Origin of the sequence: Arthrobacter sp. ISL-65 (assembly GCF_018613795.1) — a bacterium.
In the GTDB taxonomy this organism is placed as follows: domain Bacteria; phylum Actinomycetota; class Actinomycetes; order Actinomycetales; family Micrococcaceae; genus Arthrobacter.
Genome location: NZ_JAGGPN010000001.1, coordinates 1 through 57,671, shown reverse-complemented (window position 1 = coordinate 57,671; position 57,671 = coordinate 1). Strand labels below are relative to the sequence as shown.

48 protein-coding genes, 2 tRNA genes, 4 pseudogenes and 1 riboswitch (1 of these 55 running past the window's edge) are annotated in these 57,671 nt (G+C 63.4%); of the genes and pseudogenes, 42 read left to right on the top strand and 12 right to left on the bottom strand.

Annotated elements, in window-relative coordinates:
• The 3 genes in view from J7I85_RS00265 to ndk are tightly spaced (at most 40 nt apart) and all read left to right on the top strand, a layout consistent with a single transcriptional unit that may run on beyond the window.
• A protein-coding gene (locus J7I85_RS00265; protein ID WP_214845095.1) for a folylpolyglutamate synthase/dihydrofolate synthase family protein crosses the window boundary here: on the top strand, nucleotides 1-579 show its final stretch. 783 nt of this gene lie to the left of the window's left edge; 579 of the gene's 1,362 nt are visible here — the last part of the coding sequence; the start codon falls outside the window, past its left edge; it ends in the stop codon at nucleotides 577-579.
• The gene (locus J7I85_RS00260; RefSeq protein ID WP_214845094.1) at nucleotides 579-1,043 is read left to right on the top strand and encodes a DUF4233 domain-containing protein; all 465 of its coding nucleotides are present in this window, start codon (nucleotides 579-581) and stop codon (nucleotides 1,041-1,043) included. Before J7I85_RS00265 ends, J7I85_RS00260 begins: the two co-directional genes overlap by 1 nt.
• Nucleotides 1,044-1,083: 40 nt before the next feature.
• Nucleotides 1,084-1,503 (top strand): nucleoside-diphosphate kinase, encoded by a 420-nt coding sequence (gene ndk / locus J7I85_RS00255; protein WP_214845093.1) that lies wholly within the window; start codon nucleotides 1,084-1,086, stop codon nucleotides 1,501-1,503.
• A gap of 100 nt (nucleotides 1,504-1,603) precedes the next feature.
• Here the strand turns inward: ndk and J7I85_RS00250 are convergent, their stop codons facing one another.
• A complete protein-coding gene (locus tag J7I85_RS00250) occupies nucleotides 1,604-2,287 on the bottom strand; it encodes a vitamin K epoxide reductase family protein (protein ID WP_214845092.1) in 684 nt (227 codons plus the stop codon).
• 457 nt (nucleotides 2,288-2,744) lie between these two features.
• Between J7I85_RS00250 and J7I85_RS00245 the strand changes: the two genes are divergently transcribed.
• The 18 genes from J7I85_RS00245 (at nucleotide 2,745) to J7I85_RS00160 (ending at nucleotide 21,947) form a co-directional block, all read left to right on the top strand.
• Nucleotides 2,745-6,110: an Rne/Rng family ribonuclease gene (locus J7I85_RS00245; protein ID WP_214845091.1), complete on the top strand. Its 3,366-nt coding sequence runs from the start codon at nucleotides 2,745-2,747 to the stop codon at nucleotides 6,108-6,110.
• Nucleotides 6,111-6,329: 219 nt separating this feature from the next.
• A riboswitch (TPP riboswitch) is annotated at nucleotides 6,330-6,426 on the top strand.
• The gene (thiD, locus tag J7I85_RS00240) at nucleotides 6,409-7,974 is read left to right on the top strand and encodes a bifunctional hydroxymethylpyrimidine kinase/phosphomethylpyrimidine kinase (protein WP_214845090.1); all 1,566 of its coding nucleotides are present in this window, start codon (nucleotides 6,409-6,411) and stop codon (nucleotides 7,972-7,974) included. Its footprint overlaps the riboswitch before it by 18 nt.
• Before the next feature lie 328 nt (nucleotides 7,975-8,302).
• On the top strand, nucleotides 8,303-8,611 hold the full coding sequence (gene rplU / locus J7I85_RS00235) for a 50S ribosomal protein L21 (protein ID WP_003803420.1): 309 nt from the start codon (nucleotides 8,303-8,305) through the stop codon (nucleotides 8,609-8,611).
• A 57-nt stretch (nucleotides 8,612-8,668) separates the two neighbouring features.
• The gene (gene rpmA, locus J7I85_RS00230; protein ID WP_003803426.1) at nucleotides 8,669-8,932 is read left to right on the top strand and encodes a 50S ribosomal protein L27; all 264 of its coding nucleotides are present in this window, start codon (nucleotides 8,669-8,671) and stop codon (nucleotides 8,930-8,932) included.
• A gap of 117 nt (nucleotides 8,933-9,049) precedes the next feature.
• Complete coding sequence (obgE, locus tag J7I85_RS00225; protein WP_214845089.1) at nucleotides 9,050-10,639, top strand: GTPase ObgE; 1,590 nt, start codon at nucleotides 9,050-9,052, stop codon at nucleotides 10,637-10,639.
• Nucleotides 10,640-10,703: 64 nt separating this feature from the next.
• Nucleotides 10,704-11,801: a glutamate 5-kinase gene (gene proB, locus J7I85_RS00220; protein ID WP_214845226.1), complete on the top strand. Its 1,098-nt coding sequence runs from the start codon at nucleotides 10,704-10,706 to the stop codon at nucleotides 11,799-11,801.
• Between the two features lie 26 nt (nucleotides 11,802-11,827).
• Nucleotides 11,828-13,177, top strand: a complete 1,350-nt coding sequence (locus J7I85_RS00215; RefSeq protein WP_214845088.1) for a glutamate-5-semialdehyde dehydrogenase — start codon at nucleotides 11,828-11,830, stop codon at nucleotides 13,175-13,177.
• A gap of 101 nt (nucleotides 13,178-13,278) precedes the next feature.
• Nucleotides 13,279-13,503, top strand: coding sequence for a hypothetical protein (locus tag J7I85_RS00210; protein ID WP_214845087.1), 225 nt, complete (start codon nucleotides 13,279-13,281; stop codon nucleotides 13,501-13,503).
• A 13-nt stretch (nucleotides 13,504-13,516) separates the two neighbouring features.
• Nucleotides 13,517-14,173: a nicotinate-nucleotide adenylyltransferase gene (gene nadD, locus J7I85_RS00205; protein ID WP_374102416.1), complete on the top strand. Its 657-nt coding sequence runs from the start codon at nucleotides 13,517-13,519 to the stop codon at nucleotides 14,171-14,173.
• A gap of 304 nt (nucleotides 14,174-14,477) precedes the next feature.
• Nucleotides 14,478-15,548, top strand: coding sequence for a hypothetical protein (locus J7I85_RS00200; protein ID WP_308159340.1), 1,071 nt, complete (start codon nucleotides 14,478-14,480; stop codon nucleotides 15,546-15,548).
• Between the two features lie 50 nt (nucleotides 15,549-15,598).
• Nucleotides 15,599-16,000, top strand: coding sequence for a ribosome silencing factor (rsfS, locus tag J7I85_RS00195; RefSeq protein ID WP_214845085.1), 402 nt, complete (start codon nucleotides 15,599-15,601; stop codon nucleotides 15,998-16,000).
• A 132-nt stretch (nucleotides 16,001-16,132) separates the two neighbouring features.
• Nucleotides 16,133-16,205: transfer RNA gene (locus J7I85_RS00190), tRNA-Ala, on the top strand.
• Between the two features lie 188 nt (nucleotides 16,206-16,393).
• Nucleotides 16,394-16,469 (top strand) — tRNA-Ala (locus tag J7I85_RS00185).
• A gap of 135 nt (nucleotides 16,470-16,604) precedes the next feature.
• Nucleotides 16,605-17,138 (top strand): hypothetical protein, encoded by a 534-nt coding sequence (locus J7I85_RS00180; RefSeq protein ID WP_214845084.1) that lies wholly within the window; start codon nucleotides 16,605-16,607, stop codon nucleotides 17,136-17,138.
• 248 nt (nucleotides 17,139-17,386) lie between these two features.
• Nucleotides 17,387-18,034 carry a hypothetical protein gene (locus J7I85_RS00175; protein WP_214845083.1) on the top strand — a complete coding sequence of 216 codons (648 nt, stop codon included), beginning with the start codon at nucleotides 17,387-17,389 and terminating at the stop codon, nucleotides 18,032-18,034.
• 174 nt (nucleotides 18,035-18,208) lie between these two features.
• Entirely contained in the window at nucleotides 18,209-19,366 is a 1,158-nt protein-coding gene (locus J7I85_RS00170) for an NAD(P)-binding domain-containing protein (RefSeq protein WP_214845082.1), read from the top strand.
• A 57-nt stretch (nucleotides 19,367-19,423) separates the two neighbouring features.
• The gene (locus J7I85_RS00165; RefSeq protein ID WP_214845081.1) at nucleotides 19,424-20,572 is read left to right on the top strand and encodes a class I SAM-dependent methyltransferase; all 1,149 of its coding nucleotides are present in this window, start codon (nucleotides 19,424-19,426) and stop codon (nucleotides 20,570-20,572) included.
• Nucleotides 20,573-20,693: 121 nt separating this feature from the next.
• A complete protein-coding gene (locus J7I85_RS00160) occupies nucleotides 20,694-21,947 on the top strand; it encodes an ROK family protein (RefSeq protein WP_251023738.1) in 1,254 nt (417 codons plus the stop codon).
• Nucleotides 21,948-21,950: 3 nt separating this feature from the next.
• Here the strand turns inward: J7I85_RS00160 and J7I85_RS00155 are convergent, their stop codons facing one another.
• Entirely contained in the window at nucleotides 21,951-22,148 is a 198-nt protein-coding gene (locus tag J7I85_RS00155; protein WP_102972413.1) for a hypothetical protein, read from the bottom strand.
• A gap of 91 nt (nucleotides 22,149-22,239) precedes the next feature.
• Nucleotides 22,240-23,322, bottom strand: a complete 1,083-nt coding sequence (locus J7I85_RS00150; RefSeq protein ID WP_251023737.1) for a hypothetical protein — start codon at nucleotides 23,320-23,322, stop codon at nucleotides 22,240-22,242.
• Between the two features lie 691 nt (nucleotides 23,323-24,013).
• Here J7I85_RS00150 and J7I85_RS00145 point away from each other — a divergent pair.
• Together J7I85_RS00145 and metE are read left to right on the top strand one after the other, a co-directional pair.
• The gene (locus J7I85_RS00145) at nucleotides 24,014-24,979 is read left to right on the top strand and encodes a methylenetetrahydrofolate reductase (protein WP_214845080.1); all 966 of its coding nucleotides are present in this window, start codon (nucleotides 24,014-24,016) and stop codon (nucleotides 24,977-24,979) included.
• A 56-nt stretch (nucleotides 24,980-25,035) separates the two neighbouring features.
• Nucleotides 25,036-27,369, top strand: a complete 2,334-nt coding sequence (gene metE, locus J7I85_RS00140) for a 5-methyltetrahydropteroyltriglutamate--homocysteine S-methyltransferase (protein ID WP_214845079.1) — start codon at nucleotides 25,036-25,038, stop codon at nucleotides 27,367-27,369.
• Between the two features lie 76 nt (nucleotides 27,370-27,445).
• On the opposite strand, the gene J7I85_RS00135 is transcribed toward metE, so the two are convergent.
• A complete protein-coding gene (locus J7I85_RS00135) occupies nucleotides 27,446-27,955 on the bottom strand; it encodes a DUF2004 domain-containing protein (RefSeq protein ID WP_190602553.1) in 510 nt (169 codons plus the stop codon).
• A gap of 45 nt (nucleotides 27,956-28,000) precedes the next feature.
• Nucleotides 28,001-28,918 (bottom strand): LysR family transcriptional regulator, encoded by a 918-nt coding sequence (locus J7I85_RS00130; protein ID WP_214845078.1) that lies wholly within the window; start codon nucleotides 28,916-28,918, stop codon nucleotides 28,001-28,003.
• A 133-nt stretch (nucleotides 28,919-29,051) separates the two neighbouring features.
• Here J7I85_RS00130 and J7I85_RS00125 point away from each other — a divergent pair.
• The 9 genes and pseudogenes from J7I85_RS00125 to J7I85_RS00085 all read left to right on the top strand — a co-directional run.
• A pseudogene (locus J7I85_RS00125) lies at nucleotides 29,052-29,378 on the top strand (FAD-dependent oxidoreductase); the annotation flags it as partial.
• Nucleotides 29,375-29,695: pseudogene (locus tag J7I85_RS00120) on the top strand (class I SAM-dependent methyltransferase); the annotation flags it as partial. The pseudogenes J7I85_RS00125 and J7I85_RS00120, both read left to right, overlap by 4 nt.
• Nucleotides 29,696-30,170: 475 nt before the next feature.
• Nucleotides 30,171-30,416, top strand: a complete 246-nt coding sequence (nrdH, locus tag J7I85_RS00115; RefSeq protein ID WP_076802586.1) for a glutaredoxin-like protein NrdH — start codon at nucleotides 30,171-30,173, stop codon at nucleotides 30,414-30,416.
• A 55-nt stretch (nucleotides 30,417-30,471) separates the two neighbouring features.
• Nucleotides 30,472-30,978 carry a class Ib ribonucleoside-diphosphate reductase assembly flavoprotein NrdI gene (gene nrdI, locus J7I85_RS00110; protein ID WP_251023736.1) on the top strand — a complete coding sequence of 169 codons (507 nt, stop codon included), beginning with the start codon at nucleotides 30,472-30,474 and terminating at the stop codon, nucleotides 30,976-30,978.
• A 26-nt stretch (nucleotides 30,979-31,004) separates the two neighbouring features.
• Complete coding sequence (gene nrdE / locus J7I85_RS00105) at nucleotides 31,005-33,161, top strand: class 1b ribonucleoside-diphosphate reductase subunit alpha (protein WP_214845076.1); 2,157 nt, start codon at nucleotides 31,005-31,007, stop codon at nucleotides 33,159-33,161.
• Between the two features lie 91 nt (nucleotides 33,162-33,252).
• On the top strand, nucleotides 33,253-34,227 hold the full coding sequence (gene nrdF, locus J7I85_RS00100) for a class 1b ribonucleoside-diphosphate reductase subunit beta (protein WP_214845075.1): 975 nt from the start codon (nucleotides 33,253-33,255) through the stop codon (nucleotides 34,225-34,227).
• Between the two features lie 362 nt (nucleotides 34,228-34,589).
• A complete protein-coding gene (locus J7I85_RS00095; RefSeq protein WP_214845074.1) occupies nucleotides 34,590-35,753 on the top strand; it encodes an SAVED domain-containing protein in 1,164 nt (387 codons plus the stop codon).
• A complete protein-coding gene (locus tag J7I85_RS00090; RefSeq protein ID WP_214845073.1) occupies nucleotides 35,750-37,105 on the top strand; it encodes a cyclic GMP-AMP synthase DncV-like nucleotidyltransferase in 1,356 nt (451 codons plus the stop codon). Before J7I85_RS00095 ends, J7I85_RS00090 begins: the two co-directional genes overlap by 4 nt.
• A 232-nt stretch (nucleotides 37,106-37,337) precedes the next feature.
• Nucleotides 37,338-37,943, top strand: coding sequence for a hypothetical protein (locus J7I85_RS00085; RefSeq protein ID WP_214845072.1), 606 nt, complete (start codon nucleotides 37,338-37,340; stop codon nucleotides 37,941-37,943).
• Nucleotides 37,944-38,038: 95 nt separating this feature from the next.
• Here the strand turns inward: J7I85_RS00085 and J7I85_RS00080 are convergent, their stop codons facing one another.
• From J7I85_RS00080 to J7I85_RS00065, 4 genes are all read right to left on the bottom strand, one after another.
• Nucleotides 38,039-39,547, bottom strand: a complete 1,509-nt coding sequence (locus J7I85_RS00080) for a hypothetical protein (RefSeq protein ID WP_214845071.1) — start codon at nucleotides 39,545-39,547, stop codon at nucleotides 38,039-38,041.
• 73 nt (nucleotides 39,548-39,620) lie between these two features.
• Nucleotides 39,621-40,403 (bottom strand): metallophosphoesterase, encoded by a 783-nt coding sequence (locus tag J7I85_RS00075; RefSeq protein ID WP_214845070.1) that lies wholly within the window; start codon nucleotides 40,401-40,403, stop codon nucleotides 39,621-39,623.
• Nucleotides 40,400-40,675: a hypothetical protein gene (locus J7I85_RS00070; RefSeq protein ID WP_214845069.1), complete on the bottom strand. Its 276-nt coding sequence runs from the start codon at nucleotides 40,673-40,675 to the stop codon at nucleotides 40,400-40,402. The genes J7I85_RS00075 and J7I85_RS00070 overlap by 4 nt, the downstream gene beginning before the upstream one ends.
• A 422-nt stretch (nucleotides 40,676-41,097) precedes the next feature.
• Nucleotides 41,098-41,331: a hypothetical protein gene (locus J7I85_RS00065; protein WP_214845068.1), complete on the bottom strand. Its 234-nt coding sequence runs from the start codon at nucleotides 41,329-41,331 to the stop codon at nucleotides 41,098-41,100.
• Between the two features lie 344 nt (nucleotides 41,332-41,675).
• On the opposite strand from J7I85_RS00065, the gene J7I85_RS00060 reads away from it, so the two are divergent.
• The 7 genes and pseudogenes from J7I85_RS00060 to J7I85_RS00035 all read left to right on the top strand — a co-directional run.
• Nucleotides 41,676-42,473, top strand: a complete 798-nt coding sequence (locus J7I85_RS00060; protein WP_214845067.1) for a TnsA-like heteromeric transposase endonuclease subunit — start codon at nucleotides 41,676-41,678, stop codon at nucleotides 42,471-42,473.
• A complete protein-coding gene (locus J7I85_RS24745) occupies nucleotides 42,470-43,540 on the top strand; it encodes a hypothetical protein (protein ID WP_251023735.1) in 1,071 nt (356 codons plus the stop codon). The genes J7I85_RS00060 and J7I85_RS24745 overlap by 4 nt, the downstream gene beginning before the upstream one ends.
• A 5-nt stretch (nucleotides 43,541-43,545) precedes the next feature.
• A complete protein-coding gene (locus J7I85_RS00055; RefSeq protein WP_251023734.1) occupies nucleotides 43,546-44,454 on the top strand; it encodes a hypothetical protein in 909 nt (302 codons plus the stop codon).
• Nucleotides 44,451-45,476, top strand: coding sequence for a TniB family NTP-binding protein (locus tag J7I85_RS00050; protein ID WP_214845065.1), 1,026 nt, complete (start codon nucleotides 44,451-44,453; stop codon nucleotides 45,474-45,476). The genes J7I85_RS00055 and J7I85_RS00050 overlap by 4 nt, the downstream gene beginning before the upstream one ends.
• Nucleotides 45,473-47,341 (top strand): zinc-ribbon domain-containing protein, encoded by a 1,869-nt coding sequence (locus J7I85_RS25685; protein ID WP_214845064.1) that lies wholly within the window; start codon nucleotides 45,473-45,475, stop codon nucleotides 47,339-47,341. The genes J7I85_RS00050 and J7I85_RS25685 overlap by 4 nt, the downstream gene beginning before the upstream one ends.
• 1,040 nt (nucleotides 47,342-48,381) lie before the next feature.
• Nucleotides 48,382-50,169 carry a zinc-ribbon domain-containing protein gene (locus J7I85_RS00040; protein ID WP_214845063.1) on the top strand — a complete coding sequence of 596 codons (1,788 nt, stop codon included), beginning with the start codon at nucleotides 48,382-48,384 and terminating at the stop codon, nucleotides 50,167-50,169.
• Nucleotides 50,170-50,356: 187 nt separating this feature from the next.
• Nucleotides 50,357-50,560, top strand: a pseudogene (locus tag J7I85_RS00035) (DNA-binding protein); the annotation flags it as partial.
• Nucleotides 50,561-51,226: 666 nt separating this feature from the next.
• On the opposite strand, the gene J7I85_RS00030 reads toward J7I85_RS00035, so the two are convergent.
• On the bottom strand, nucleotides 51,227-51,433 hold the full coding sequence (locus tag J7I85_RS00030) for a hypothetical protein (protein WP_214845062.1): 207 nt from the start codon (nucleotides 51,431-51,433) through the stop codon (nucleotides 51,227-51,229).
• A gap of 494 nt (nucleotides 51,434-51,927) precedes the next feature.
• Here J7I85_RS00030 and J7I85_RS00025 point away from each other — a divergent pair, with 494 nt between their 5' ends.
• Nucleotides 51,928-52,323, top strand: coding sequence for a DUF6221 family protein (locus J7I85_RS00025; protein WP_214845061.1), 396 nt, complete (start codon nucleotides 51,928-51,930; stop codon nucleotides 52,321-52,323).
• A gap of 815 nt (nucleotides 52,324-53,138) precedes the next feature.
• Here the strand turns inward: J7I85_RS00025 and J7I85_RS24735 are convergent.
• On the bottom strand, nucleotides 53,139-53,585 hold the full coding sequence (locus tag J7I85_RS24735; protein ID WP_251023733.1) for an ion channel: 447 nt from the start codon (nucleotides 53,583-53,585) through the stop codon (nucleotides 53,139-53,141).
• A 683-nt stretch (nucleotides 53,586-54,268) separates the two neighbouring features.
• Here J7I85_RS24735 and J7I85_RS00015 point away from each other — a divergent pair.
• Together J7I85_RS00015 and J7I85_RS00010 are read left to right on the top strand one after the other, a co-directional pair.
• Nucleotides 54,269-55,468 carry an SLC13 family permease gene (locus J7I85_RS00015; RefSeq protein WP_214845060.1) on the top strand — a complete coding sequence of 400 codons (1,200 nt, stop codon included), beginning with the start codon at nucleotides 54,269-54,271 and terminating at the stop codon, nucleotides 55,466-55,468.
• 123 nt (nucleotides 55,469-55,591) lie between these two features.
• Nucleotides 55,592-56,203, top strand: a complete 612-nt coding sequence (locus J7I85_RS00010) for a hypothetical protein (RefSeq protein ID WP_214845059.1) — start codon at nucleotides 55,592-55,594, stop codon at nucleotides 56,201-56,203.
• A gap of 184 nt (nucleotides 56,204-56,387) precedes the next feature.
• Here J7I85_RS00010 and J7I85_RS00005 read toward each other — a convergent pair.
• A pseudogene (locus J7I85_RS00005) lies at nucleotides 56,388-57,569 on the bottom strand (IS1380 family transposase); the annotation flags it as partial.
• Between the last annotated feature and the right edge of the window lie 102 nt (nucleotides 57,570-57,671).

Sequence of the window (57,671 nt, the reverse complement as noted above, 5' to 3'; positions counted from 1 at the left end):
GTGCCGCTGCACGGCGCCCACCAGGCCCAGAACGCGGCAGTGGCCGTGGCCGCCCTGGAGGCATTCCTTGGCGGCGGCGAGAAGGAGCTGTCCCTGGAGGTCCTGCAGGAGGCCTTCGCCACGGTCTCGTCCCCGGGCCGCCTGGAAGTCCTGCGCACAGCCCCCACCATCATCGTGGATGCCGCCCACAACCCGGATGGCATCCGTGCCTCCGCCGAGGCGATCCAGGAGGCGTTCAGCTTCAGCAAGCTGGTGCTCGTGGTGGGCGTGCTCAAGGAGAAGGACGCCGAGGAGATCCTGCGCCAGCTCAAGGAGTCACTGGGCGGCCTCGCGGAGGAATTCTGCTTCACCCAGTCCAACTCGCCGCGGGCGGTGCCCGCAGCGGAACTGGCGGAGCTCGCCGTCGACCTCGGCTTTGGCGAGGAAAACGTGCACATCGCCGAAAAGCTGGACGATGCGCTGGAGTGGGCCGTTGAACGCGCCGAAGCCAACGACGACCTCGCCGGCGGCGTGCTGGTGACCGGGTCCATCACGCTGGTGGCGGACGCCCGCATCCTGCTTGGAAAGGCAGCCGCCTGATGGCCCGGCTTACCAAGGCCCAGCGCGAATGGCGCCCCGGCATGCCCAAGAAGCGGCGGTCCACCAAGGTCATGTTCGCCTCGACGGTCCTGCTGCTGGAGGCCTTCGTGGTCTTCTTCGCCACGCTGGCTGTGTTCGGCCTGCGCCGTGCCGAGATCTCCCCGGCGCTGATCCTTTCCGTGGGCATCGGACTGAGCGTGGTGCTGATCCTCGCCTGCGCCGTGCTGTCCAGGCCGTGGGGCGTGGCGCTGGGCTGGATCCTGCAGCTGGTGCTCATCATCAGCGGCTTCGCGGAACCCCTGATGTTCCTCGTCGGTGCGCTGTTCGCCATCGCCTGGTGGTACGGCATCCGCGCCGGCATCCGGATCGACCGCGAGTCCGCGCAACGGGACCGCGAGCAGGCGGAATGGGAGGCCACGCACCCGGAGGCCGCCGGCAACGAAGGCCCCGGCCAGACCCCGTAGACTTACCGGGAAACCCACAACCAACCTCATTGGAGCAACTGTGAGCATTGAGCGCACCCTTGTCCTGGTCAAGCCGGACGGCGTCACCCGCAACCTGACCGGCGAAATCCTCAAGAGGATCGAAGCCAAGGGCTACACCCTGGCCGAACTCAAGAAGACCAACGCCAGCCGGGAGCTGCTCGAGCAGCACTACGAGGAGCACGTGGGCAAGCCGTTCTACGAGCCCCTCGTGGAGTTCATGCTCAGCGGCCCCGTGGTCGCGGCGATCTTCGAAGGCCACCGTGTGATCGAGGGCTTCCGGTCGCTGGCCGGCACCACGGACCCGACGACGGCGGCCCCCGGCACCATCCGCGGCGACTTCGGCCGCGACTGGGGCCTGAAGGTCCAGCAGAACCTCGTCCACGGCTCGGACTCGGTGGACTCGGCCGAGCGCGAAATCAAGATCTGGTTCCAGGCCTGAGCTTCCCGGCAGGTTAAGCGCGCTGGCAGGTTGAGCGCGAACGTACAGTTGTGGCCCCCCACTCGACGGAGTGGGGGGCCACAACTGTACGTTCGCGCCGTTAGAAGCCCGAGGTGCCGGCGAACACCTGGATGAACGCGAAGAAAATAGTCGCAATCACGGCTACGTAGAGCAGCGCGGTGATAATCCAGCCGGAATCGCCCAGGATGCGGGCCAGGCCTGCCGGCGCCGGAATGGCGCCGCGGACGACGTTGCGGACGGTCACCCAGACGAAGAGCGGGATCATCACTGCCCAGACAACCATGCAGAACGGGCACAGGATGTGAATCACGTACAGTGCCTGGGCCCACAGCCAGACCACGAAGATGAAGCCCAGAGTGACGCCGGCCTGCAGGCCGAGCCAGTACCAGCGGGCGAACCGGGCGCCGGCCAGCAGCCCCATGCCGGTGGTGATGATCACGGCGAAGGCCACGATTCCGATAAACATGTTGGGGAAGCCAAAGACTGAACTCTGCGGGGTCTGCATCACCTGACCGCAGGAAATCCAGGGGTTTACGTCGCAGACGGTGGCATGGTTGGGATCCTTGAGGACCTCAAGCTTTTCCAGCACCAGGATGCCCGATGCCAGCCAGCCCACAATGCCGGTGACGACCAGCAGCCAGCCGAACCGGCGGTCGCGGGTCATGGCCGGAACTGCGGCACCGGCCGAAGCCGCGGCGGGCCCGGCACCGTCCTGGGGATCCTGTTCGTAGTCCGTGCCCGTGGAAGGCGAAGTGCGTGGCATTGGATGGCGTCCTTTGTCTGGGGTGCTCCTGCCCAGATTGTATCGCCGCCAGCTTAAGGCAGCCTGTACCAGTGGCCAATGGCGGCATTGACCAGCTTTGTCACACAATTACAGCGTATTTGAACGGCGATATGAGAGAATAAACGTGGCTGGAGCGAGAACCACATTCGAACTCCAGTCCGGTGGCTTGTTCCCAAGACCGCCAATGAGCAGTGGTGCAGGCTTTGGAAAGAAGATCCAGCCTCCCGCCTTCCATTGGACGGCACCTGGTTGTGGATGTCAGAAACAACGGGTTCCAGTAACAACCCCGCCGGCCTGTCAGGCCTGCCGCACCCCACTGCCGGTGCGAGCCTGCTGGTATCCAATTGACTTCTGTCAATGCCTGCGGGTTTTGACAATATGTGCCCCAATGGGTGCCGAATGTGGCGGTACGTCAGGGGCAGGAGTGTTGCCACATATGGATAATGACCAGGTTATAGCTGTCAACGAAGAAGCGGCTGCCACCGGCGAAACCGCCGCTGAGGCCCCCAAGAAAGCCACCCGGACCCGCCGCAAGGCGTCGCCCAAGGCCACAGCAGCGGCCGCGGAGACTGCGGCGTCGGAACTGCCCGCTCCGGAAACACTGACGTCTCAAGGCGCAGCACCTGAAACTGCAGCACCTGAAACGGCAGTGCCGGAGTCGGCTGTCGGGGACGCCGCAGAAGCACCGGCCAAGACCCCGGTCCGCCGGACCCGCGCCCGGAAGAAGGTCGCCGAAGAACCGCTGCCCGCTTTTGCAGAGACCGCCGGCGCGGACGCCGAGGCTGCGGCTGTTCCGTCCGCCGAGGAACCGGCAGCCGAGTCCAAGCCGGTCCGCCGCCGCCGCACAACAAAGCCCAAGGTCACCGAGCCGGTCGAAAGCCCCGCGGAGTCCTCCGAGGTACCCGCCGCCGCAGCGGCCACTGAGTCGGCAACAACTGAGTCTGCAGTCACAGGGACGTCAGCATCGCAGGTGCCGGCGGAAGGACAGCCGGAAGAGCCCGCCAAGGCGGCTGGGGCGCGCGCTGCTGCCCCCGCGCATTCAACCGAGGCAGCCCCTGCCGCACCGGCGGCTGCACTGGAGGCCGCTGTCGAGGAAGAAGCCGAAGAAGAGGCCGCCGGGCAGTCGCCCCTGGGCTCGCTTTTCCTGGAACCGTCGTCAGTGACGTCGATTATCTTCCAGGCCCCTGACCTGAACACGGTGGTCCGTCCTGCCGTTTCCGCCGCGAAAGAGGATGCGGCCGCCGAGGACGTCGAGGACGAGCTGGAGGACGACGGCGGGCGGCGCCGGCGGCGCAGCCGCGGCCGCCGCGGCCGCAGCCGGACCGACCGTGAGATCACCGACGGCGATGAAGGCACTGAAGTTTCTGACGAGGCCGGCGAAGACGAGGGTGCGCAGCTCGAAGATGGCGTGACGTCCCGCCGTCGCCGTCGCCGCCGCCGTGGCGACCAGGATCTGGAACTGACCGGCGGGGGAGAAGACGATCCCCCCAACACGGTCACCCGCGTCCGCGCCCCCCGGACTATTAGCGAGGCGCCTGCGAGCGACCGCGTCACCAGCGTCAAGGGATCCACCCGTCTGGAGGCCAAGAAGCAGCGCCGCCGCGAATCGCGGGACACCGGCCGTCGCCGCACCGTGATCACCGAGGCCGAGTTCCTGGCTCGCCGGGAATCCGTGGACCGCCAGATGATCGTGCGGCAGCGCGACGACAGAATCCAGATCGGTGTCCTGGAAGACGGCGTCCTGGCCGAGCATTTCGTCTCCAAGACGCAGCAGGACTCCCTGATTGGCAACGTCTACCTGGGCAAGGTCCAGAACGTTCTGCCGTCCATGGAAGCTGCTTTCGTGGACATCGGGCGTGGCCGCAACGCCGTGCTGTACGCCGGCGAAGTGAACTGGGAAGCCGTGAACCTCGAAGGCAAGCAGCGCCGCATCGAGAACGCGCTGAAGTCCGGCGACTCCGTCCTGGTCCAAGTCACCAAGGATCCGGTGGGCCACAAGGGTGCGCGGCTGACCAGCCAAATCTCCCTGCCCGGCCGTTACCTCGTGTACGTCCCCGGCGGGTCCATGACCGGCATCTCCCGCAAGCTGCCCGACGTCGAACGCAACCGCCTGAAGCGAATCCTCAAGGACCGCCTCCCCGAGGATGCCGGCGTTATTGTGCGCACGGCCGCCGAGGGGGCCTCCGAGGAGGAACTGACCCACGACATCAACCGTCTCCGTGCCCAGTGGGAGGGGATTGACAGCCAGGCGAAGTCCACCAAGGTCCTCGCCCCGGAACTCCTCTACGGCGAACCGGACCTGACCATCAAGGTTGTGCGCGACGTCTTCAATGAGGACTTCTCCAAGCTGATCGTCTCCGGCGACGAAGCGTGGGACACCATTGAGGCTTACGTCACCTACGTTGCCCCGGACCTGGTGGGCCGGCTCGAAAAGTGGACCAAGGACGAGGACATCTTCTCCGCCTGGCGCATCGACGAGCAGATCCATAAGGCGCTCGACCGTAAGGTCTTCCTGCCGTCCGGCGGCTCGCTGGTCATTGACCGGACCGAGGCCATGACGGTGGTTGACGTCAACACCGGCAAGTTCACCGGCAGCGGCGGCAACCTTGAAGAGACCGTCACCAAGAATAACCTTGAAGCAGCCGAGGAAGTTGTCCGCCAGCTGCGCCTGCGCGACATCGGCGGCATCATCGTCATCGACTTCATCGACATGGTGCTGGAGTCTAACCGCGACCTGGTCCTGCGCCGCATGGTGGAATGCCTGGGCCGCGACCGGACCAAGCACCAGGTGGCCGAAGTGACGTCCCTGGGACTGGTGCAGATGACGCGCAAGCGCATGGGCACCGGCCTCCTGGAAGTCTTCGGCGAGCAGTGCGAGGCATGTGCGGGCCGGGGCGTCGTCACCCATGACGAGCCGGTAGAGCACCGACGCGCCAACACCGTGGCCGCTGAACACCACGTGCACCGTGCCGAGGTCCAGCCGCCGGCCCGTACGGAGCGGAAGCGCCGCCGGGGCAAGGGCGGACAGCCGTCTGCCGAGACTGCTCCCGCCGCCCCTGCAGCACTGCACCACCCCGAACCGTCGGAGGCGGAGCGCCACGCCAAGGCTGAGGCCACCCGCGCTGCCCTCGCCAACATCGCCGCAGCGGCCCACGCCGCACACCTGCATGAGGAAGAAGCAGCGCACAGTGCCGCAGCGTCGGGTGAGGCCGCCCGGCCCGCCGCGCCCGCTGCCGCCGCACCGGAAAGCCCCGTGGTGCACCGCGCTCCGGAAACGGAAAGCGTCTCCGGACGGCCCGGAGCAGTGCTCACCTTCGGCGGCGAGAAAGTGATTCTTCCGTTTGTCGATCACAGCGAGGAACCGGTCAAGGATGCGCCGGCCCTGACGCTGGACCGCCTGGAGGAAGCCTTCGCGCACCTCGGCGCTCTGGTTGCCCCCGCCGAAGAGGAGGAGGCCAACGACGAGGCTCCCGCGCGGGTCCGCCCGGAAAGCCAGCAGCCGGAGGGTCAGCGGGCCGAAAGCCAGTCCGCGGGTCAGTCTGCGGCACGGCAGCCGGTGGAAAGCCCCGCAGCACCGTCCCGCAGCCGCCGTCCGCGCCGAAACCGCAGTGCCAGCCGCGCCCAGGGTGCAGCCAACGAGACATCCGTGGAACACCACGAGGTTGCTCCGGCTGCCGCCGCCGGGCACTCGCACGAGGCCAAGGCACCCGAGGCAGGCAATGCGCAGACGCCCAAGGCGGTTCCGCAGCCGGCCAGTGAACCGATCATTCTGGGGGTCGGGGTACCCGCCTCAGAACTGTAGGACAAGCGGACTCTGAGCTCCCCGGACTCCGGGGTGAATGACCTCCGAGCCCACCAGTAAAAGGTCCGGCACCGCGGCTGCGGTGCCGGACCTTCCTGGTTCCGGGCATTCGTCAGCCGGCAAAGGGCAGAAGGCAGAGGGCAGCGGTCAACGGCGCCCGCGGAAGCCCGTCTCAAACGCCAAATTTGGCGCCGCGCGCCGAACGAACCGCTAGGCTGGAGGACTGACACGGGGTGCCGCGCAAGGGCCGGCTGAGATCCAAACCCGTTGAACCTGTCCGGTTAGCACCGGCGAAGGGATGTCTTCGTTGTCATCAGCTTCAGTACTGCCCGCACCCCCGGCCGCCGCCAAGTCGCTTCTGGAAACCGTTGGGCCGGCCATTCAGACCTCCCGCGACGTTCCCCGGGTCCTGGCCATCGCAGGCTCGGATCCTTCCGGCGGTGCAGGCATCCAGGCCGATCTGAAAAGCATTGCGGCCCACGGCGGCTACGGCATGGCGGCAATAACGGCCCTCACTGCGCAGAACACCACCGGCGTGTGCGGCGTGCACGTTCCGCCGGCTTCCTTCCTGTCAGCGCAACTGGACGCTGTCAGCGACGACATCCACGTGGACGCCGTGAAGATCGGCATGCTGGGCGATGAACGTGTTATCGCAGCCGTCCGCGTCTGGCTCGAAAAGGTGAAGCCCGGCGTCGTGGTTCTCGATCCGGTGATGGTGGCTACCAGCGGTGACCGCCTCCTCCAGGAGTCTGCAGAGGCAGCCCTCCGGAAACTGCTGCCTCTGGCGCACCTGATCACCCCGAACCTTCCCGAATTGGCCATGCTGCTCGGGGAAACGGAGGCCGCGGACTGGGCCGCCGCCCTTGACCAGGGCAGGCGGCTCGCGGACCAGACCGGTGCAACGGTCCTCGTCAAAGGCGGGCACCTGAACGGCTCAACCTGCCCGGACGCCCTCGTGAACACGGCCGGGCTGCTGTCGGCGGAGGTGGTTGAGGTTGCGGGCGAACGGATCAGCACGCGGAACAGCCACGGTACCGGGTGCTCGCTTTCCTCGGCCATGGCCACCGCGCAGGCGCGGCTGGGTGACTGGGAAGCGTCACTGCGAGCGGTCAAACCGTGGCTGGCCGGAGCCCTCCGCACCTCCGGGCTGCTGGAGGTCGGCGCCGGCAACGGACCGATCAACCATTTCCACCACGTGGCCCAGCCCGAGCGCAGGGGCGGGTTCGCGGAACTGCTGCGCGCCGAGACCGTTGCCGACCTTGAAGACATCTATGGCCTGGGCTTCATCCGTGGGCTTGCCGACGGCACCCTGGCGGAAAAGGAATTCGCGTACTACCTGGCACAGGACGCCATATACCTCAACGGCTACTCCCGGGTCCTGGCCAGGGCCAGTGCGCTCGCGCCAACCGAGTCCGAGCAGCTGTTCTGGGCCCGCTCCGCCCAGCAATGCCTGGAAGTTGAATCGGAACTGCACCGCAACTGGCTCAGCACGCGCACCGTGCGGACGGAGCTGGGCCCGGTCACGAAGGCTTACGTCGATCATCTGCTGGCGGCTTCGGCGGGCGGCAGTTACGCGGTGCTGGTTGCCGCGGTCCTGCCTTGCTTCTGGCTGTACGCCGAGGTGGGGGAGACCCTGCACGCCGAATATGTGGCCGCCGGAGCACAGGCCGGGCACCCGTACGCGGAGTGGCTGCGGACTTACGCCGACGAGGACTTTGCTGCCGCCACCCTGCGGGCCATCGAAATCGCCGACGACGCCGGCCGTGCCGCGTCATTGGGGGAGCGCAAAGCGATGATCGCCGCTTTCCGGCAGTCCTGCCGGTACGAGGTGGAATTCTTCGACGCGCCGAGCCGCCACAGTTGAGCGAAAGCGGGCCCGCTACCCGGTAGGATAGTGGCGCACGGCATCGGATGTCCGGAACAGCGGCCTGTGTGGCGCTTATCACGGACAACCCACCGGTGCCAGCCTCATTTGCGGCCGACGACGGAATTAGCGTATTCTAGATCTTCGGTGCTTACGCCAACACTTGGGTTATGACCCGGGATCGTCCACTCGGACATGTTCCTGGGATAGCTCACGGATTCCCCCGGGGAATCCACGGCGTTGAGGCACAGCGAGAACCAGGCCAATTTCCGGACCTGGCTTCCGCACGCAAATTTAGTAATAAACGTCGAGAGAAGTGAGTTCCCAAGTGGTGTACGCGATTGTCCGCGCAGGCGGCCGCCAAGAGAAGGTTTCCGTTGGAGACTTCGTTACCCTGAACCGCGTCGCCGGTGGAGCTGGCAGCACCATTGAGCTGCCCGCGCTGCTCCTGGTGGACGGTGACAAGGTCACCTCCGCAGCTGCGGACCTGGCCAAGGTAACTGTTACGGCTGAGATCCTCCAGGACCTCCGTGGTCCTAAGATCGTCATCCAGAAGTTCAAGAACAAGACCGGTTACAAGAAGCGCCAGGGTCACCGCCAGGAACTGACCAAGGTCAAGATCACCGGTATCAAGTAACCACTGGTTACTGTTCAGGTTTCCCGCAGTCTCAAGAATTAAAGGCAGGCATTCCAAATGGCACACAAAAAAGGCGCGAGCTCCACTCGCAACGGTCGTGACTCCAACGCCCAGTACCTCGGCGTCAAGCGCTTCGGCGGCCAGGTAGTTTCCGCTGGCGAGATCATCGTCCGCCAGCGCGGCACCCACTTCCACCCCGGTGCGGGCGTTGGCCGTGGCGGCGACGACACCCTGTTCGCCCTGCAGGCAGGCGCCGTTGAATTCGGCACGCGCCGCGGCCGTCGGGTCGTCAACATCGTTGCTGCTGCAGCTGCAGAGTAACAACAAGTTCTGAACCGGTGGAGCGGGCCATGATGGCTCGCTCCACTGTTCTTTTAACCGCATTACAATCGATTTGGACGTTCAGAACGGCCTGATCAGCAACAGAGGAGATTCAACGTGGCGAGCTTTGTAGACCGGGTAGTACTGCACGTATCCGGCGGTACCGGCGGCCACGGCTGTGTCTCCGTTCACCGTGAGAAGTTCAAGCCGCTGGGCGGGCCCGACGGCGGCAACGGCGGCAACGGTGGCGACGTCATCCTGCGCGTCGACTCGCAGACCACCACGCTGCTGGACTACCACCACGCACCCCACCGGCATGCCACCAACGGCGGCCCGGGCATGGGTGACTGGCGCGGCGGCAAGAACGGCGAAACTTTGGTCCTGCCTGTCCCCGAGGGGACCGTCGTCAAGACCAAGGACGGCAAGGTGCTTGCTGACCTCGTGGGGGAGGGCACCGAATTTGTCGCAGCGTCCGGCGGGATCGGCGGTCTGGGAAACGCCGCGCTGTCCTCGCAGAAGCGGCGGGCGCCCGGGTTCGCCCTGCTCGGCATCGAGGGTGACGCCAGCGATATTGTCCTGGAGCTGAAGTCGATCGCCGACATTGCCCTGGTAGGTTTCCCCTCCGCCGGCAAGTCCAGCCTGATCGCGGCCATGTCGGCCGCCCGCCCGAAGATCGCCGACTACCCCTTCACCACCCTCATCCCCAACCTTGGCGTGGTCCAGGCCGGCGACGTCCGTTTTACCATTGCCGACGTTCCGGGCCTCATCGAGGGTGCCAGCGAAGGCAAGGGCCTGGGCCACAACTTCCTCCGCCACGTCGAGCGCTGTGCCGCTTTGGTGCACGTTTTGGACTGCGGTACGCTGGAATCTGACCGAGATCCACTCTCCGACCTCGCAATTATCGAAACCGAGCTCGAAAAGTATGCGGTGGACATGAGCTACGCCGGCTCGGACGGCGAGGTTGTCCCGCTCAACCACCGCCCCCGGCTGGTGGCGCTTAACAAGGTGGACCTGCCGGACGGCAAGGACATGGCCGAGTTTGTCCGGCCTGAGCTTGAATCCCGTGGCTACCGGGTCTTCGAAGTTTCAGCCACGAGCCATGAGGGCCTGCGCCAGCTTGGTTTCGCCATGGCAGAGATCGTCAAGGCCGCCCGCGACAGTGTGGCAGCCACGCCGCCGAAGGTGCACGCACCGGTGCTGCGGCCCCGCGCCGTCAACGAGACCGGTTTCCGGATCCGCCGCGAGGAGAAAAACCTGGAGCCTCTGTTCCGCGTTCTGGGCGAGAAGCCCGTGCGCTGGGTCAAGCAGACGGACTTCACCAACGAGGAAGCCATTGGCTACCTTGCCGACCGCCTGGCCAAGCTCGGCGTCGAAACCGAGCTGTTCAAGCAGGGCGCCAAGCCCGGCGACACCGTGGTGATCGGCGAGGACGACGGCGTGGTGTTCGACTGGGAGCCGACCATGATGGCTGGCGCCGAGCTGCTGGCTTCGCCGCGCGGCACGGACGTCCGCTTCGCAGACATCGGCGACCGTCCCACCCGCGGCCAGAAGCGCGAGGAACAGATCGAACGGCGCGACGCGAAGGCAGCGGCACGGGCCGAGCTGGAAGCCGAACGCAAGGCCGGCATCTGGACCGAGTCCGTCAGCGCGCGCCGGGCTGCCCGGCCCCTCAAGGAGAGTGGACTGAACACCGAACATGAGGAGTGAACCCGCACACGTGACTGATACTTCCGCAATTGTCATCGAGGAACCCAAGACCGACGACCGCAGCATGCTCGCCAGGGCGCGCCGCATTGTCGTCAAAGTAGGATCGTCGTCCCTTACCAGCATCAAGGGCGGAATATCGGAGGAGGCGCTGACCGAACTTTCAGACGCGCTGGCCGCCAAGTGCAATGCGGGCACCGAGATCATCCTCGTGTCTTCCGGCGCCATCGCGGCCGGTCTCGCGCCGCTCGGCCTGGCAAAGCGTCCGCGTGACCTCGCCACACAGCAGGCCGCCGCCAGCGTGGGGCAGGGACTGCTGATGGCCCGGTATACCCATGCGTTCGCCGCCCACGGCGTCACCGTGAGCCAAGTGCTCCTCACCGCCGATGACCTCATGCGGCGCAGCCATCATCAGAATGCATTCCGGGCCCTCAACCGGCTCCTGAACCTCGGCGTCGTGCCCGTCGTCAACGAGAACGACACCGTGGCCACCCACAAGATCCGTTTCGGCGACAATGACCGCCTGTCAGCCCTCGTGGCGCACCTGGTGCGCGCCGATGCACTGGTGCTGCTGTCCGACGTCGACTCCCTGTATGACGGCCCGCCCGCCCTAGGCGCGAAGCGGATACCCCAAGTGGACGGCCCGGAGGACCTCGACGGCGTCTCCATCGGCAAGACCGGCAAGGCCGGCGTGGGCACCGGCGGCATGCAGACCAAGGTGGAGGCGGCCCTGATGGCGGCCGATTCGGGCATCCCGGCCCTCGTCACGTCCACCGCCAACGCCTCCGCCGCGCTGGCCGGCGAGGACGTCGGAACCTGGTTTACCGTCAATGGCGGACGCAAGTCCGTCCGGATGATGTGGCTCGCGCACCTCGCCCATGTGCAGGGACGGCTGATCCTTGACGACGGCGCCGTCCGGGCCGTGCGGGACAACCGTACCTCGCTGCTGCCCGCCGGCATCAAGGCTGTTGAGGGCAACTTTGAAAGCGGAGACGCCGTCGAAATGGTTTCGCTGGACGGCACGGTGATCGCCCGCGGCCTGGTGAACTACTCCGCGGCCGAACTGCCGCAGATGCTGGGACGGTCCACTGTGGAGCTGGGCGAGGCTCTGGGCCGCGGCTTCGACCGTGAAGTTGTTCACGTTGACGACCTGGTTCTGGTCTAGGCGCCGGACTCGCCTAGACTTGAATGATGACTGAGGCACTGATGAACCAAGCAGCTGAGACATCCAACGACGCTACGACGGTCCCCACCCTGCCGGAAGACAGGCAGCCCACACCGGCTGAGATCGAGTCCGCCGTGTACGCGATCGCCGACCGTTCCCGCCAGGCCGCCCGCAGCATGGGCCGCGCCAACCGGGCCTGGAAAGACAAGGCCCTGCGCGCCATCGGGGACGCCCTGCTCGCGAACAAGCAGCAGATCCTGGCCGCGAACACCAAGGACGTGGAAGCGGGCCGCGCCAACGGCACGTCCGCCGCCCTCCTGGACCGGCTGACCCTCAACGAAACCCGCATTGCCGCCCTCGCCGCCGCCCTGGAAAACCTGGCCGGTCTGCCCGATCCCGTGGGCAATGTGGTGCGCGGCCAGACCCTGCCCAACGGCCTGCGCCTGCGCCAGGTCAACGTCCCCATGGGCGTGGTTGCCGCGATTTACGAGGCTCGTCCGAACGTGACCGTGGACATCGCCGGCCTGGCCCTCAAGAGCGGCAACGCCGTGATCCTCCGCGGCGGTTCGGCAGCAGCCTTCACCAACGAAGCCCTCATCCGCGTGCTGCGCGACGCTTTGGAGTCCGTGGGCCTGCCGGCGGATGCCGTGCAGACCGTGGACCAGTTCGGCCGCGAGGGCGCCAACGTGCTCATGCGTGCCCGCGGGCGCGTGGACGTGCTGATCCCGCGCGGCGGCCGTGAACTGATCCAGACCGTCGTCAACAACTCCTCCGTGCCGGTCATCGAGACCGGCGAGGGGAACGTTCACATCTTCATCGACGAGTCAGCCAGTGAAGACATGGCGGTGGAGATCCTCCTCAACTCCAAGACGCAGCGGCCCAGCGTCTGCAACACGGTGGAGACGCTCCTCGTGCACTCCGGCTCCACGGTTCTGCCCGCGGTCGCCGCAGCCCTGAACAAAGCGGGAGTCCGGCTGCACGCCGATGACCGCGTGCGGGCAGCGCTTCCCGCTTCGGTGGAATCCCTGCCGGCAACGGAAGACGACTGGGCCACGGAGTACATGGACCTGGACCTGGCCGTGGCCATGGTGGACAGCCTGGACGACGCCGTGAAGCACATCCGCACGTGGTCGACTGGACACACCGAAGCCATCCTGACTAATGACCTGCGAAACGCAGAGCGTTTCATCGCGGAAATCGATTCCGCTGCCGTCATAGTCAACGCGTCCACGCGGTTTACCGACGGCGGCGAACTGGGCCTGGGTGCCGAGGTCGGCATTTCCACCCAGAAGCTTCACGCCCGCGGCCCGATGGGCCTGACCGAGCTGACAACCACCAAATGGATTGTCCAGGGCGAGGGCCAGGTCCGCGATTAACATCGCGGAAACCGCTCCTGACATAGCGGTAACATAGTAAAGAAGTCCGAACCGGCGGGAATCTCTCCGCCGTTGTCATCCTTTTATTCCTAGGGGAGAAAATGCTGCTCCAGCAGATTGCCGCGTCAGTTGCCGAACACGAGGAGAGGGCGCCCTTGTGGGCCGAGCCATGGGTCTTCGGCATCTCGATGTTTGCCATCCTTGTGCTGCTGATGTTCATTACCCTCTCCTACGGCAACCTGGGCAACCGTCACTCTGCGGTGGACGAGCACGCTGACCCGCACCGCCAGCACCCCAACAAGCACGACCACGGCCAGGGCCACTAACATTTCCTCCGCACTGCACCACAAGGATACGCAGCGCCGGCTGCGGCTGGGCGTGATGGGCGGGACCTTTGATCCCATCCATCACGGCCACCTTGTGGCCGCCAGCGAGGTGGCCGACAAGTTCGGGCTCGATGAAGTCGTGTTTGTCCCCACCGGCCAACCGTGGCAGAAGTCCAGCAAGCAGGTCAGCGAACCCGAGCACCGTTATCTGATGACGGTCATCGCGACGGCGTCGAACCCGCGTTTCACCGTAAGCCGGGTAGACGTGGACCGTCCCGGTCCCACGTACACCATCGACACCCTCCGGGATCTGCGTACGCAGCGGCCCGACGCCGACCTGTTCTTCATCACCGGCGCCGACGCCCTGGCACAAATCCTGTCGTGGAAGGACATCGACGAGCTCTGGTCGCTGGCCCACTTCGTGGGCGTTACCCGGCCAGGCCATGAGCTCGACGGCATGGGCCGAAAGGACGTCAGCCTGCTCGAGGTCCCCGCCATGGCGATCTCCTCAACAGACTGCCGCGCCCGCGTTGCTGCCCATAACCCGGTGTGGTATCTGGTGCCGGACGGAGTGGTGCAGTACATCGCGAAATACGGACTCTACGCCGCACCCGCCGGGAACAGCAGCTCCGAAACTACCGAGACAAACGATCCAGCCAGCACTGAATGAGTTTGAGATGAGTCAGGAACAGCAACCGATCCGTAGTCGCCGAGAACTGCGCAAAGCCCGGGATGAAGCCCTGGCCCAGAACCGGAACGCCGCCCCTCCGGGTGCCGGCGATTTAGCCCCTGCCTCAAAACCGCCTGCTTCAAAGGCTCCCGCCTCAAACCCGGCTGCTTCGAAGCGCCCGGCCTCCGCAGGCCCGGGCACGCCAGCTCCGGCCGGCCCGGAAAAGACGGACTCTTCGCGTCCCGCCGGAGACGGCAGGCAGGCAAATGCCACTGAACGTGTGCGCCGGGTGGCGCCGGGCCTCGTGGACTCCCCGCCAGCAGGGTCAGCCGCCGAACGCTCGTCCCAGATCCGTGCCCGCGACAGGGCCGCGCTGCGGACCATCAAGGAGCTGTCCGAAAAGGAAGAGCAGCTTTCCGGCGGCGGCCCGCCGACGCGCCGCCAGCTGCGGCTGATGCAGCTCAAGGAGCAGGCGGTTACCTCGGCAATGCCCGTTGTGCCACCGGCCGACGGCGGCGCCCCCACCGGGAAACCGCCCCATTCTTCGCCTGACTCTTCTTCCGGTACGGCCGGCAAAACCGCTCCACCCACCGGGTCCAAGCCGGCTGGCCAGCCCTCCAGCGGTCCGGGTCCGCGGCCCGCGACGCCGGCAAGGGACGGGCTGCCCGAGGGCATGACCGTGGAGCAGGCCCTTGAAGCCCGTACCCTCCTCGCCGAACAGGCCAAGAACCAGATCGCCAAGATGGAACACATCGCGGCGACGGATCCTGAAGCCGTGGATCCGGACATCCTGGCCCAACAGATCGCCTTGGCCGAACGGGCCGCTGTGCTCAACAAGCGGGCCATGGCCAAGCAGAAGCTTGCCGAACAGAACACGCCCCAGCAGAGCGGACAAAATGGTCCGTCCACCGCCAGCAACCTCGCCATGGTGACGCCGCTGGAATTTGAACAGGTGCCTGGTGTGGACCGTCCCGTCATGAAGCGGCCGGCCACCTCGCATGTTCCCGTGGTGACCAACCCTGGTCCGCGGGTTCCGGCGCGTGGCAACCGGACAGCCAAAGCGTCCCGCCCAAGTGCGCCGTCCACCGGACGGTCGCGGGTCATTGCCCGGGCGGAAGCGGCGGCGCGCTCGGCGGCAGCGCCTCCGGCCGGGGCCCGCCAGAATGCGGCCTGGACCGACGAGTCCGGCGAAGACGTGACGGCGCTGCAGCCAGTGTCCGCGAAATCTGCCTACGGGCTGGAACCCCTGGACGCGGCCACCGCCGGACTCGCCCGGGCCAACCGGCTGAGGCTGATCCAGCTTGGCGTCCTGGCGCTCGGCGCAATCGCCCTCATTGCCGGCATCATCATGATCATCAGCGGCCTTTCACGCTGACTTCAGCCAGTACCACCACCTACGCTTTTTTCATCACCACAAGGAGTCCCGTGACCGCATCCGAATCGTCCGTCACCATAGCCCGGCACGCAGCCAGGGCCGCGGCGGACAAGATTGCCCAAAACATCGTCGCCCTTGACGTCAGCGAACGCCTGGCTTTGGCTGACGTGTTCCTCATTGCCTCAGCACCCAGCGAACGCCAGGTCAACGCGATAGTCGACGGCATTGAAGAGGAACTCACCAAGCAGGATCTCCGCCCGGTCCGCCGGGAAGGCCGTTCGGCCGGCCGGTGGGTCCTGCTGGATTACGCAGACGTCGTCATCCACGTTCAGCATGAGGAAGACCGCGTCTTCTATGCCCTGGAACGTCTCTGGAAGGACTGCCCGGTGGTGGACCTGCAGCTGGGAGACGACGCTTCGGCAAAGGCCGCTGCAGCCGCCGAGCAGGAGTAGCGAGGGGACCGAATATGCCCGATTTGGAATTTTCGGAAACGCTGTTCTAAGATATTTGAGTTGCTTCGGAGAGATCCGAACAGAAGTACGGATGCCACTGGCATAGCGTGAGGCCTGAAGCAGCAAGAATATGGGGCTGTGGCGCAGCTGGTAGCGCACCTGCATGGCATGCAGGGGGTCAGGGGTTCGAGTCCCCTCAGCTCCACCTGATGATCCGCTGGAATCGAAAGATTCCGGCGGATTTTTCTTTGCCGGAAAGTGGCGCCAGCCGGGCTTCGGGTGCCGGGGGAATGTGACCGAAGCCACATGTTGCTGATTCGCATCTTGGCGATTTCTGGACTACGCTGGTCGGGTTGCTTCGGGAAAACGCAAAGATTCCGGAGGGAACAGCTTGGGGCTGTGGCGCAGCTGGTAGCGCACCTGCATGGCATGCAGGGGGTCAGGGGTTCGAGTCCCCTCAGCTCCACCAAGTAGCCGCCTGATCATGGAATCGACCGTGATCCGGCGGCTTTTCTCGTTTAACCCACTGCCGGTACCGCGATCTTTGACGAATCTTGGATGTTCCTTGGGCGCGTCTTTCCCGCCCTGCCCCTAGAGTGGAGCCATGAAAACGGGAGCGGCCCTGGTGCTGTCCGTTGCAGGCATACTCGCAGCGGGCTCGGCGGCACTTGCCGTCAATACGCAGGTGCTGAACGTTCCGCCCCCAGGCACCGGCAATGCCAACATCGTCCTCCTGCCGGATGGCGCCGTGCCGCCCGTTCCTGGCACCAGCGATGGACCGAGGGCCACACCACAGGCAACAGGCACGCCAGCAGGTGGACAGAAGGGGGCCACCCCGGCGAAATCCAGCCCCGCAAAGCCGGGCTCCGCGAAGTCCGGTGCAGCGGCATCATCAAACGCAGCGAAATCGAATCCGGCAAAATCTGCCCCGGCCACAGCGCCCGGGAATGCAGGCGGTTCCGCGGCGGCACCGTCGTCCTCCGGCCCCGGTGGCGGGTCAGCCGGTGGAGCGGTGACCGTTCAGCCCGTCCCCGTCCCGGGCGGCATGGTCCCCGTTGAGCCAGGGGATGACAAGGGCGGCCTGCGGAAGGCGCCGGAGCCCGGCGATGACAGCGGCGGCCACGGCGCCGACGACTGACCCGCCGGTCTGTTCACGCAGGCTCTTTTCATGCCGGCGCACCGTTTCCTGCCCGCCTTCTTGCCTTGCGTTCCTCCCTGTCTGACCCGTCTCACCTGACTCGGCACTCCGTCCTGTGCCGCGGCGGATGGCCGCCGCGCGGCCGCGGGAGGGCGGTCCGGGTTGGGGGAGGACCTTACCGGCAATCTTGGACAAGTCTTGGATTTCCTTTACACCTATCCTCGACGGCGAGTTCCTAGTGTGGAGCCATGAAAACAAGAGCAGCCCTCGCATTATCCGTCGCCGGCGTCCTCCTCACCGGAGGCGCCGCCTTCGCCACCACCCAGTCGCTGAGCAACACCGGCACGGGTACCAGTGACGACGCCAGGAACGTCCTCGTAACGGACGACTCCGCCACGAGAACCTCCGCCCCCGCGGTCAGTTCCGCCAAGGCCACACCCAAGCCAGCCGCCAAGTCCAGCGATGACACCCAAGCCGACGACAAGAAGGCATCGGCCGCCAAGAAAGCTTCCAAGCCTGCGGAAGCCGGTGACGACAAGGGAGGGCTCCGGACCACCCCTGAGCCCGGCGACGACAACGGCGGAAGCGTGGCAGCGCCTGCAGAAAACTTCGTTGGCAGCGGCTCCCTCTCCGTTGAACCTGGCGACGACAAGGGAGGCCTCCGGGCCGCCCCCGAGCCCGGCGACGACAACGGCGGTCTCCGCTCAGACCAGGCGCCGCGGGTAGCTGAACCCGGCGATGACCACGGTGGACTTCGGACAACACCCGAGCCCGGCGACGACAAGGGCGGCGACCGTAAGGCTGTTGAGCCCGGCGACGACAAGGGCGGCGATCGCAAGGGCGTTGAGCCTGGCGACGACAGCGGAGGCAGCGGCGGCCACGGCAGCGACGACTGAAAAGACGACTGAGCAAGACGACTGAGCAAGCAAGCGACTAATAGCCCGAAGGGCCCTCCTGCACCTCGGTGTCCAGGAGGGCCTTCCGTTTGCCAAGGACGCGCGCCAGCCGGGCCGGGACGGCGCCTAGGATGAAGACATGAGGCGGATGAGCGAGCCGGGGGAGCGGCACTATTGAGCGGTAGCACTGCAAGCGGTGGAACGAGCCGCAATGCCGACGTCGTCGTCATCGGAGCTGGGCAGGCCGGCCTCTCTGCCGCCTTCCACCTGGCCCGCCGCGGCTTCACGCCAGCCCCGGCAGCAGAACAGCAACGTGGTGCAGTGACGGCAGCCGGTGCAGGGCGGTCGTACGCGGTGCTGGACGCCGAGGACGGGCCGGGCGGAGCCTGGCGGCACCGCTGGAAAAGCCTGCTCATGGCCACCGTAAACGGCATCAGTGACCTTCCCGGAATACCGCAGCCGGATGTCGATCCGGCGGAACCAAGCTCCGCATTCCTCAGCCGCTACTTCGCCGCTTACGAGAGGCAGGTCGGGCTGGCCGTCGAGCGGCCCGTCAAGGTGCTCGCCATTGAACGTGCGGACGCTGACCCGGCGGGCTGGCTTAGGATCACCACATCCGTCGGCGGCTGGACGGCCCGGGCAGTCATCAACGCCACCGGAACCTGGACCAGGCCCTTTTGGCCGATCTATCCGGGCCAGTTCACGTTCGAGGGCCGCCAGTTGCATGTCGCCGACTACGTGTCCGCAGAGGAGTTCCGCGGGCTGCACGTCATCGTGGTGGGCGGCGGAATCTCCGCCGTCGGGCTGCTGGACGAAATCTCGAAGGTCACAACGACAAGCTGGTTCACGCGCCGCGAGCCTGTATGGCGGGACGGGTTCGACCGGCAAGCCGGGCACGACGCCGTCGCACTCGTGGAAGAGCGGGTACGCCAGGGGCTGCCGCCGCAAAGCGTTGTGGCTGCCACCGGGCTCATCTGGACCCCGGTTCTCCGGGCGGCAGCCGCGCGCGGCGTGCTGGACCGCCGGCCGATGTTCACAGCGATAGAACCCGGCGGCGTCCGGCTGGCGGACGGCGGGTTCCTCGCGGCGGATGTGATCCTGTGGGCCACCGGGTTCCGCGCCGAGCTGGAGCACCTGGCGCCGCTGCACCTGCGGGGACCAGGCGGCGGGATTGCCATGGAAGGGACGCAGGTGGCCGCGGAACCCCGGGTGCACCTGGTGGGCTACGGCCCGTCGTCTTCCACCATCGGCGCAAACCGCGCCGGCCGGGCCGCGGTGACCGAAATCCTCAAACTCCTGTCAGCCTCCGCGGCCGTGGCTGATCCGCGGTAGATTTGCACGGGCGGATTTCTGCCCGGGCAACCAGCAAGGAAGAGGCGGCGGCACCACGTGACAGAAAACGGTCTTGGGCAGGTCCTGGGCTTGCTTCGAAGGCACCCCGATGTCGAGGCCGCCAACCTCCAGGCGTGGGACGCCACAGACACCCTCCTGCTGGACGCCGCCGCGGATCGGCTCGCAGCGGACAGCAGGGTTGCCGTCATCGGGGACAACTACGGGGCGCTCACGCTCGGGCTGCTGGCCGGCGGTACCGGCCCGGTGCCGGCCGAGGTGAGGGTGCACCAGGACCTGGTCACAGGGGAGCGGGCACTGCGCAGCAATGCGGCGGCACTGGGAGTTTCGGGAGACTTTGCACAGCTGCCGCTCGGCGCCGAACTGCTGGCCGGCGCGGACCTGGTGCTGTTGCAGCTTCCCAAGACCCTCGCCGAACTCGAGGAAATTTCCGACGCCGTTGCCCGGCACGCGCCTGCCGGCGCTGTCTTGCTTGCCGGCGGCCGGGTCAAGCACATGTCGCTGGGCATGAACGCCGTGCTGGGCAAATACTTCGGTACGGTGCAGCCGCAACTGGCCCGGCAAAAATCACGGCTACTCCTCGCCACCGACCCGAAACGTGCGGAAGGCAAACCGCCGTACCCCGTCACGGAACACAACGCCGAACTCGACCTGGACATCTGCGCGCACGGGGCCGTTTTCGCAGGCAGCCGTTTGGACATTGGAACCCGCTTCCTGTTGTCATTCCTGCCGCAGATCCCGGCCGCCGCCAAGGCCGTGGACCTGGGCTGCGGCACCGGGATCCTGGCATCAACGTATGCCCGCCGGCACCCCGGAGCCGAGGTCATCGCCACAGACCGGTCCGCGGCTGCAGTGGCGTCGGCAAGGGCAACTGCCCGGGCCAACGGCCTGGCAGCCAGCATCACGGCTGTCCAGGATGACGCAATGAGCACCCTTCCGGCCGGCAGCGCGGACCTGATTCTGCTGAACCCCCCGTTCCACCTCGGTTCCAGCGTCCACGCCGGGGCGGGGCTGAAGCTCTTCGAGGCAGCTGGCCGGGTGCTGGCGCCCGGAGGCCAGCTCTGGACGGTATTCAACAGCCACCTGCGTTACATGACGGCGCTGGAACGGCTGGTTGGTCCCACCACGGTGAGGGGCCGGAACCCCAAATTCACGGTGGCCGTCAGCGTCAGGCGGGCTGCCGCCTGAGCCCCGCCGGCCGTCGTCGAACGCGCCTGCACTGCCCTGAGCGTGGGGCGTACCCGTTCCCCGGGGCGTAACGTACGATTCAGGCATCGATAGTGGCCAACAAAAGATGTTAGGAAAATCCTTGACCGAGATCCGCCAGCCCTCGCCGAGGCGCGGAACCAACCTGCCGCGGATGGGCGACTTCAACCTGACTGTCATTCTCGATGCCATCCGCCGTGCCGCCGGAGGGCTCAGCCGCGTTGAACTTGCCCAGATCGTTGGTCTGTCCCCGCAAACCATTTCGAACATTTCCCGCCGGCTGCTGGACCAGAACCTCATTGTCGAGGCGGGCAAAGAGGGCAGCGGACCGGGCAAGCCGCGAACCATCCTTCGCCTGAATCCCGCTGGCATGTATGCGGTCGGGGTGCATCTGGACCCTGCTGTGGCAACGTTTGTCGTCCTTGATCTGTTGGGTGCAGTGGTCCTGCATTCGAGCGTGAAAACGCCGGACAGCTCCCGGCCCGAGGCTGTTATTACCGCCATTGCCGCCGAAATCGACAAGCTGGTCGAGGCCTCGGGTGTGGATCGCGCCAAGATTGCCGGCCTGGGCGTCGCGGCGCCCGGACCCATCGACCATGACAACGGCACAGTGGTGGAGCCGCCGCTCCTGAACGGCTGGGACAGCGTTCCGCTCCGGGATGCGCTGGCTGAGGCGACAGGACTGTCTGTGCTGATGGACAAGGACGTCACGAGCGCAGCGGTCGCGGAAACCTGGGCCGGCGGAGCCAGCGGCGCCGGCAGCTTTGTTTTTATGTACATGGGCACCGGCATCGGCTGCGGCATTGTCCTCAATGACGAGGTGGTCCGCGGCACATCAGGCAACGCCGGCGAAATCGGCCACATCATCGTTGACCCTGACGGAGCCCCGTGCGACTGCGGGTTGCGCGGCTGCGTCAAGTCCACCTGCATTCCCCAGGTCCTGGTCGCGCAGGCCCAGGCTGCAGGCATTCTGGATGAGCCCGGAACTGCCGCCAGCAGCTCTGCCGTCCAGGAAAGGTTTGCCATGCTTTGCGAAGCAGCCGACGCCGGCAACAGCGAAGCGGCTGCCATCATCGACAAATCAGCAGAACTCGTGGCCCGGGCGGCGTCAGCGGTGGCCAACACGCTGGACGTGGACAGGGTGGTGTTCGGCGGCCCCTTCTGGCCGCTGCTGTCGGCGCGCTACCTGGCGAAGGTCCCTGGCCTGATCCAGCAGAACAGCGATGCCGGCAACATCCATGCCGTCGAAGTCGTGGGCACGGGCGTGGGGGAGGACGTGGGAGCGGTGGGCGCTGCATGCCTGGTCCTCGAGCACACCCTTGCGCCCCGGGCCCAGCGGCTGCTGCTGGAGGGCTGAACCCTAGTCGATGTCCTCGACGATTGTCCCGTAGGGAATCGTATCGTCGAGGTGTGCCTGGTGCCCCCGGGGGATGTACAGCACCCGGACGCCGTGCAGCTGATCCGCTGCCGACTGGAGGAGGATCGGACGAACCATGTCGACGAAGCTTGGGTCCTTGCCGACGAGATATTCCTCGTAGCTGGCTGGTAGCTGGATCATGGCATCAGAATAGACCTGATCGTGGGCTAACGGGAGGGTGCCCGGTAACCTCCCGCCGGGCACCCGTTCCGGTATCGGACGCTTGTACTGACTAGTAGCCGGGCTGAACAGTCGGGCTGTCGCCCGTAGCCGGGCTGCTGGCAGGCACAGACGTTTCAGTGGCAACCTCAGCCTTGTCCGTTTCGGCATAGACGCTCTTGCTGACCTGGTAGGCATGCTGGTCGAGCTTGAGCGCCTCCTGGTTGATTTCCTTCAGCTTGGCGTCGGTGAGCTGTTCGATCTTGGCGAGCTCCAGCGTCTCCTGGGTGTCGCCGCCTACAGCAGTCACCTTCACCAGGCCCGTTCCGGCCGAGTAGTACTTCCGCTGGTGACCCACCGCAGGCTCCAGCGGGTTGCGTTCGTCAATCACCAGCACATCGTCATAGCAGCCCGTGGCGACGCACACATGCTCGTTCTGCTTGAAGACCTGCCCGCAGTCCAGGAAGTCGATGCTCGCCGCGTGGGCCTGGACATAACTAGACGTGTTGGTCTGGGGGTCCGCCTGCATGGCCATGCCGGCCTGGGCCTCGTCCAAGCTATGGATGAAGGTGGAAGGCGCACCGGTGAACTTCCCGCTTTCATATTCCTCCGGGTATTCACCGAACAGCCAGACGTCCCCGCTCTGGGTCTGGGCGAAGAAAGCCAGTTCTGATTCCACGAGCTCACCGTCGGCGTAGTCCCGGTCCCACATGACCTGGGTCTTCACGCCGTCGATGACCTTGGTCAGTCCCGTTATTGAGTGCACCACCGTCCGTTTGATGTCTCCCTCGGCACTCTTGACGTCACCCGTGGTGGTGTACTGCATGCCCGGCTTGAGCGGGAACCATTTGTTGTCCACGTTAGGCGATGACTGGAATTGGGAGCTGTCAAAGTTGATCGCGGAGCCGGGACCGCAGAGCTCGTCCGCGCCGGCTGTCCCGGTTGAACCGGGGGTGGCGGATCCCGAAGCCGCAGATCCGGTTGGGGAGGCTGCGGCCGACGTCGCTGTCGGTGCGGCGGAACCGGTGGTTGCCTGCGGGGCGGTATTTTGCTGTGGGGCGCAGGCCGTAACAGTGGCCAGCGCGACGAGGAGCACAAGGGCGGAGCCCGGGGCGGACGGTGATTTGTGAAGCGGTGGTTTGGAAAGGTGGAACATCTCGATGGCCTTTCGCCGTGGGGATTTCTGGCTTCCAGCAACTCCACCGCGCGTCAATACCGTGCCCGGCCGCAGCGGAAAGCTGGCGAACCGCGCCCTGCCAGCGGGCGAATCATGGGACGGTGCGACGCAGGCCAAGCGACAGGCGCGGATAATGTTCTCTCGGGAGGATTCACCGAGGAAGAACGAGAAGGAGCATCCAGCCTCCTCAACCTGAGACCTTGCCGAATCCGATACGACGTGACAAAAGAATGGACCTAATTCTTCGGTTTGGAAAGAGGTACGCCTGCGCTGGCTCCCCGCGCGGCTCGGGTGCCAGCAACGCTAGGGGTCCCTTTTGGCGAAGATAATTCTGAACGGGCGATCCAATCGGGCGTAAAGCAGCGTCTTAATTCGGCGTCAACTTGAAGGCGCCCCCGGACGGCTTCTAGAGTTCTATACAAGTTACCCAGGTAACGTGTCAGCGATCCTCCGCTGCGGATGTGCCGCCCGCCGGCCGCCAAGGAGGGTGTGGGTGCCCCCATGTGGGCCTGACATTTGCTCACGGTGGACTTCTTTACAGGCGTAACAGTCGCGGCTGCGCCCTGCCGAAGTTCGTCCCGTGTTCCCCAAACTCAATTCATTGACCGCCTGCTGCCCTGGCTTCCGCCACGGCAGCGCAGCCTTCAATGGCCCAAAGCCAAGGACGCAAATGTCACCACCAAGCCTTATTGAAACACATCCAAATCTCTCCGACACCGCGCCGGTGGCGCTCTCCTATGAGCTGTTTCCGCCCCGTTCGCCCGCTGCCGCGGAGACCCTGTGGAACACCATCCGGGAACTGGAAGCCACCGATCCCGACTACGTATCGGTCACCTACGGTGCCAGCGGCTCCAACCGCGACACCGCCGTCGAACTCATTAACCGCCTGGTGCTGGAGACCACCCTCCGTCCGCTTGCCCACCTGACATGTGTTGGCAACACGCCAACCGAGCTCGCGGAAATCATCGGTGAACTGCTCGATGCCGGCGTCCGCGGAATCCTTGCCCTCCGCGGCGACCTGCCCAAGGACAGCGGCGAACCGGTCAGCGGTTCGCTGCGCTACGCCCAGGACCTGATCGAGCTCATCCGCCGGGTGGAGCAGCGGCGCTCGGCACTGCTGTGCGCCGGGAAGGTTGCCGTTGGCGTGGCGGCCTACCCCACACGGCATCCGGAATCCCCTAGCGAGGCCCACGACGTGGAGGTGCTGCTGGCCAAGCAGCGGTCCGGTGCCGACTTCGCGATCACCCAGGTGTTCTTCCACACGGAGCAATACGCGGACCTCGTGACCAGGGCACGCCGGGCCGGCGTCACCATCCCCATCATCCCCGGCGTCATGCCGCTCACCAGCCTGCGGCGGCTCAAGCGCCTCGGCGAGCTGACCGGCGTCGAACCCGCCCCGGAGCTCATCGAGCGGATGGCTGCCGCAGATACCGACGCCGAGCGGCTCCGCATCGGCGTCAGCGCAACGGTGGACCTGGCCAACGCGGCCCTGGACGCCGGCGCACCCGGACTCCACATCTACACGTTCAATGAGCACCAGAGCGCGCTGGAGGTGCTGGACAAGCTGTCGCTTGCCCGGCCGGCACGCCCGTCGAGCCGCCTGAACGCACTCGCCCGCCGCCAGCTGGCCAGCTGACCGCATTTCCTCCCCACGACATTCACAGCTTTTCGCAACGATTCAAGGACTTTCACATGACTGAACAGAACGCCACGCCCTTCCCGTCCGCGTCCATCCTCGGATACCCCCGCATCGGCCGCCGCCGCGAGCTGAAGAAGGCCGTTGAAGCCTACTGGGCAGGCAAGATCGACGCCGCGGCCCTGGACGCCGCCGCCAAGGAGATCCAGCTAAGCACCGCCAAGCGCCTTCAGGGCCTCGGGCTTACCGAAGCCGCAGCAGTTCCGGGCACGTTCTCCTTCTACGACCAGGTGCTCGACGCCGCTGCCCACGTCGGCGCCGTTCCCGCCCGTTTCGGCAACCTCCTCAACGCCGAGGGACAGCTGGACATCGACGGCTACTTCACCCTGGCCCGCGGCAACAAGGAACAGCAGCCGCTGGAAATGACCAAGTGGTTCGACACCAACTACCACTACCTCGTGCCGGAAATCGGCCCGGAGACCAACTTCTCCCTGACCTCCAACCGCATCGTTGAAGAGTTCGAATACGCCCTGGCCAACGGCGTGGAGACCCGCCCGTACATCGTCGGCCCCGTCACCTTCCTGCTGCTGAGCAAGGCTTCCGACGACGCCCCCGCCGGCTTCAGCCCGCTGTCCCGCCTCGAGGACGTCCTGCCGGTCTACACCGCGCTGCTCGAGAAGCTGGCAGCTGCCGGTGCCAGCTGGGTCCAGCTGGACGAGCCCGCCCTGGTTGTGGACCAGGACACCCCTGAGCAGGAGATCCAGGCCGCCGCAGCCCGTGCCTACGAGGTCCTCACCGCTGCCGCCAGCCGCCCGCAGCTGTTCGTCTCCACTCCGTACGGCGCACTGAATGGCCAGCTCGGCACCCTTGCCGCCACCAACATCGATGCCCTGCACATCGACGTCTTCAAGGGCGAGGTTCCCTCCGCCGCAGCACTGGCTGCGCTGGGCACCAAGACCCTCGTTGCCGGCGTCGTGGACGGCCACAACATCTGGCGCAACGATCTTGCCGCCTCGGCTAACAAGATCGCCGAGCTGCAGAAGAGCGTCGCCAAGCTGGCCATCAGCACCTCCACCTCCACCCAGCACGTCCCGCACGACGTCGAAGAAGAGGCCCAGCTGTCCGAGCAGCTGCGCAGCTGGCTGGCGTTCGCCGACCAGAAGGCCGTTGAGGTTGTGACCCTCGCCGGCCTGCTGACCGACGCCGCCGCAGTCCAGCCGGCCATCGACGAGGCCACCCGCGTCATCGCCTCCCGCGCCGAAGCCGAGGGTGTCCGCCGCGCCGACGTCCGCGCCCGCACCGAGGCCCTGACCCCGGCCGACTTCAACCGCTCCGAGTACGCGGTCCGCGAAGCCGCCCAGGAAGCAGCACTGCACCTGCCGCCGCTGCCCACCACCACCATCGGCTCCTTCCCGCAGACCTCGGAAATCCGTTCGGCCCGCGCCCGCAACAACAAGGGTGACCTCACCAACGAGCAGTACGAGCAGCTCATGAAGGACGAGATCAAGCGCGTTGTTGAGCTGCAGGAAGAGCTCGGCTACGACGTCCTGGTGCACGGCGAGCCCGAGCGTAACGACATGGTCCAGTACTTCGCCGAGAACCTGGAAGGCTTCGACGTCACGGTCCACGGCTGGGTCCAGTCCTACGGCTCCCGCTGCACCCGCCCGTCCATCCTGTGGGGCGACGTCACCCGCAGCGCCCCCATCACGGTGGCCTGGGCGGAATACGCCCAGTCCCTGACCAACAAGCCGATGAAGGGCATGCTGACCGGTCCGGTCACCATCCTGGCCTGGTCCTTCGTCCGCGACGACCAGCCCCTGGGCGAGACCGCCAACCAGGTGGGCCTGGCACTGCGCGACGAGATCGCCGACCTCGAAGCTGCCGGCATCAAGATCATCCAGGTTGACGAGCCCGCCCTGCGCGAACTGCTTCCGCTGCGCAAGGCAGACCAGGCCGCCTACCTGGACTGGTCCGTCAACTCCTTCCGCCTGTCCACCGCCGGTGCAGCTGACGCCACGCAGATCCACACCCACCTGTGCTACTCCGAGTTCGGCGTGATCATCGACGCCATCGACGGCCTGGACGCCGACGTGACCTCGATCGAAGCTGCCCGTTCCCGCATGGAGGTCGTCCACGACCTCGAGTCCCACGGCTTCGGCCGCGGCGTCGGACCCGGCGTTTACGACATCCACTCGCCGCGCGTCCCGGGCGAGCAGGAAGTCACCGAACTGCTGAGCACCGCCGTGAAGCATGTTCCGTCCCGCCAGCTCTGGGTCAACCCGGACTGCGGCCTGAAGACGCGTGGCTACGCCGAGACCGAAGCGTCCCTGCGCAACCTGGTCGCGGCCACCAAGACGGTCCGCGCCGGCCTGCTCGAAGGCGCCAAGTAGCCAACGGCACCACGTACGACGGCGGGCGGTCACCTCACGGTGACCGCCCGCCGTCGGGCTTTAACTATCGATCGCTTCAGGACTCCCAGACGATTTCGTCGTCGACGACGCCGTCCTCGTCCGCGGACGCCACCAGAACCTCGTCGGTGAAGTGCTCGCCTAGGGTGAAGTCCAGGACGAAGTAGCGTTCGGGCTGGCCGGGGTAGATTCCCACGTGGCCAAGTTTCAGGGCCTTGAGGAACACCGCATTGGTGAGCTGGCTCTTTTCCTTCACGCCGAAGACCTTCTGCAGGTGCTCGTCCTTGATGGCGTTGCAGTGGAAGCGGAGGTATTCCTGCGGGCTGGTGCCGTCCTGCTCGAGCTCCTCGGCAATCATCTCCCTGACCTCGTCCACGAGTTCGGGGAGGTACCGCAGCCGGTAGTCCACCTTATGCATGGCCGCTTCGTCGAAGTGATCATGGGCGTTGATGTTCAGGTCCAGCTCAAGGCGTTGTCCGGCCAGCTCGTGCTCCGCGGCAACGTTATGGTCCCTGCCGTGGTTCAGCTCGATTACTCCGAAGTGCTGGCTTGCTACCTTGGTGGTCATATCTTCAACATAGACCCGAAAAGCAGAGCATTCCAGCTTCGGGGATCATTTAACTGACTGCCCCAGGCCGCCCATCGTTTCCGCCAGCAAGTCCACGAACAGCTGTACCCGCGCCGTCTTCTTGTCGTTGATGAGCAGCGCGAAGACGTTGCGGGCCAGCCGGATTTCCGGGACGTCCAGCACCACGACGCCGGCCGGCCGGTGCAGCAGCGCAAGTTCCGGCACCAGCGCTGCCCCCAGCCCGGCGGCGGCCATTTCAAGGCTGGCATGGAAGTCGTCGCTGTAGGCCACCACGCGGGGGTGAAGGTTGCAGCCGGCGAAGAGCCGCTCAATGACGGTGGCATCGCTCGTGCCGGGGTGGTGCATGATCCACGGCATGTCGGAGAGATGGTCCGCGGCCACCTTCGCGTCCGTGCGGAATCCCCAGCCGGCGGGAAGGACCACGCGGAAGTTGTCGTCGCCGATCCACTGCCGGTTGATGGTGTGGGGCCAGGCCAGCCCGGACTGTCCCACCTGGTAAACCAGCGCCACATCCGTGTCGCCGCCGGTGCGGAGCCCCTGGATGGTCTGGGCGGGTTCGGCGACGGACACCCGCAGGTCGATGGCCAGGCCTTTCCATGCGGGACTCCGCAGGATCCGCGGCAGAACGTAGGTGGCGAGGCTGGGGAAGATGCCCAGCCGGAGCTCCTGGCTGGTGGTGTCGTGCGTTTTGGAGGCCGCGGCCATCAGCGCCTCGATGTCCGTCAGGACCTTCGCCGCGTGGCGCGCCATCACCATCGCGGCGTCCGTAGGAACCACGCTCCGGGCGGAGCGCTGGAACAGGAGGACGCCCGTGTCACGCTCCAGGGCGGACATCTGCTGGGACACGGCTGAGGCGGTGTAGCCAAGTCTGATCGCCGCGGCCGCGAAGGAACCCAGCCGCGTTACCTCAAGGAGCGTCCTCAAATGCACGGGGTTGACCACCAGCCAACCTTACTCCGGCCGCTCAGTGGCAGGAAAAGTGGCAGGAGAAGGGAAACCCATCCGGCACCCGCGTCTGCTCCGAATAGTCCGCGACTACCAATTCCGCGGCAACTGTTCAGCAGAGGAGCAAAGATTGTCACCGAGCCCAGCATGGAGTGGAGACGAGAGGCGGCGGGTCGCCGTCGTCGGAAGCGGAGTGGCGGGCCTGACGGCGGCACATATCCTCAGCCACCGGGACCACGTGACCCTCTTTGAGGCGGATTCCCGGCCCGGCGGGCATGCCCACACGCACGACGTCCGGCAGGACTCAGGGAGCCTCGCCGTGGACACCGGCTTCATTGTGCACAACAACCGCACCTACCCGAACCTCATCCGGCTGTTCGCGTAACTAGGCGTCGAGACGCAGGATTCGGATATGACCATGAGCATCCGCTGCGACGGCTGCGGCCTGGAGTACGCAACGCCTACACCTGGGTGCACAAGTACATCTTCCCGGGCGGATTCCTGCCCTCCGTGCGGGCGATCGAGAGCGTCACGGAGCAGCACACCACCCTCCGGGTCCGGGAGCGCCGGGGGAGGGGCGACCACTACGCCGCCACCCTGAGGCTGTGGGAGGAGCGGTTCCTGCAGCATGCGCAGGAGGTGCGCGAGCTCGGATTCGACGGGGTCTTCCAGCGGATGTGGCTGTTCTACCTTTCCTACTCCCGGGCCGGCTTCCAGTCCGGATACCTGGACGTGCAGCAGATCGTCCTGGACCGCCGGGAGGCTCAGCTCTAGCCGATCGGAGGCTCAGCCCCAGTTTGGCGTTTGCTTAATCACAGTGGGGGTCCCGAAGCATGCTTCGGGGCCCTCAGTGTTGTGTTCCGGCGCACCCAAAAGGTGCCGTCAGGGGTGCAACGACACGCCGTCTTCGGGACGACACGCTGGGGTTTAAATGTGGCTAACTACTCCACAGGGTGTGGATTCCGTCCATCAAAAACCCGGAAATCCGGACATTTTGAGGGCACCGGCCTGTGGATTAAAAGTGCATTAAATGACATACTTGTAATACATCATCTTGGGGTCCCCTCCGGGGCCGCGCACTACATGTAGTATCGACATACAGATTGAGCGGGAGACCGGCGTAGCCAGTACTGGACAGTAAGGTCCGGGCAGAGTCCACCGCTACGATGCCAGAGATTTCAATACAGAGACACAAGCAAGGTCTCAGAAGAGTGCAGCAGCAGTGACTTCAACAAAGGGGACAGGAACCATGACCGTTACGGTTTACACCAAGCCGGCCTGCGTACAGTGCAACGCCACCTACCGTGCACTGGACAAGAAGGGTATCGCCTACCAGAGCGTGGACATTTCCCAGGACGCGGACGCCCTTGAGCGCCTGAAGTCGCTCGGCTACATGCAGGCACCGGTCGTCGTCACGGACCAGGACCACTGGTCCGGTTTCCGCCCGGACAAGATCGAGGAGCTGGCGCTGAGCGCCTCCGCCTCTGTGGCCTAAGGCTGCGCCCACGCCGTTTCCGGCAGAGAATTCCCGAGTAGATGAGGTGACTCGCATGGCTGCGCCGGCACTTGCCGATGCGCCGGCCGCAGCCCGTGCTGCGGACACGACGCCCGTCAATCAGACACCGCCCGTGAACCAGACTCACAGCCGCCTCATCTACTTTTCCTCGGCCTCCGAGAACACCAGCCGCTTCATCGGGAAGCTTGGTGCGGACGCAGCCAGGATCCCCCTGCACACCAAGGATGAACCCCTTGTTGCCTGTGAACCGTTCGTGCTCGTGGTCCCCACCTACGGCGGGACAGGCGGCGAGGGCTCAGTGCCCAAGCAGGTCATCAGGTTTCTGAACAACCCGGATAACCGGCGCCTGCTCAGGGGAGTCATCGGGGCCGGAAACACGAATTTCGGGGACAACTACTGCATGGCGGGCGACATCATCGCTGCCAAATGCAAGGTCCCCCACTTATATAAGTTTGAACTCATGGGTACGCCGGAAGACGTCTCCCGTGTACAAAAAGGATTGGAAGAGTTTTGGACACGACTGTCGCAGACACAGAAGTAACCAGGCCCGAAGGAAAGGACGCGTCCATGGAGACGGCTGTTGAAAAGCAGGAGAAGCCGGCGCTCCCCGCTGCCTATAAGGGCCTGGGTTACCACGAGCTGAACGCGATGCTGAACCTGTACGGTCCGAACGGCGAGATCCAGTTCGAGGCTGACCGCGAGGCGGCACACCAGTACTTCCTGCAGCACGTGAACAACAACACGGTCTTCTTCCATGACCTCGAGGAGAAGCTCGACTACCTGGTGAAGAACCAGTACTACGAGCGCGAGACCCTCGACCAGTACACGATGAACTTCATCCGCGAGCTCTTCAACCGTGCCTACAAGAAGAAGTTCCGCTTCGAGACCTTCCTGGGCGCCTTCAAGTTCTACACGTCCTACACGCTCAAGACGTTCGACGGCAAGCGCTTCCTGGAGCGCTACGAGGACCGCGTGTGCATGGTTGCCCTGCACCTGGCCCGCGGCAACGAGCAGCTTGCGCTGCAGATGGTGGACGAGATCATCGAAGGCCGCTTCCAGCCGGCCACCCCCACGTTCCTGAACGCCGGCAAGCGCCAGCGCGGGGAGCTGGTCTCCTGCTTCCTGCTCCGCATCGAAGACAACATGGAGTCGATCGGCCGCTCCATCAACTCGGCCCTGCAGCTGTCCAAGCGAGGCGGCGGCGTGGCCTTCGCGCTGACCAACATCCGCGAAGTCGGCGCCCCGATCAAGCAGATCGAGAACCAGTCCTCCGGCGTCATCCCCGTGATGAAGCTCCTCGAAGACAGCTTCTCCTACGCCAACCAGCTGGGTGCCCGCCAGGGCGCCGGTGCCGTATACCTGCACGCCCACCACCCGGACATCTACCGGTTCCTGGACACCAAGCGGGAGAACGCGGACGAGAAGATCCGCATCAAGACCCTGTCACTCGGCGTCGTGATCCCGGACATCACCTTCGAGCTGGCCAAGAAGGACGAGGACATGTACCTGTTCTCGCCGTACGACGTCGAACGCGTCTACGGGATGCCGTTCTCCGACGTCTCGGTCACCGAGAAGTACTACGAGATGGTGGACGATTCCCGGATCAAGAAGACCAAGATCAAGGCGCGCGAGTTCTTCCAGACCCTCGCCGAGATCCAGTTCGAGTCCGGCTACCCGTACATCATGTTCGAGGACACCGTGAACCGGGAAAACCCGATCGACGGCAAGATCATCATGTCCAACCTGTGCTCGGAGATCCTCCAGGTCTCGCAGCCCACGACGTACCACGATGACCTGTCCTACGACGAGACCGGCAAGGACATCTCCTGCAACCTGGGCTCGCTGAACATCGCGAAGACCATGGACTCGCCGGACTTCGGCCGGACCATCGAAACGGCCATCCGCTCCCTCTCGGCTGTCTCGGACATGTCGAACATCACCTCGGTGCCGTCCATCGCCCGCGGCAACGACCAGTCGCACGCCATCGGCCTGGGCCAGATGAACCTGCACGGCTACCTGGCGCGGGAGCGGGTGCACTACGGCTCCGAAGAGGGGCTGGACTTCACCAACATCTACTTCTACTCCGTCGTGTACCACGCGGTGCGGGCCTCGAACCTGCTGTCCATTGAGACCGGGCAGACGTTCGGCGGCTTCGAGAAGTCCAAGTACGCCTCCGGCGAGTTCTTCGACAAGTACACCGAGCAGGAGTGGGTGCCGCAGACCGAGAAGGTCAGGGAGCTCTTCAAGAACGTGCACATCCCCACGCAGGAGGACTGGCGTGAACTGAAGGCCTCCGTCATGGAGCACGGCATCTACAACCAGAACCTGCAGGCCGTCCCGCCGACGGGCTCGATCTCCTACATCAACAACTCCACCTCCTCGATCCACCCGGTGGCGTCCAAAATCGAGATCCGCAAGGAAGGCAAGCTGGGCCGCGTGTACTACCCGGCCCCGTACCTGACGAACGACAACCTGGAGTACTACCAGGACGCGTACGAGATCGGCTACGAGAAGGTCATCGACACCTACGCCGCTGCAACGCAGCACGTGGACCAGGGCCTGTCCCTGACGCTGTTCTTCAAAGACACTGCCACCACCCGCGACATCAACAAGGCGCAGATCTACGCCTGGCGCAAGGGCATCAAGACCATCTACTACATCCGCCTCCGCCAGCTCGCGCTGGAAGGGACGGAGGTTGAGGGCTGCGTCAGCTGCATGCTTTAATGTTCAACTAAATCGTAATGGTACGACGGCGGGCGCCCGCCCGCCGTCGTACGCTTTAAGTAAGAACCAACCCAACTTTTTAGGGGATGACATGACCGAGAAGGTCAAGCTGCTCAGCCACGTCGAGGCCATCAACTGGAACCGGATCCAGGACGACAAGGACGTTGACGTCTGGAACCGCCTTGTCAACAACTTCTGGCTCCCGGAAAAGGTGCCGCTGTCCAACGACGTCCAGTCTTGGAACACGCTGACGCCGGCCGAGCAGCAGCTCACCATGCGCGTGTTTACCGGTCTGACCTTGCTGGACACGATCCAGGGCACCGTGGGCGCCGTCTCCCTGATCCCGGATGCAATCACGCCGCACGAAGAGGCCGTGTACACGAACATCGCGTTCATGGAGTCCGTGCACGCGAAGAGCTACTCCTCGATCTTCTCCACGCTGGCCTCCACCAAGGAGATCGACGAGGCGTTCCGCTGGTCCACCGAGAACGAGAACCTTCAGAAGAAGGCGCAGATCGTCATGGACTATTACCAGGGCGACGATCCGCTGAAGCGCAAGGTGGCTTCCACGCTGCTGGAGAGCTTCCTGTTCTACTCGGGCTTCTACCTGCCGATGTACTGGTCCTCGCGCGCCAAGCTGACGAACACGGCCGACCTGATCCGCCTGATCATCCGTGACGAGGCTGTCCACGGCTACTACATCGGCTACAAGTTCCAGAAGGGCCTGGAGAAGGTTTCTGAGGCACGCCGGCAGGAGATCAAGGACTACACCTTCGAGCTGCTCTTCGAGCTGTACGAGAACGAGGTCCAGTACACGCATGATCTCTACGACGGCGTCGGCCTGGCCGAGGACGTCAAGAAGTTCCTGCACTACAACGCCAACAAGGCGCTGATGAACCTGGGCTACGAGGCCATGTTCCCGGCCTCCGTCACTGACGTGAACCCGGCCATCCTGTCGGCCCTGTCTCCGAACGCCGACGAGAACCACGACTTCTTCTCTGGTTCGGGCTCGTCTTACGTCATCGGCAAGGCTGTCAACACCGAGGACGAGGACTGGGACTTCTAGCCAGCTGTGAGACCGCGCCCTAACTGAGCAATTTCGCAGTATCTGGTGTGAGATTCCAAACTAGTTGACCTTTGTTCCGTTCTAGTTGACCGGCTTCCGGTCTACTTGAATCTGTTCCATTCCAGTTGAACCAGCTGGCTTTGTTTTCGGGTGTGGTCCAACGATAAGAAAAATGCGACGTTGGGCCGCCGTGGTCGGGGTGCCGGTTCCTCGGCTGGCTTTAGGAACGATGGGTCAAGGCTGGGCATGATTTTCTCTGGCTCTTGTCTTCAGTGTCGGGTCATGCCGGCCGGGCAACGGCCTCGTGTGCTGCGGTCCGGCTCATGGGCCAATCAATCATCAGAATAGTCGGAGGGTAGTTGATGGCGGAGCGCAAGATTCCTGATCCAGAGCGGTTGAAGCTGTGGGTCAGGTCTGGTGGCCGCTGCCAGATCTGCCGCCGGCATCTTCTTGAGGGCCAGTTGGGCTATAGGGAGCTCACGTTCGGTCAGGCAGCCCACATAGTTGGTCAGAAGGCGAGTGCGAAGTCGCCTAGGGGCCTGGACGGGTTGTTGACCGATGACGAGCGGGACAATGCCGATAACCTGATGCTTATCTGCGATGACGAGCACAGCGAGATCGACAAGTGGGGTTCAAGGGAGGCTTTTACCGTTCCGTTTCTTCGTGAATTGAAGCGGAAGCATGAGGACCAGGTTTTTCTAGCGACGAGCTTCGGTGAGTACAACCGGACCACTCCAATTCGGATGTTGGGTTGGCTTCGCGGAAGCCCAGCCGAGGTTGGCCGGGACGCTGTGGCGACTGCGGTGATGGCTAGTGCCGGACGAATGCCGCGGTTCGATTTGTCCACGCGGAACATGCTCGAGATAGACCTGCGCGGTTTACCCGGCGAAGACGGGCCGTCGCCTGAGTATTATGCGGCGGCATGCCAATTAATCGACAGGGCTGTCAAGACCAAGGCGGCGGAAGCGGTCGCCAGCGATGACATCATCCATTTGAGTGTCTTCGCTTTCGCCCGCCTGCCGCTCCTGGTCTATCTTGGGGCTCAATTGGGTGACCAGGTTCCGGTCGATGTTTATCAGAAGCACCGGAGCACCGGCGATTGGAAGTGGCCTGAACCGGACGGGACAGCCACGTTTGCCTTCAGCGTGCCAGACCCAGAGCCTGCCAGCTGCGAAGCAACTCTCGTGATCAACGTCAGCGGCACCATTCACCGGGATGAGTTGCCGCCCGGCGTTCGCGACCTCCCGGTGTTTGAGCTTGCTGTCGATCAGCTTGCACACCCAGATGTCCTGGCAGGGCCGGGGGCACTGGACGCCTTCAGCGATGCTTGCAGACGGATGCTCGCCGAGATGGAGGGTCGGGGCCATAAGCACGTCCGTCTCCTCCATGTGTTCGCAGCTATGCCCTTGTCCTCCGCTGTGGAGTTCGGGCGGGTTCTCTCACGCGATGTATATCCATCACTTCAGCTCTATGACCGTACGCCGAGCGGCGGCTACGTCCCCGCCATCCACGTTGGGAAATCATGAAACTGACCCAGTATTTCGGCAAGATGTTGACCGATACGGTGAACCTGAACGCGAGTCGGCTAGGCGACCTCGACACGAGGGTAGTCCGCATCACAGAGGCGTTGAAGGCGGCGGATTCCTTGGACGGTCGCGTCCTCGACACGGTCCCGCAGGGCTCATGGGCTCACGAAACGATCATCCGTCCAGCTGTTGGCCTTGAATTCGATGCGGACTTCCTCGTTCAACTCAGCGAGGATGAAGCCTGGAATGAGAACCCGCGCAGCTACGCAAATACTGTCTACACCGCGCTGTCTGATCACGCGATCTATGGAGGCATGAGCTCCAAGAAGGACCGCTGCGTCCGGGTGACGTACGCTAACGACTGCCACATCGACATCATCACCTATGTTGTGATGGCGAATGGCCGGCAGGTCATTGTCAATCGGAATACTAACGAGTTTGAGGACACGAATCCTGTCGGCTTCTCCGAATGGATTCAGGAAAAAGACCGGCTGACCAACCGCAACCTTCGCAAGGCCATCCGGCTCCTTAAGTACCTCAGAGATCATCAGGATGCGTTCAAGCTGAAGTCAGTCCTACTGACAACCATGGTTGGAAACATCGTGGACAGCTGGCGCGACCTTAACGGCGAGTACTACAAAGATGTGCCTACCACCCTCCTGCATTTGGTTGAAGACTTGGACCGGTGGTTACAGTCACAGTGGACAAAACCACATCTCGCCGACCCGAGCTGCCCGGCGACGTCCTTTAACCACCGCTGGACTGACAGCCAGTTTGCTGCCTTCCGGGACAGGATTCATGAGTTGGCCCCCAAGATCCGCGAAGCGTTTGATGCCTCAACAGTCGACGAGAGTATTGCCGCTTGGCGAAAGGTGTTCGGACCAGCGTTTCCTGAATCAGTCGTGAACGCAGTCACCATGTCCGCCAGTGCGGCGGTCAAAAACTCAACAGGCCGCCGTGCGCCTAAAGAACGATTCATTGAGGAAATGTTCCCTGTCCAAATAACTGACACGGTCAGCGTCAGGTGTGACGTATCCCCGCCTCGCGAGCTCAATCGCGTTCAACGCCGTGCATTACGAGCAGGCGCGGGAGTTGTTCCCAAGCAACGTGATCTACATTTTGCGGTAGAAGGGACCAGCGTGAAAGGGCCCTTCGACGTGTATTGGAAAGTTCGAAATTCGGGCTTAGAAGCTGAGCGGAAGCAATCCTTGCGCGGTGAGATTACTCGGGATGTGGGCCAACGGCGGAAAAAGGAAAGCACGCTCTATGCCGGTAGCCATTACGTCGAATGCTATGTGATAAAAGAAGGAATTTGCGTGGCCCGGTCGCGGCAGCCTGTTGTGATCATCTAAGCCAAACTACCAATGGTCAGGCTTAAGACGTCTGCGGACTTCCGTCAAATAAGGCACATGACAGTCAGGCAACTTATGCCGTGGACGCATTACGTGATCGTCGGCGATGTCTTACCCAGGCATAGCGCTCCGGGGCTTGGTAGCCTTCTGATTTCAGCAACAGTCCCTAATGAGTGCATTTTGAGCTAAATCCTGCTAATTTCGACAGTTGTATTGTTGGTGGAGATATACTGTGACGAATTTTTCAGGTTCTGTGGCTTGGAATCTTTTAATGCCGTCAATCCGGCGGAGATTACCCTTCAACGACAAGGACATTGTGACGCGCACACCCAAGGAAATTGCCTCAAGTCTTTACGGCAAGTTTGAGCAGTCCAGCCAGACGTTCGTAGACGAGGTCAACCCGCACTTTGGCCCTGGCGGTCCTTTGCCGAAGCAGTATGTGGATGCCGCTCTCTCGGCTTTCGCCGCGGCTATCGGGCCGGACCAAAAAGATACGCTGGCCGTCGCCGGACTAACCCCAGAGCGACAAGGGGAAACTCAGGAATGTGAACTGGTGGTGCTGACAGACAATTTGCTGCTTCACACTGCTTTTCGCATTGCCGGATCCGCCCGTCCCGTGGTCAATATGATACGACGAGATACCATCAAGAGCCTCACGATCACAGACGCTCCCTCATACGAAAAGCGGGACCCGTCGACCGCGGGCCTGAAATTCACTGTGGAATATGAAAACGGTCTTGGGCTGACCTTTCCGCTCAAGGGAAATACGCCGAATTTTTCCGGCACCTTGGGTGAGATCCTGGACGCGGTACGGGAAGACCTCCAGAACAGCGAGTGACCACCGATAGCCCGTTGCTGCTGCCGTCAGGAGCCCGCTGTCTTGCTTGAAGCGTTCATTGGGGAGTGGGCAAGCCGCGTGGGACCGATAACGGCTCACGGCCATTCTCTGCGGTTCGGATGCCAGGGTTGCGGTAGGGGAAACTGCAAATCGGAAGTCTGCTCGGATCGTGGCGACTTGTAAGGGCCGCTGGTGCTCCAGCCGTCCATATAGGGGGCAATGTCAGAATCGGAAGGATCTTGGATGCCGGGGAGAGCAAGCGGGCCGTGACGTGGATCAATTTCGTCTTTGTAGGTGGATACCCATTCAACCCATTCGGATACGTTGGGGCGAACCCGATCGTCTGTGTCAGTTAGGCGGACCTGTAGTTCGTCCAGGTACAGCTCGAGTTCAGTGACGAGTTTGCGGCGATGTAGCTGGTCGTAGAGCAGCTCGAGCTTCTTGTCCCTGATGAATAGCGCCCTGGCCCTGCCCTTGACTGCCTCCCACTCCCGCCGCGTTCGGATGCGTTTTTCCTCCTCATCGCGTCGCTCATCGTCGGCTCGTTGCGCGCGCAGTTCGAGCTCCTGAAACAACCGAGGAAGAAATTCGATACCGGTTCCGCCCTTGGACTCGGTCCATTCACTGCGCCAGAAGCTCCGTCTGCTGCCAAGGATTCGGATTCTGACCGTGGCTCTTGTTTTGACTTGCTCAGCAGCCTTGGCGGTGTTCGTTCGCGCCTCTCGTGACGTTGGGGCTTGGGCGTTTTCCTGGCTGAGGGCGAGGACGAAGGTGTTTTCTCGTATCCCGACCTCGATGTGGCCGGCGTAGTCGGGATCGTGCTTATAGCCCGGTCCGTTCATCCAGTCATATTGGTTCCGGTCGCGTGCCGTTATCGTGTACCCGCGCTGAGTGCAGGTTGTGTTGATCGCCTGAACGATGAGCAGGGCGTGACGGAAGCACTTTTCGCTCATGTCGAGTTGGTCACCGCGGCGCTGCATTGTATGCACAGCGTCTGAGGGATTCCTTAGGGATGTCGGGATCTCGATGTCATCGAGCTGCTGGTATTGCCAGGCGGGCCGATCGCTCAGGGTTATTTTCCCGGATTCAGAACCCCAACCTGGTCCCCGGACTTCAATGACCTTTTCCTTGGGGACAAGTCCCTTGCGGTTCAGGTAGCTAACTTGCGCTTGAACGCTCTGGTACTGCTTTGGCTCGAAACGGACAGTGCCATTAGCGAGCAGCGCCGCGAGCAAGTCATCGCTCTTGGGCCTCGGTTTGGCGGCAGGGATAGGTTTGGGGCCGGGCAATCCGGTGGTTCTTTGCGTTGTCTGGGATGCCGTTGTTGCCGCCTGGCTCCTGGGCAGCGCAGTCTCCATCGGGCTGCCGGGCGACGGCGAGGATGAGACGCTTGGTTCTGGATTGTTGAGCGCCCTGCGTCCCTTGTCCGTGAGATCAGCAGCCCAACTTGGGCCGTGGCCACTGATCCTTACTAAATCCCGGCGTTCCAGGGCCCTGGCGGAGATGCGGAGCGAGTAGTCCGGCGGGATTTGTTCCGGATGGCCGTCACCAATCCACTTCAGTACCGAAACTTGCTGGGTGGTCAGAGCCGAGGAAGGAGCCATACGTGAATTTTGTCAGCAGGTTCTGAGGACGTGCCAGATTGCCGCAACGAAAGGCAGGGAGTCGGCCGTAGCCCTAGCTGCTGCGGATGTCGAGAGGTTCGACACGCAACGGTGGGGTGCCGGGCCATACCAAAACCCCGTTGCCGTAGCGGGAATTTTCCATGTTTAGTACGTCCACACGGGTGACGCATCCGTTTGCATGCGTCATTTGATGAACTACCCTCTGGTGCCAGTGGCCGCAGAAAACGTGGGGCGGCGCCAGCGTGTCCACGACGGTTCGGAGCAGCCACCTGGTGCGCATCGATTGTTCGACCATGTCGTGTGGTAGGTCGAGGTTGCTTCTCAGTGGCACGCCCGCAGGCGCGTCGTGCGTTATGAGGACGTCTAGGGGGCCACCGGCGACCAGTCTTTCTGCGTCTTCGGCTGTGGGTTCTTCGTTTGCCCACCAGTCCTTTCCCTTTTGGCGCCATTCCTTGTCGACAGAGAATGCTCCGCCTAAGCCACCTATCCGCAGGCCCTCGATTTCCGTTCTGCCGCCTTTGGGAAGGACCATGATGTTGGATCGGAACGTGGCCAGGCCGTCGCTCTCCACGCGGAGTTTCTCGATGGTGTCGTGGTTGTCGTGATTACCAGGGGAAACTATGAGTGTGATTCCGTGCTCAAACAATGACCGGTTCAGTCTGGCTTCGTAGCGGTTTCGTTTGGCGCCAGGCCAATCGAAACCGAAATCACCGACGTGAATGATCACCTTCGCGCCTTCCCGGGCTGCTGACCGTATGGCCGTGAGTCCCCATCCCTGATGCCCGTGCCAGTCGCCCACGACAACGAATGGGAAACCGCTTGTCCCGCTGCTCATCCTTCCGGCTCTTCCCGTGGCTTGATCTTCACGACCGGGGAGGTTCTCCTGAGGGTCGACATGCGATCGTCGCGGATCACAACCCAGCGAAGGGCAGAGATCCCGATCGCCCGGGTCTTGAGCAGGAGCAGCTCCAAAGTATCCCCGTCACGGCGCAGCTGCGAGAAAGTTGCTTCCAGGAAATCATAGAGCGGGGCCGCGGTAGCCATCCGCCGTTTCACGGTTCTCGCTGGCAGATCGATCAGATACTCACTGCCCGTTGCGGTAGTCACCAGCGTCCCGCATCGTCATTGCGTAGCTCCTGCCCATGTTGCGAGTGTAGCCGCTGCCCTGTGCGTGAGTGAGTGTAAATGTGAGTTCCGGCCTGTCACGGGCGCCTGCCCTTTTAGCCAAGGAGGACCACGGTTGCCGGCGCCCTCCGGTGAAGGACTGCCTGCAGATCTGTTGACGTTCCGTTGAGGTTTCTAAGCTGGGTGCTCTCGGCCACCGGACACAGACGAGACAGTCTTCGCCGTATCCTGCCCTCGGCAGCGCGGTTGGCCGGCATTCCGCGCAGGAGATGACTCGTGCTATTAATTTCTGCGCATTTCAGCGACAGCAGACATGGGATCCGGCCGCTGGCAGCACGAGGGGGAGGGGCGCCGCCAAAAAGAATCGGGACGTTGAGCTGTTCGGCGATGAACTAAGGGGGAGTTCAGGCGAAAGCACCTTCCTCGAAGGCACGAAGAGCTGCTAAGACGGGTTCTGACCCTTCGAGCCGCAGGACGACAACCGGCTGAGCCCCGCCGAGCTGTCCGTCGTAACCGTTGAGCCACAGCATCGCTGCGGCCGGCGACATTAGCCCGAGCAGCTTGTTGGCCACGGCTTGGGCGCCCCCATCGCGACATGCCTCCTTGACGACGGCCTCAACTGCCGTACGCGTACTCATGCCCCAAGACTACGGGATTGCTCCGTCGTTGCTCATGCACAGACAGGGGCGGATAATTAGATGTGGCCGGGATTCAGTCGGCCGAATGCGGAAGTGACGAAAGGTGCGGGCGGCAGACTTCGGTGCCAAGTTTGCTGGGCTCGTCCTGACGGGACGAGCTTCATCCCACCCTCGTTTTAAGGTTTTCGTTACACGTGGCTTGCAAATTGTCAACGAAATCATACGTTTTGCAGGCCGTTTGTTCCCCTATATCGTGGTCACGCGGACTTGGCCGCACCATCGCTTTTTCTGCCATGTTGTAGCTTACGATCACTCGCTGGTGACGGCCCAGACCGGGGGGCCCAATGACCGCCATTAAGACAGGGTCGCGGCGTCCCAGATTGGACAAACTCCCCATCTCTCTTGCGGTTGAGGCCCTGTCATGGGTGGACTCTGGAGGAAAGATCCGCACCGCTGCTGCGGATAGTCGTGCCTCGGCTCTGGGTTTGGAGAAGGCGCGGGCAGCCCGGGAGAGCGCGAACTATCCTGGCCGGCCAAATCATCCTGGTTACTACTGGTGTGCCGGCACAGGTGCTCTGGTGCGCTATGAGTCGTGGACCGAATACTTGGCGCTCATGTGGCTGGACCACATGTACGCCATCAGAGCCATTTCCTCGCAACCCATGTGCCTGCACTTTCTCGATGGATCCCATCATTTCCCGGACTTCTTCGCCGTCTACGAGTCCGGCAGCCAACTCCTCATTGACGTACATCCGGAGGAGGAAACCACAGAAGATGACATGGAGACGTTCAGAAAGACCGAGTTCTTGTGTGATCGCATCGGCTGGGACTACCTCCTCTTCACAGGTTTGAGTAAGACATTGAGTAACAACCTCGAGTGGATTGCCGCGTACAGGCACGGACGCTATCTTCCGCCGCCCGAGGTGACACTGAACCTGCAGGCGTTTCTTCAGGAACCTCATTCCTTGAGAGACACCGGCCTCTGGGTGGGCTCCGGGGACGCCTCCGCCATGATCCACAGCCTGTACAGCCTGATGTGGCACCGTTTCGTACTCTTCGACCAAGAACAGCCGCTGACCTGGTCGACCATCCTCCACTGTGAAGCTCCCGTTGAAATGTCTGAAAGCGAGGCTCTGGAATGAGGCAGATCGAAATCGGAATGAAGGTCACGCTGACAGACGGTGCAAAGACGATCGCCGAATACCTGGTACTGGAGTTCAAGGACGGACATGTACTGCTCCGTCATCTTGGCACCGGTGAGGAAAGTTGGTACGACCCGCTGGATATGGCACGCCTGTGGATCGGGCCCAGCGACCGCTGGGCGAAAGCACAACCAAGGGACTTGGACCGGGTAGGAAAAGACAAACGGAAGCAAGCTGTGATGTGGGCCGACCACCTCGAAGAGCTGAGTACAGGCAGGCGCCTCAACGGAGAGCCCGGGTCTCCCCGCCCCGAATACGATCCCGGTCTCAGCCTCGCAACCCGCATCGCTAACAAATCCCGGGAGATGCAGATCCTGGGCATCCCCTGCTCACCCTCAACCATCAAACGCCGGCTCCGCGCGTACAGCGCGGTCGGTATTGCTGGTGTCCTGGACCGTCGGCAATTTCGTCTGTATAACCCCCTTGGACGGGTGGACCCCCGGGTGATGGTAGCGCTGGCAACTGTCATTGGGCACGAGACGAACGAATCGACCGGGACGGTTGGCCGGCTCCGATTCCGTCTCAAACAGGAGTTACTACTCAAGCACCCCGGAGAAGGGGTTAAAGTTCCGCCGCCAACTTCGCTGTGGCGCTATTGCAGGATCATGACACGCGGAAAAGATACTTTCCGCAACGCCACGTCGCGGCGTTCGAAGGCCAGCGTTCCGAACCGTATGTTTCAGCCACGGACCCGCTTCATGATGGGACGGGAATGCCAAATGGACACAACGGTAATCGACGTTGAGGTCCTCAATGACAAAGGCGAGCGGGTACGACCGTTGCTGACAGTGATCGTGGACGTGGATACCGAAATGATCATCGCCAGCACAATACGTTTGCGGGGCACTAAGGGCTTCGACCACGTGGTGACCCTGGCACGTTGCCTCGTGCCACGCACCCTGCGGCCAGGATACGATCCGACGAATCTCCCGCCCCGGCGCGGCCGTACTTCCCTCCACAACGGATCGTTACCGACAATGCGCGGGACTACCGGTCGAGTGTCCTGAGGGCAATGTGCGAAAAATATGGAATCAGTCTCACGCAGGCATCGCTCCACACGGGAAGCGACAAGCCACTGGTGGAACGCACCTTCGAATCAGTCAAAACCGGGTTCTCGCAGTACATGCCCGGGTACACGGGCGGATCAACGGCCACCAAGGGAAGCTCCACCAAGGACGGGGACTTGCTTGATGTGTTCACATTGAATGAGGTGTTCGAGGACTGGGTGGACCTTTGCTGGGCGAAGTGGCGTCGGAAAGGGCTGGCAGACCCAGTCCATCCCGCAGAAAGCATCTCACCCCAAGCCGTGATGGCCGCCATGGCCGAAGCAACGGGGACAGTGCCCATCCCGTTCGGAGCCGACGACTACATCGAAAGCATGCCCTCCAAAGACCTCTGCATCCAACCCAATGGCATAACTTGCCTGCGGAGAACCTACGACTCCGTCGAGTTGTACCCGTTCCGCGGGCAGCCGTCGCCCGAGACACACAACAACAAATGGCGGGTTCACTACAATCCGTACGACCCCTTCGCTGTGTGGATCAAGGATCCGCGCAACGGACACTGGATCGAATGCAACTGGACGAAAGCGGGTGGTTTGACGGCGCCCTTCAGTGCCGCCGTGCGAAGCGAAAGCCGGCGCATCGCAGCGGAAATGGGCGTGCTCCAGGATGAGGATGCCGTCGAACTGACGATGCAGATCATCGCACGCGCGACAGCGGAAAAACGCCGGATGGAACACATGGCTGCCCGAAGCGCAGTCGCCCTCGGAACAGACGAACGAAGAGGTATGCCAATACCCCAGCCGCGGACCACAGCACCCCGGGAACAAACCAAGACAACGAGAGGAAAAGCAACCAAGGACCAAAAAGGCAGCTATCCTGCACCGGAATGGTTCGATCCTGAGAAGGACCTGATATGAAACTGTTCACCGACCAAGTCCTGGAGCCATTAACCCATCTGGAAGGACTCACCACGTTCCTCAAGGGCACTGACGAGCCCGTCGAGGTTCCCGACATCGGCAGCTACAACACAATGTCACCCCAGGCACGCGAGGAACTGAACGCCAGGCGGATCGCCCACCTTGGATCTGATCTGATCATCAGAACACCGCAAGTCAGGTCGGTCATCCTCAAAGTCGTCCACCTCATTCTCTTGAACGGCCCACGCAGTTCAGGGCGCTGCGGCCTGATGATTTCAGGGGAGTCAGGCACGGGCAAGACCACCGCGGCCAAAGCCGCCATGCGGTACGTCTATGCCCGCTATCGGCGGGACCATCCTGATCTGGACCGGCTGGGCCGGGTCCCGGTGGTTTACGTCGAAGTGCCGCCCGGTTCGACGGGGAAGGCTCTGGCGATCCAGTTCGCCCGCTTCCTGGGCCTCCCTGTTCTGCCCCGGGACACGCTCGAGTACCTGCTGCACCTCGTCTCCGCGGGCCTGATAGAAGCCGGCACCAAGCTGGTCGTAGTCGATGAGCTCCACAATCTGAAACGAACAAACCCCGGGAATAGCGAAAGTGTGGATGTTCTGAAGAGCCTTTCCAACAGAATTCCCGCAACGTTTGTCTACGTCGGCATCAACATCCATGCGGGCCCCTACCTGGCCGATGATCGCGGACGACAAGTGGCAGGACGCTTCAGCTTGGAACAGCTGGCCAACTATGGGATCGCCAATGAGGCCGAAAGAAATCTCTGGGATCTTATTGTCGGGCTCTTTGAAGAGCGTCTGGGGTTGATCAGTCATGAACCTGGCGACCTCGCCCACTCGGCAAAGTACCTTCATGAACGCACCAAGGGATCGATAGGGTCACTGGCCCACCTGCTGTTTGGAGCCGCCCAGGTACTCATCTTCACGGGCAGCGCACCCGAGAACGAACGGATTACCAGGGAGGCCCTCGACGGCATCTCCCTTGACCTCGCAACAGAATTTGGAGGCAGTCTGTGACACAGCAAAATCCGGTGCCGGGCTCCGGTGGGGCAAACCGGCCCCAAAAAACCCGCGAGACGCGATCCCAGGAATCTGAACTGATGGCCGTGCGCGAATTTCAGCGGTCATTTCCGATGAGACCCCGTTTGCTCGCCCTCGAGACGCCGGCGAGCTACCTCCATGCCCTCCTTGCCGCCAATCACCTCCCCGCAGACATGCAGCCAGTGCTCATACGGCAGGCAAGAATGACGAACCCAGGAACGGCCACAGAAGAGATCCCGGAACTGATCGCGCGAGTAAAGGGCTGCCTCAACCCGAAGGCCTTTCTGCAGGCGCGAACCATGATGCCGAAGCACGATGACGGCACTCAGTGCCGCCGCTGCTTCGTGGGCATCAACCACAGGTACATGTGCAGACTTTGCTCCGGCGGGCGGAGCGTTGAACAGTACCCGCACTTGAAGGGAAATGTCTGTCGGCGGCACCATCTGTGGGTCGGCCCGGGGACTACCCCGGCCACCCAGGTGAAGGCCGGGCCGGATGCAGTGCGGGCGGACGTGATCTTTCGAAGGCTGAGAAACCGGAAAGCCCTGGATGCCCTGCGCTACATGGAAGTCCGTGCGATTTTCCGACGGTGGACCGCCTCGAATCGCGGGGAGAGCCGAACGTTCGAAGAACAGGAACCGCAACTTTACCCAGTCATGATGGCGGCGACGGCCGCGATTCTGCAGCCGGCTGGGCTGAAAAGAATCCTTGATCCCCGTGCAACCTACGCGTCAGCGTACAACCTCCTCCACACCATACTGTCGGGGTATGCCGACAACGTCGAGGTCCTCACCGACGGGTTCTGGCTGCTGCTGCGGCCAGCTTTCCTCTCCTTGAGGGAATGGATCGAGAGTGGTGCTGCCCGGCAGTCAACCGATAGGCATTCACTGCCCATCCCCGATTTCCCTGATACGGTCATGACCCAGATCATCCGGCCCCTCGAACCGTTCAGCCGTTACCTGGACCAGCTGAAAACCTGCGACGCCGATCGCTGGCGCGACATGAATCAACGCCTCTATGACTATGGTCCGCTGCCCGTCACACACGAGAACGTCCCCAAGGAAAGCTCGGCCTCAGCGAACTACATATGCGCCCGTGGCCACCGTCACCAGAAGGCGCCGAACACCATGGCTTTCGCCATGAAACAGAACCGGGCAGGATGCCCCTACTGTACCAAGGCCCTGCCCCTAGCCGGGTACAACACTCTGGCGGAGACAAACCCATCACTCGCGACCGAATGGCACCCCACCTTGAACGCCCCCGTAATCCCCTCGGACATTATTGCCGGCAGCAACTCCAGGCAATACTGGTGGTTCTGCCCGGAAGGCCACACTTACCTGGAAACGCCTAACAACCTTTCACGCCCCGGCCGGCGAAACTGCCCCTACTGTTCCGGACGACTGCCGACTCCCGCTGTTACCACCCTGGATGTAACAAATCCCCAGTTGGCATCAGAATGGGTAGCAGAACTCAACGGCGATCTAACACCTGGCATGGTCTCTGAAGGATCCGGCAGGAAAGCCTGGTGGCTTTGCCCAGACGACCACTCCTACCTCGCCAGGATCGGCTCCCGTAAACGGACCGGATGCCCCTACTGCGCCAACCTCAAAGTTTGGCCCGGACACAACGACCTTGCCACCCTCGCACCCAGCGTGGCCGCGCAATGGGACTACCAGGCAAACCCGGGTCTTCAGCCGACCGATGTCGGAGCGGGGTCGCCGCGCAAGGTCTGGTGGCTGTGCCTCGAGGGCCACTCGTTCCAGGCTGCCATCAACAAGCGCGTCGCGGGTTCAGGCTGCCCGGTATGCTCCGAGAGTCGCCCGCGCCTGAAGGGCAGGTGAAATAGTGGTTGCGTCGTTGCCGCCCGGCCCTGTTCATATCGTCATTCACACTGCTCCTGCCGAGTGGTGGCAAATCCTTGCCGCTGTTGGTCCCTATGGAGTTCTGCTTATTGCTGAGATCTGGTGGTGCATCCAACTCAGCCGCAACAGGCGGAGGGAGGAAGCTGAACGGCGCGAATTTTGGAAGATTCTTCGCTGAACGGTGGGCAGTCAGCGGGGTTAAGGACTCGCCGGCTGCGTGAGAGGTACTGACAGCGCTGTCGTGGCCGGTCCCTGACATCGACAGCCGTTGCGGCCTGATTATTTCAAGGATTCAGGCGCGGGTAGCCCCCGGAAGCCAAGGCGATGATGCGTTGCGCCCCTGACCGGTATCGCCGGGACGCCTGATCTGGACCGGCTGAGCCGGGTCCCGGTCCTATTCGTCATTTCCCTTGACCGGCAACAGATTTTCGAGGCGGTCCATGACACAGCAAAACCGGGGTCCGGGCAACGAGGAGCCACGCCAGGGGGAAGACGAACCGTATCCCCGCACAGATTCGAATTCCACATCGGCGCAAGATATGGCCCGACGGATAGTGATGGCTGCCGCTCATAGAGACTTTGACCGACCAGTGCCACTAAGGGTCCGCCTCCGTCACCTCGAAACGCCCGGCAGCTACCTCCGCCGCCTCATGACGGCAAACCACCTACCGGCAGCAAGCCTCAAGGCCTGGATCTCGCAGGCGCACATGCTATTCCCGGATGACGGTCCGGAGGGCCAGGTAGCCCGCATCGCGCGGACCAAAGGAGGTCTTGGGCCTGGGGCATTCGAACGGGGCCAGGCCCATCTTCCGAAGCATCCGGACGGGTCGATGTGTCCCCGCTGCATTGCCGGCATCGATCAACGCTTTATGTGCAGGATGTGCGCCCGAGGCGCAACGGTCGAGCAGTACCCGAATATGGAGGCCAACGTCTGTCCCCGGCACCTGCTGTGGGTCGGTCCCGGGACCACGCCCAACACGCAGGTTCCCGCAACCGTCGACTCGCTCCGAGCAGATCGAATGTTCCTGCAGCTCCGGAAAACAGGGGCACTGGATGCGCTGCGCTTTGTGGAGCTCCGCGCAATATTTCGGCGATGGTCAGATACAGCAGGACGCCTTTATGAAAGCCCGGAACAGCGCGACGCAGCGATCTACGCTCCCATGATGGCCGTCGCAAGCGCCGTTCTGGCACCGTCGTGCCTGAAAGCGATTCTTGACCCAAGGCATACCTTCGCGTGGGCTTACGGCCAACTGGAGAGCACAGTCAGCGCTTTCGTCCAGCCGAATCCGGAGATTGTGACCGACCGGCTGTGGCAACTCCTCCGCCCGGCCTTCCTGACCGTCCGCGAACAATTCGGGGAAAATCCCGGCCAGACAGGCACCGATCAGCACGCACTTCCAACGCCTGTCATTTCCGCGGTCATCATCAACGAAGTGGTTCGCCCGCTAGAGCCCTTCAGCAGGTTCCTCGACCAACTCACGACATGCGACCTAGATCGCTGGACTGATTTCACTCTCCGGCTGTACGACTGGGGGCCGTTCTCGATTGCCCGGGAAGACATACGCGCTTCCTCGAACACCCGTGTCAGATACATCTGCGTTAACGGCCACCGGCATGCCAAGTTCCCGAAACACATGGCCATTGCCTTGCGGCACGGTTGGACAGGATGCCCGTACTGCTCAAATTCGCGCGTCTTGGCGGGGTATAACAGTCTCGCTGAAACACACCCGGCATTGGCGGCGGAATGGCACCCGAACCGTAACGGGACTATCCAACCCTCGGAGATCTTTGCCTCCGGACGATCAAAATATTGGTGGCGATGCCCGGTGGGTCACGAATACAGGGAATCGCTGAGGTATCGATCTTCCGGCGGGAAGTGCCCATATTGTTCCCATCGCTGGGTAATCCCTGACGAAACAAGCCTTGCCAGCGTGGACCCCGTCCTCGCAAGGGAATGGCATCCGACGCTGAACGGGAGCCGCACACCGTCCATGATATTCCCACGATCGGTCTACACCGCTTGGTGGCTGTGCAAGCGGGGCCATACGTTCCCAGCAACGGTACGGGCACGTAGAGCAGGCAACGGCTGTCCATATTGTTCGAACAAGAAGGTTCTTCCGGGAGACAATGATTTGGCCACGACGCACCCGGATCTTGCGAAAGAATGGCACCCATATTTGAACGGGACCATAACTCCACGGGATGTTGTGGCGGGTGCTGGCCGTCAGATCTGGTGGGAATGCCCGCTCCACCACATCTACCGCGCCACCCTTAAAATGCGGGTCCGCGGCCAAGGGTGTCCCTTCTGCGGACATGTCCGGGTCATGCCTGGTTTCAATGACCTGGAAACCAAGGCGCCGGACATAGCAGCCGAATGGGACGGGATCCGGAATGGCGGCCTGAGTCCCCAAGACGTCGGTCCCGGATCGCGCCGGAAGGTCTGGTGGTCCTGCCCCAAAGGGCACGCATACGAGCAAACTATCCAATACCGGGTCGGGCATCGGGACCGTGGCTATGGTTGTCCCTACTGCTCGAACAAAAGACTGCTGCCTGGCGACAACGATTTTCAAACACGTTTTCCCCTTCTGGCGACAGAATGGCACCCAACAAAAAACGCACCGCTCACTCCGTCAGTGATCTTCCCAGGAGATGACAGAAAGTGGTGGTGGCTCTGCAGCCATGGCCACGAAAAATATGAAAACGTGCCGGTCCGGAGAAAAACCCAGGGGTGTACACAATGCCCGAAAGGGAACCGCGTCATGGACAAAAGCACGGTCCACGAGATTCACCCACAAGCAAAGCATTGAGCAAACGCGCCAGATCATGATCCACATCGTCAAGCCCGAAGTCGAGAAAGGGCTGCGGATTGTTCGGCCGTGATCTCTCGGGGCCCTGCCGTGCTGGCGCCAAACGGGGCCAGACTGCACATAGGATGGGCCGGTGTCTGATGATTTTCAAGATCGCCGCTTCCTGACCGTATAGCAGGCCGCCGAAGAGCTGAACGTCTCCGACAGCCAGATCCGGGCACTGTTGAGGATAGGGGAGCTTCGCGGGATTCAGGTCGGGGGCCGCGGCGTATGGCGCATCGGGGCCAACGACCTCGAGGACTACATCGCCGAGGCCTACCGGCGGACCGCGGAGCGCGTCACCACAGGCGACCTCCAGGACGACGGGGAATCTGACCCGGAGCAGACTTGATGCACCTCCCCGGTCACACGTACTCCGCCCACTGCCCCTGTCCGCGGCATATCGCCCGGGCTGGGGAGCAACAGATGAGCGAAAAGGTGTGAGGAACCAGACTCGCTGACCGCCTCGCTCACGAACCTGAAAGATCCCCGGTTCAGGGGCACGCTGACCATAAGCACGGACACCTACACGAATCAGTTCTGTCGATCTGGGCCACATGGTGCAGATGCTCTCGATCGAACGCACGGATCCGGATGCTGGCTATAAGGCTGTTCTCGACTACATCAGGGCCAGTGTCCCGCGGGCGGCTGCCAGACGGCGCTCGACATGGCAGCCTTCGCCGCGACACTGCCGGAATGTCTTGCTGATGTCGGTAGGACCAGGGTCGAGGGACTGCAGCCGGAGAGCTCGTCTCCTCAAGGTGATGTCCCGCCGGGCCCGTAGTGCAAGGGGGAATGCGTTCCGGGCCTGGCGATCTGAAGCGGTGGTTGCCGCTACCTGTGCTTCAGCGACAAAACCACCGTGCCCGGAGCACATTATGAAATCCAAGGGTACACCTGAGAGTCGGAGCTCGTTTCCACCCCCCGGTTTGCGGGGTATCCCGTCAGGATTTTCCCAAGGTCTTGGGCGGCAGGTAGTTTGTTTCAACGGTCTGGGAAACAAGACGTGGTTCCTAAACTATCGGGTGCCGCTTTCTTGCCTGGCACGGCCCAGCTTCTCACCCAGCTTTTCCGGAAGCTGCCGCTGCAGCATATTGCTCCAGGCGACCAGGGCGATTGCCACGAGGATTGTCGCCCCAAGATACGCCAGGATCAGCGCCACCGAGGGGCACCGGAACTGGCCGGAAGACCGGCGGACTGCACTGGAGTAGAGCTGGGAGTTCATCCTGGATCCGGGGAACTACGGGCGCTACGAATCCTGACAGGCCACGGCGCACTGCCTGTACGAGGACGACGTCGTGGAGGCGGTCCGGCTTCAAAGCTGAGGTTGGAGGATCACGCCACTTGTTTTCGGGGATCCCAGCGGGATCGAGGCGCGTTGCCAGATGTCCCGGCGGAAGGGATGTCCGAACTACTGGATCGGCCAGCGCGGACGCCCTAGAGGCTATTGTTCCTTAGCGTCTGCGCAGCGCGTGCAGCCACTCCCGATCTCGGTGCGTGTCACCCCTCGGGGTGAATAGTCAACCAGATAGTGCACCACGTGAGGGGTGACTTTCCCGCACTCGTCGCAGTGGCGGGCTTCGATGTTCGTTCGGGTCTCCATGGGGGCCATCTTAGGAGGTGGGTGCACGTCATGTAGGCGCATGGTTAGCTGCCTCCCGGATCGGGAAGAACATCGGACTCCCAGGGCCGACGCTTCGATTGGTGGCACGATGGAGCATGGATATTATCGAGTTCCTGGAAGCCCGGATCAGTGAAGACGAAGCTGTCGCCCAGGCAGCTTCCCCTGCGCCTTGGGAATGGTTCAGGAAAGACGGAACCCGGAGTCCGGCGCTCTACGCCGCGGACGAACAAACGGTCCTCGACGCCTACGCTGGCGACGCCCCCGGCTACCTCTCCTCTAAGGACGAAGACAGGACATACATCGCGCAGTTCAATCCGGGTCGCATCCTCGCGGAATGCGCAGCGAAACGACAGATACTGGCCAATGTACCTCTCGTCGTCACCGACATGGCCAGCGAGGTTGGCGGGACCAGCGAATACGTCCTCATGTGCATGGCGTCGCCATACAGAGACCACCCCGACTACCAGGAAGGCTGGGCAATCGAGTTGTGAGAGCTCGAGATCATCATGACGAGGAAATTTCGTTGGCGGGTCGTGGTTACAAATGGCAACAATCGCACCGAAGTCTGGTTCGGAATCGCAGCAAACAAGACGGAAGCTAAAACCAAGGCCTTGTCCGATCATCCAGGATGGTCCGTCCAGGAATCCGACCGTGTTGTCGCCCCCTACGGTTAGGGTGGGGCTCCGGCCAAAGGGAAGAAATCCATTCTGATAACCGACGTGCAGAAGGACGCTTGAGCTCAACCCTATCGTTCCCCCCGTCGGCGCACATGGCTGTGCCTGCAGAGTCCTGCTGCTGGTATCGCCTGCCCCTGCCCGTCGAGACTAAAAGGGGAGGGCTGCGCTGGCGACTCCGATGAGAGTCGGATGCTCCCCGTCCTGCGCTTCAAGTTCCAGCTGGACGGTGCGGCGTTGGTGTACGGTGGCCGTGACTCTGAACTCCGCCCCGCCGCCCGGACAGTATCGCCCACCTGTAGATGCTGCAGTTGCGTTGGGGCGTCTTGCTGATTCTCGGCAAACATGGTGTGCAGTCCTGGTCGTGATGCCGGGTACCGTGCAGGTGGCTGCCATCCATTCCGGTGCCGGCGGAAACGGCGCCCCGGGCACTTGCGTGGCCGGGGGCCGCCGGGCGGGATGTTCCGTGCGCTGCTGCTGCATGTGCGCTATCAAGGCGCGGTGGCGCGTGTAGTAATAGCAACCGCCCAATAGGCAGCGTTAGCGTGTAACGGTCATCCCGTCCCGGTCTGTTAGGCGCCGATCTGGTGCTGGCCGCCCTTGGTCTCGACTTCGATCTTGCGCGGAGCTGCCTAGGCTGCCATCGGGATCCGGAGCGTCAAGACGCCCGTGTCGTAGTTGGCTTTGACCTTCTCCGTCTCCAGTGCGTCACCGAGGACCAGCTTCCTCCTGTGACGGGGCTTGGCGGCGTCCAACTCCGCCACCGTTTCTTCGGCCACGGACTGCACCATCCAGGAAGCGACAGAAGCCGTCACGACACCCAGAACCGCAACCCCACCGATCATCAGCCCCGCGGCGACGCAGCGTCCCATCACGGTCACCGGGTAGTGGTCCCCGTAGCCCACGGTGGTGATGGTCGTCATCGCCCACCACAGGGCGTCACCGTTACTGGTCAGGTTTGATCCCGGAGCGTTGGCCTCGACGTCCAGGACGGCCAGCGCGCCGGCGTACAGGACCGCGGAGCCCAGAACGTAGGTCAAGACCCGGCCGCGGAGGGCGTTGCCCCCGATGCCGTGCATGACCCGCAAGAGAGTGACGAGCCGCAACAACCGTACCGGCCGGAGCGCGGGGAGGGCGACGATGGCCAGTTCATGCAGATTCCGCAGGAACCACCGTCCCTCTCCGGCACCAGGACCAGGTTGATGATGTAGTCCGCAACGAAGACGGCCCAGGTGCCCCAGATCAGGAATTCGATTGCCGGAGCCTCGGCATTGCCGATCACCTGATGGAGTAGGCGCCGAGGAAGATGACGGCCGCGGCCAGCAAAGGCCATTCAGAGTGTTTACGCCAGGCGCCCTGAGTCATGGCTCCAGCACGACCTGCTGGGTACCGACGACCCGAAGGCTTTCTTCGCGATCCCTCAGTAGATGAGCGGAATCCCTGAGAGTCGACACGCTGGGTAGGGCCGCGCCGGAGGCCGCGCTACGCTCGACAACAGCCCCGTCTGCTGCAGAGCCAGGCAGTAAGACGGTCCGCTCCTTTCTCCTTGGTAAGTTCAACTGCAGCAGCCCCGCTGGGGCCACAAGAACGGGGTGCCCCTATGTTTTTCGTCAAACGAAGGCGGCGTCATTATCGACATGATCGGGGCTCGGCTTGAAGCTGTGTGGAAGCTCCCCGGCCGTAATGCCGCCGCCCTCTGCGGCCCAGGAGAGTATATGGGTTCTTGGCCTGGCGGTTCGAGTATGGGGAATAGGATTCGTTCATGCGTCTGGCGATTATTGGGGTGGTTCTGCTTGTCGCCGGCGCCGTGGCGGTGGCTACCGGGACCCTGCCCTTGGCCGCTCTGGGGGTGCTGATTGACCGGGTGGCGCCGATCCTGCTGTTCGTTGTCGCGATGACCGTGGTGACGGAGCTGGCGAGCGGGGCCGGAGTCTTCCTTTGGACCGCTCGACGGCTCCGGCATTGGGGCCGGGGACACAGCGTTCTCTTGTGGCTGTTCCTCGCGCTGTTCGCCACGTTGAGCGCCATCTTTCTGTCGCTGGACACGACGGCGGTGCTGTTGACCCCGGTGGTGGTCAGCGTGACCAGGCAGGCCGGCCTGCCGCCGCTCCCGTTTGCCCTGACTACTGTTTGGCTGGCCAACACCGCGAGCCTGCTGCTGCCTATTTCCAATCTGACTAACCTGCTGGCGCAGCACAGCCTTGGCGGTATCAGTCCTGCCGGTTTTGCCGCTCTCATGTGGGGGCCGTCCCTTGCTGCCATTCTCGTGCCGTTGGTGTTCATCGGCATCGTCTTCCGCCGCGATCTTCGCAAGCGTTATTCACGGATCCCGGTCGGGCGGATCAGGCCGGATCAGGAAAACGGGGGAGGATCGACGCCTGCGGCGACGGACCGGGTCCTCCTTGGGGGCACCGCCCTTGTGCTGGCATTGCTGCTGCCGGCTCTGGTGTCCGGGGTCCCGGTCTGGATTCCCGCCGTGGCTGCCGCCGTTGTGCTGAGTGTGGTGTTCGCGTGCCGGCGACCCCGGGTGCTCAAGGTCTCGCTGGTTCCCTGGTCCCTGCTGCTGTTCGCCTCCGGACTCTTTCTCGTGATGGAAACCACCCGGCAGCTGGGTGCCTCTGTGTTGGTGGGCCAGCTCGCCGGGCAGGGCCAGGGCTTCCTGGATCTCGTTAGGCTGGCCGGGGCCGGTGCGGCCGGTTCCAATCTGCTGAGCAATTTGCCGGCATACCTGCTGGCCGAACCACTGGCCCAGACGCCTCAGCGGATGGCGGCCCTGCTGATCGGAGCCAATGCCGGCCCGCTCATCACACCGTGGGCGTCCCTGGCCACGCTGCTCTGGCACGACCGGCTCGTGCGGATGAACGTCCTGATCACATGGAGGGGCTACGCGCTTTTCGGCCTGATCGCCGCACCCCTGACCCTGCTGGCAGCGGTGGCGGCACTGGCAGCCACCGGACCGTAAATCTCCAGAGGTCGGTCCGGCCACCCGCGCCGGGAACGGCCCTATCGCCGGGTGCGAAGAATCCGGACAGAATATGGGACAGGCCAGCCGATGCCTGCGGAGCGACTTAAAGGATGTGGCCTCATGCTCAGCCTGCAGGACATTGACAACATCGTCCTCAATGGAGGCATCGTCGTGGACGTGGCCGGGGAGAAAATAGGCTCCGTGGAACAGGTGTTCACCAGCGGCGATTCCGGGGAGCCGGTCTTCGTTACCGTGCGGACGGGCCTGTTCGGCATGTCCGAATCCTTCGCCCCGCTCCCCGGTGCCAGCCTCGAGGAATCCGTGATAAGGATCGCCTTCGCCAAAGACACGGTGAAGAACGGTCCCCGGATCGACAGCGACCGCGGCGCTATCACGGAGACGCAGGAGCAGGAGCTCTACAGCTACTACGGGCTCGACGCGGGAACATCCAATGAAGGATCCGCCGCAGGAACAGGCCTGGACAACGCACCCGCGGCAGCCGGGGTGACTGCGCCGACACAAACAACGGCCGATGCCAAGGGCAACGAGGGACGGATCCAAAGCCCGGGGGAACGGCCCGCTGGGCAGATTCCCCCGCATCCGCTGCCGCATGGCGGCCCGCCACCCCCGCCGCCACACCTGCACAAACATGTGCCCCCGCGCCCGCATCCCGGTCCTCACCCGCCGCACCGGCCACCTGGCCCGGCGCCGGAACCGCGCCCAACTCACTAGCCGCACCCCGCTAGCCCCGATTTTTCATGGCGGCGGATGATGCGTGCTGCTTCGGGCTGGCGGATTGCTGGTGGTTGTTTTCTGTTTTCGGGCAGTGTGGTCTGGCCCGTTGGTTCGCCGGGGGTTGGCGCCGGTTCCACTTCCGGTTGTGCGGTTGGTCGTCGGGGCAGGGAGGGGTGCCCGCTTAGCCGGCGGCGGGCGGGAGTTGTTTTAGGCGGCCGGTGTTCTCCAGTAGCAGTTTCAGCAGGTCCTTTTCGGGCGCTGATTCCGGCAGCAGCAATTGGTTCCGTCGGGCGCGGGTGATGATCTTCCCGGCGATGGAGAAGACCCGGTAGCGCCAGCGTTTGATGTCCCAGGCCTTGGCGTGATGGCTGTCCGGGAGGGCTGCGAGCTGGACCCAGGAGACCAGGTTGAAGGCGAGGGCGGCGATGTTCGCCCAGGCCTGGTTCGCTGCGAAGTCGAAGAACGGCAGCTTGCCCAGACCGGTGTTTTTCTGGGTCTTGATCCGGTTCTCACACCTTCCCCGGGCACGGTGCCGGGCGTCCAGGAACGGTCCGTGCCACCGCGGTGAGTTGGTCAACAGTGCGGTGATCCTGTGCCCGTCGACATCGACCAGGGTGGGCTGCGCTCCGGGGTGCAGCGGCTCGGCCCGGAGAAACAGTTTGGTGCCCGGCGGGTAGTCGGTAAGGGGTATGACGTCGGTGGCGTTGATGACCCACGCGTCGGTCCGGCCGTTCCCGTGCTGGTCCAGTGCCGGCTGCCAGTACTCCTTGTTGGTGATCCAGTCGATCATGTGTGCCTTGCCGAACGGGAGCGTGTAGCTGGTGGAGAACTGCACGCCGAGGCTGTGCAGGTGCCAGAGGAACTTCCGCGAGGCGCCGGCGCTGTCGGTGCGGACCAGGACCTTCTCCCCGGCCAGCACGCCGGCGTCGTAGAAGCCCTCGGGCAATTGGGCCAGGGCGGTGTGGAAGACCCGGATGTGGTCCTCGGCGCTGTTCGCTCCCGCGTTGCCCGGGCGCAGAATCGCGGCGAGGATTTCCCCGGATCCGTTACCGGCACCGTAATCACAGGACGCGATGAACGGGGCAAACCCGTAGCCGCCTTTGTAGGTGCCGGCGACGTTTTCCTTATCGGAGTGCGAGGTCACCAGGGTCGCGTCAAGATCGATGATGAGCGGGTCCGCGGCCGTTGCGGACAGAGCCGGGTTCCGGTTACCGGCGGCGTCCCAGGCCCGGGTGCGCAGTTGCCGGGTGAGGGTCTCAAAGCCGTAGCTGAACAGCTCCGGGTTGGCCACCGTGCGTTCGAAGAACCGTGACACGGTCGCGTTCGAGGGCAGCTGACCGAAGAGCCCGGGTGATGACCGCACTCAGAGCAATACGGCATCGAGGGCACCGGCTTCGAGTGAAACACGCACTTGAAGACGAGCCGGTGAAGCGCCCGCTAAAGGATCGGCGGATTCAGGCGGTCA

Bases quoted from the DNA above. Each gene is read 5' to 3' on its own strand.
- J7I85_RS00075 (WP_214845070.1), bottom strand. From the start codon at position 40,403: ATGAGCAGCGGGACAAGCGGTTTCCCATTCGTTGTCGTGGGCGACTGG.
- J7I85_RS00210 (WP_214845087.1), top strand. From the start codon at position 13,279: ATGCTGCTCCAGCAGATTGCCGCGTCAGTTGCCGAACACGAGGAGAGG.
- nrdF (WP_214845075.1), top strand. From the start codon at position 33,253: ATGACCGAGAAGGTCAAGCTGCTCAGCCACGTCGAGGCCATCAACTGG.
- J7I85_RS00250 (WP_214845092.1), bottom strand. From the start codon at position 2,287: ATGCCACGCACTTCGCCTTCCACGGGCACGGACTACGAACAGGATCCC.
- J7I85_RS24735 (WP_251023733.1), bottom strand. From the start codon at position 53,585: ATGCACGGCATCGGGGGCAACGCCCTCCGCGGCCGGGTCTTGACCTAC.
- thiD (WP_214845090.1), top strand. From the start codon at position 6,409: ATGTCTTCGTTGTCATCAGCTTCAGTACTGCCCGCACCCCCGGCCGCC.
- J7I85_RS00095 (WP_214845074.1), top strand. From the start codon at position 34,590: ATGGCGGAGCGCAAGATTCCTGATCCAGAGCGGTTGAAGCTGTGGGTC.
- J7I85_RS00010 (WP_214845059.1), top strand. From the start codon at position 55,592: ATGCTCAGCCTGCAGGACATTGACAACATCGTCCTCAATGGAGGCATC.
- nrdE (WP_214845076.1), top strand. From the start codon at position 31,005: ATGGAGACGGCTGTTGAAAAGCAGGAGAAGCCGGCGCTCCCCGCTGCC.
- J7I85_RS24745 (WP_251023735.1), top strand. From the start codon at position 42,470: ATGAGGCAGATCGAAATCGGAATGAAGGTCACGCTGACAGACGGTGCA.
- J7I85_RS00055 (WP_251023734.1), top strand. From the start codon at position 43,546: ATGTGCGAAAAATATGGAATCAGTCTCACGCAGGCATCGCTCCACACG.
- J7I85_RS00260 (WP_214845094.1), top strand. From the start codon at position 579: ATGGCCCGGCTTACCAAGGCCCAGCGCGAATGGCGCCCCGGCATGCCC.
- J7I85_RS00135 (WP_190602553.1), bottom strand. From the start codon at position 27,955: ATGACCACCAAGGTAGCAAGCCAGCACTTCGGAGTAATCGAGCTGAAC.
- nrdH (WP_076802586.1), top strand. From the start codon at position 30,171: ATGACCGTTACGGTTTACACCAAGCCGGCCTGCGTACAGTGCAACGCC.
- J7I85_RS00060 (WP_214845067.1), top strand. From the start codon at position 41,676: ATGACCGCCATTAAGACAGGGTCGCGGCGTCCCAGATTGGACAAACTC.
- nrdI (WP_251023736.1), top strand. From the start codon at position 30,472: ATGGCTGCGCCGGCACTTGCCGATGCGCCGGCCGCAGCCCGTGCTGCG.
- J7I85_RS00080 (WP_214845071.1), bottom strand. From the start codon at position 39,547: ATGGCTCCTTCCTCGGCTCTGACCACCCAGCAAGTTTCGGTACTGAAG.
- J7I85_RS00175 (WP_214845083.1), top strand. From the start codon at position 17,387: ATGAAAACAAGAGCAGCCCTCGCATTATCCGTCGCCGGCGTCCTCCTC.
- J7I85_RS00245 (WP_214845091.1), top strand. From the start codon at position 2,745: ATGGATAATGACCAGGTTATAGCTGTCAACGAAGAAGCGGCTGCCACC.
- J7I85_RS00145 (WP_214845080.1), top strand. From the start codon at position 24,014: ATGTCACCACCAAGCCTTATTGAAACACATCCAAATCTCTCCGACACC.
- J7I85_RS00040 (WP_214845063.1), top strand. From the start codon at position 48,382: ATGTTCCTGCAGCTCCGGAAAACAGGGGCACTGGATGCGCTGCGCTTT.
- proB (WP_214845226.1), top strand. From the start codon at position 10,704: ATGCTCGCCAGGGCGCGCCGCATTGTCGTCAAAGTAGGATCGTCGTCC.
- J7I85_RS00065 (WP_214845068.1), bottom strand. From the start codon at position 41,331: ATGAGTACGCGTACGGCAGTTGAGGCCGTCGTCAAGGAGGCATGTCGC.
- J7I85_RS00050 (WP_214845065.1), top strand. From the start codon at position 44,451: ATGAAACTGTTCACCGACCAAGTCCTGGAGCCATTAACCCATCTGGAA.
- J7I85_RS00025 (WP_214845061.1), top strand. From the start codon at position 51,928: ATGGATATTATCGAGTTCCTGGAAGCCCGGATCAGTGAAGACGAAGCT.
- J7I85_RS00015 (WP_214845060.1), top strand. From the start codon at position 54,269: ATGCGTCTGGCGATTATTGGGGTGGTTCTGCTTGTCGCCGGCGCCGTG.
- rpmA (WP_003803426.1), top strand. From the start codon at position 8,669: ATGGCACACAAAAAAGGCGCGAGCTCCACTCGCAACGGTCGTGACTCC.
- metE (WP_214845079.1), top strand. From the start codon at position 25,036: ATGACTGAACAGAACGCCACGCCCTTCCCGTCCGCGTCCATCCTCGGA.
- J7I85_RS00215 (WP_214845088.1), top strand. From the start codon at position 11,828: ATGACTGAGGCACTGATGAACCAAGCAGCTGAGACATCCAACGACGCT.
- J7I85_RS00180 (WP_214845084.1), top strand. From the start codon at position 16,605: ATGAAAACGGGAGCGGCCCTGGTGCTGTCCGTTGCAGGCATACTCGCA.
- J7I85_RS00030 (WP_214845062.1), bottom strand. From the start codon at position 51,433: ATGAACTCCCAGCTCTACTCCAGTGCAGTCCGCCGGTCTTCCGGCCAG.
- J7I85_RS00150 (WP_251023737.1), bottom strand. From the start codon at position 23,322: ATGTTCCACCTTTCCAAACCACCGCTTCACAAATCACCGTCCGCCCCG.
- J7I85_RS00090 (WP_214845073.1), top strand. From the start codon at position 35,750: ATGAAACTGACCCAGTATTTCGGCAAGATGTTGACCGATACGGTGAAC.
- J7I85_RS00155 (WP_102972413.1), bottom strand. From the start codon at position 22,148: ATGATCCAGCTACCAGCCAGCTACGAGGAATATCTCGTCGGCAAGGAC.